Origin of the sequence: Streptomyces sp. CA-243310, from assembly GCF_050936775.1 — a bacterium.
GTDB lineage: Bacteria > Actinomycetota > Actinomycetes > Streptomycetales > Streptomycetaceae > Streptomyces.
The window spans coordinates 848,433-904,366 of record NZ_JBNJMF010000001.1 but is presented as its reverse complement, the minus strand read 5'-3'; the positions used below and the strand labels follow the sequence as shown (position 1 = coordinate 904,366).

Sequence of the window (55,934 nt, the reverse complement as noted above, 5' to 3'; positions counted from 1 at the left end):
TTCCTGCGGCGACGTGGTGGGTGCGGCGAAGTGGAGGGTGCGGGACCCCCGTCCGGGTGGACGGGGGTCCCGCTTTCGCGTGCGGGGTTGGGGTGGGTGGGGTTAACCCCCCTCCGGACAGGCCGACCCGCCGCATGGTCCCGGAAGTGCCCCGGCGGCAGGGTTGAGGGGTAACGGGCGGACACGAAGGGCGGGTCGGGATCATGGGCAAGGACACGGGCACGAGCACGAGCACGGCGATCGGCACGGTGTTGCGGGCTCCGGTGGCGGCGCGGACCTGGCGGGAGTTGGGGTTCCTGATGCTCGGGTTCCCGCTGAGCACCCTGTACTTCTGCCTCGCCGTCACCGGCGTGAGCCTCGGCGCAGGTCTGCTCGTGACCTTCCTCGGGGTTCCGGTCCTGGCCGGGGTGCTCGCGATGTGCCGCGGCTTCGGACAGGTGGAGCGGGCCCGGGTGCGGGGGCTGCTGCGGGTGGACGTCGCGGACCCCGAGCCGATCAGGGCCCGCAAGAGCGGGGCGATGGCCGCCATGGGGGCCCTGCTGAAGAGCGGGAGCGCCTGGCGGCACGTGTTGTACTCGGTGATCCACTTCCCGTGGGCGGTGTTCGGCTTCTGCGTGGCGCTGGTGTTCTGGACGTACGGGTGGGGCTTCCTGCTGTACCCGCTCTGGTTCTGGGTCTTCCCGGCCTTCACCGATCAGCCCGGTCTCCAGGTGTTCCAGAACGACGACTACTCCCTCTACCTGGACTCCCCGCTCGCCATCGTCACCACCTTCCTGGTCGGACTTGCCCTCACCCTCGCCACCCCCTGGGTGCTGCGCGCCCTGACGACCGTGGACCGGGTGCTGATCACCGGCCTGCTGGGCCCCTCCCGGCTCGCCCATCGGGTCACGGAGCTGGAGTCCGACCGGGGTGTCGTGGTGGACACCGCCGCCGCCGACCTGCGGCGCATCGAGCGGGACCTGCACGACGGAGCCCAGGCCCGCCTGGCGGCCCTGGCCATGGACCTGGGGCTGGCGAAGGAGAAGCTGACCGAGGACCCCCGGGAGGCCGCGCGCATGGTGGACGAGGCACACGGCGAGGTGAAGATCGCCCTCCAGGAGCTGCGGGACCTGGCGCGGGGCATCCACCCGGCGGTCCTGACGGACCGGGGACTGGACGCGGCGCTGTCCTCGGTGGCCGCACGCTGCGCGGTGCCGGTGCGGGTGTCGGTGGACCTGCCGGCCCGGCCGGCGGCGGCGATCGAGGGCATCGCGTACTTCGTGGTGTCGGAGCTGCTGCAGAACATCAGCAGGCACGCGATGGCCCGTACCGCGAGCGTGGACGTCTGGCGGTCCGGCGACCGGGTGCTGATCCAGGTCGCGGACGACGGCCGGGGCGGGGCGTCGGCCGCGGCCGGGTCGGGGCTGGCGGGGCTCACCGGGCGGCTGGACGCGGTGGACGGGGTGCTCGTCGTGGACTCCCCCGCCGACGGCGGTACGACGGCCACCGCCGAACTGCCGTGGCGCGACCGCGAGCCGGCCGGCGTACCAGGGCGCTAGGCCCTGTCGTCGAACTGGCGCCGCGGGGCCCCCGCCGGATGGGCGGGGGCCCGTCCGCGTGCCCGGCGGCCGGTGCGCCGAGCCCGACGCACCGCACCGCACCGCGCTGCACCGCACCGCACCGCACCGCACCGCATGGTCGAATACCGGCCGACGGCGACCAGTTGGCCTGGATTCGCCGTCGGCGGGGCGGCCGGCTGGGATGCTTGGGTCTGCCAGGTATGCGGGTGACGAGTGGATGCGGGAGCTGCTGAGAAGTGGAAGACAGGGTGCGGGTGGTCATCGCCGAGGATTCAGTGCTGCTGCGCGAGGGCCTGACCCGGTTGCTGACCGACCGGGGGCATGACGTCGTCGCCGGCGTCGGGGACGCGGAAGCCCTGATCAAGACGGTGGACGAGCTGGCGGCGCAGGGCGCGCTGCCGGACGTGGTGGTGGCCGACGTACGGATGCCGCCGACGCACACCGACGAGGGGGTGCGGGCCGCCGTACGGCTGCGCCGCGACCATCCCGGGATCGGGGTGCTCGTGCTGTCGCAGTACGTGGAGGAGCAGTACGCCACCGAACTGCTGGCCGGTTCCAGCACCGGGGTGGGGTATCTGCTCAAGGATCGGGTGGCCGAGGTCCGGGAGTTCCTGGACGCGGTGGTGCGCGTGGCCAGGGGCGGTACGGCCCTGGACCCCGAGGTGGTCGCCCAGCTGCTGGGCCGCAGCCGCAAGCAGGACGTGTTGACGAACCTGACGCCGCGCGAGCGGGAGGTGTTGGGCCTGATGGCCGAGGGGCGCACGAATTCCGCGGTGGCGAAGCAGCTCGTGGTGAGTGACGGCGCGGTGGAAAAGCACGTCAGCAATATCTTCATGAAGCTCGGCCTGTCCCCGAGTGTGGGGGATCACCGGCGCGTTCTGGCGGTTCTCACCTATCTAAGATCCTGATCAACTGACACCCTGTCAGGTGAGGTGTGGTGGTACCGGCCCCGAAACGCACCAGTCAGGGTCCGGCACCATCGCCCGGAGGTTTGGAATATTTCGCTTACTGCACGACGTCTGTCGGACAGACCGCCCCCAAAGGACGGTCCAGAATTCGGGCGACCCAGGGACGAATGACCTCACGGACGTAGGGTTGGCCTTGGGAGCGAGCGCCCACGCCTCGAAGGAGGTCCAGTTCAGTGACCAGCCAGGTCAGTAGCCCGGCCGAGCAGGCCGACGGGGCCGAAGGGTCAGTCGTCGGCGAGCAGCGCACGTCGCCGCGGCCCGGTGGGAGCGGCAAGGAAGTCCGCCGCCTCGATCGTGTGATCATCCGTTTCGCGGGTGACTCGGGCGACGGAATGCAGCTCACCGGCGACCGTTTCACCTCGGAAACCGCGTCCTTCGGAAACGACCTCTCGACCCTGCCGAACTTTCCCGCCGAGATTCGCGCCCCCGCCGGAACTCTTCCGGGCGTGTCGTCCTTCCAGCTGCATTTCGCCGATCACGACATCCTGACACCGGGCGACGCCCCGAATGTGCTGGTGGCGATGAATCCGGCGGCGCTGAAGGCGAATATCGCGGACGTTCCGCGCGGCGCGGAGATCATCATCAACACCGATGAGTTCACCAAACGCCCGATGGCGAAGGTCGGCTACGCGACCTCCCCGCTGGAGGACGGCTCGCTGGACGGGTACAGCATTCATCCGGTGCCCCTGACGACGCTGACGGTGGAGGCGCTGAAGGAGTTCGGGCTGTCGCGCAAGGAGGCCGAGCGCAGCAAGAACATGTTCGCGCTGGGCCTGCTGTCGTGGATGTACCACCGTCCGACGGAGGGCACGGAGCGGTTCCTGCGGACCAAGTTCGCGAAGAAGCCGGAGATCGCCGAGGCGAACGTGGCCGCCTTCCGGGCCGGCTGGAACTTCGGCGAGACCACCGAGGACTTCGCCGTCTCCTACGAGGTCGCGCCCGCGACGAAGTCCTTCCCGACGGGCACCTACCGCAACATCTCCGGGAACCTGGCCCTGTCGTACGGGCTCATCGCCGCGGCCCGGCAGGCGGACCTCCCGCTGTACCTGGGCTCGTACCCGATCACCCCGGCGTCGGACATCCTGCACGAGCTGAGCCGGCACAAGAACTTCGGCGTACGGACCTTCCAGGCCGAGGACGAGATCGCCGGGATCGGCGCGGCCCTGGGCGCGGCCTTCGGCGGCGCCCTGGGGGTCACGACCACCTCGGGCCCCGGTGTGGCGCTGAAGTCGGAGACCATCGGTCTGGCGGTGTCGCTGGAGCTGCCGCTGCTGATCGTGGACATCCAGCGCGGCGGGCCCTCGACGGGGCTGCCGACCAAGACCGAGCAGGCCGACCTGCTCCAGGCCATGTACGGGCGCAACGGCGAGGCACCCGTCCCGATCGTGGCCCCGCGCACCCCCGCGGACTGCTTCGACGCGGCGTTGGACGCGGCCCGGATCGCGTTGGAGTACCGGACCCCGGTGTTCCTGCTGTCCGACGGTTACCTCGCCAACGGCTCCGAACCGTGGAGGATCCCCGAGGTCACGGACCTGCCGGACCTCACGGTGCAGTTCGCGGCCGGTCCGAACCACGAGCTGGCGGACGGCACCGAGGTGTTCTGGCCCTACAAGCGCGATCCGCAGACCCTGGCGCGCCCGTGGGCGGTTCCCGGCACTCCCGGCCTCGAACACCGCATCGGCGGCATCGAGAAGCAGGACGGCACCGGCAACATCTCCTACGACCCCGCCAACCACGAGCTCATGGTCCGCACCCGCCAGGCCAAGATCGACGGCATCCGGGTCCCCGACCTGGACGTGGACGACCCCGACGAGGCCCGCGTCCTCGTCCTCGGCTGGGGCTCCACCTACGGCCCCATCACCGCGGCCGTACGCCGGGTACGGGCCGCCGGACTGCCGATCGCGCAGGCGCACCTGCGTCACCTCAACCCGTTCCCGAGGAATCTCGGGGAGGTCCTGAAGCGTTACGAGAAGGTAGTGGTGCCGGAGATGAACCTCGGGCAGCTGGCCACCCTGATCCGGGCCAAGTACCTGGTGGACGCCGCGTCGTACAACCAGGTCAACGGGATGCCCTTCAAGGCCGAACAGCTGGCGACGGTCCTCAAGGAGGCCATCAATGACTGACGTCACCGAGGTGTCCGAAGCCGGGCATCATCTGCTGTCCCTCGTGCCCAAGGCCGAGGGGAAGCAGTCGATGAAGGACTTCAAGTCGGATCAGGAGGTCCGCTGGTGCCCGGGCTGCGGCGACTACGCCGTGCTCGCCGCCGTCCAGGGCTTCATGCCCGAACTCGGCCTCGCCAAGGAGAACATCGTCTTCGTCTCCGGAATCGGCTGCTCCTCCCGATTCCCCTACTACATGAACACCTACGGCATGCACTCCATCCACGGACGCGCACCCGCCATCGCCACCGGCCTCGCCACCTCCCGCCGCGACCTCTCCGTCTGGGTCGTCACCGGCGACGGAGACGCACTCTCCATCGGCGGAAACCACCTCATCCACGCCCTCCGCCGCAACGTCAACCTCAAAATCCTCCTCTTCAACAACCGCATCTACGGCCTCACCAAAGGCCAGTACTCCCCCACCTCCGAACTCGGCAAAATCACCAAATCCACCCCCATGGGCTCCCTCGACGCCCCCTTCAACCCCGTCTCCCTCGCCATCGGAGCCGAAGCCGGCTTCGTCGCCCGCACCATCGACTCCGACCGCAAACACCTCACCGACGTCCTGCGCCAAGCCGCCGACCACCAAGGCACCGCACTCGTCGAGATCTACCAGAACTGCAACATCTTCAACGACGGCGCCTTCGAAGCCCTCAAGGACAACGAACAAGCACAAGACGCCGTCATCCGCCTCGAACACGGCCAACCCGTCCGCTTCGGCACCGACCACACCAAAGGCGTCATCCGCAACCCCACCACCGGCGACCTCGAAGCAGTCACCCTCACCCCCGAGAACACCCCCCACCTCCTCATCCACGACGCCCACACCACCAGCCCCACCACCGCCTTCGCCCTCTCCCGCCTCGCCGACCCCGACACCCTCCACCACACCCCCATCGGAGTCCTGCGCAGCGTCCAACGCCCCGTCTACGACACCCTCATGGCCGACCAACTCGACACCGCCATCGATCGGAACGGCAAGGGCGACCTGACGACGCTGCTGACCGGCAACGACACCTGGACCGTGGTCGGCTGATCGACCGCCGGCCGGCGGTCGCGTCTTCGACCGCGCCTCGTGCGCCATGAGGACCGGTACGGCGAGCGGTGCGAGCCGATGGCGGCAGGACGTGCGGCGGGAGCCCGGAGCGCGCTACGCGGTCCGGGCTTCGTCGTACGCGGCGCGGGCCGCCTGCACGTCGGCCGTCCGACGCTCGGTCCAGCGGGCGAGCGCCCACACCTGCTCGGCGGCCTCGCGGCCCAGGTCGGTGAGCGAGTAGTCCACCCGGGGCGGGATCACCGGCTGCGCCTCGCGCAGCAGGAATCCGTCGCGCTCCAGCGTCTGGAGGGTCTGGGCCAGCATCTTCTCGCTGACCCCGGCCACCTCCCGACGGAGTTCGCTGAACCGGTACGAACGCTCGACCAGGGCGGCGAGCACGAGGACGCCCCAGCGGCTGGTGACGTGTTCCAGCACGCCGCGGGAGGGGCACATCGGGGCCTTCACACTTACCTGCATGTAAGTACCTTACTTCAGAGTGGGTACTTCCGAATAGTTAGCGCTCTCCGTACGGTAGTGGCATCAGCCCGCACCGCCGGACCACCCAGGAGCGCACCATGAGCAGCATCGTCGTCACCGGAGCCACCGGATCCCTCGGCCGCCTCGTCATCGAGGAGCTGCTCGAACGGGTCCCCGCCGAGCGCGTCGCCGTCGTCGTGCGGAACAAGGAGAAGGCCGCCGACCTGGCCGCGCGCGGCATCGACGTACGGATGGCCGACTACGACGAGCCGGCGAGCCTGGCGGGGGTCTTCGGGGCCGGCGACCGGGTGCTGCTGATCTCCGGCAGTGAGGTCGGACGCCGGGTCCCGCAGCACACCGCCGTGATCGACGCGGCGAGGACGGCCGGCGTGGCGCAGCTCGCGTACACCGGCATCCTCGGCGGGCCCGAGGCGGACTTCGACCTGGCGGCCGAACACAAGGTCACCGAGCAGGCGATCCTCGACTCGGGGCTCCCGTACACCTTCCTGCGCAACGGCTGGTACCACGAGAACCACACCGCCCAACTGCCCGTGGTGCTGGAGCACGGCGCGGTCGTCGGCAGCGCCGGCGAGGGCCGGATCGCGTCCGCCGCGCGGGCGGACTACGCCGCGGCGGCGGCGGCGGTACTGACCGGCGACGGGCACCTGAACGCGGTGTACGAGCTGTCCGGCGACACGGCCTGGAGCCTGGCGGAATACTCGGCCGAGGTCGCGAAGCAGTCCGGCCGCGAGGTCGCGTACGCCGAGGTGCCGGCCGAGGCCCACCTGGGAATCCTGACCGGCGCGGGGGTGCCCGAGGGCTTCGCGGCGATCCTCGTCGACGTGGACGCGGCAATCTCGCGCGGCCGGCTCGCGGGGACCACCGGCGACCTGGCCCGCCTGATCGGACGCCCGACGACCCCGATGGCGACGGCCATCGCCTCGGCCCTGGCCTGAGCCGCGCCGGGGGCCGGCCCGGGTCGAGGCTCGTTCGAGGCCGGCTCGACCCCGCCCCAGCAGCCCGGGTGTCATGAGTATCTCCCCGTTACGGGCATGACATCCGGGCTGTACGGCGATACCTTCGTGGGGTTGTGACTCGGGTGGCGAGTTGGCCGGAAGCCGTACTGGAGGCCCCGTGAAGGCAGAGAACGAGCAGCGCACGGGATTGCTCTACGGATTCGGCGCGTACGGGATGTGGGGGTTGGTCCCCCTCTTCTGGCCCCTCCTGAAGCCGTCCGGGGCGATCGAGATCCTGGCCCACCGCATGGTGTGGTCGCTCGCCGTCGTCGGGATCGCCCTCCTCGCGCTGCGCCACTGGAGCTGGATGGGCAAGCTGGTGCGCCAACCGCGCAAGCTGGCACTGACCGCCCTGGCCGCCTCCGTGATCAGCGTGAACTGGGGCCTGTACATCTGGTCGGTCAACAACGGCCAGGTCGTCGAGGCCAGCCTCGGCTACTTCATCAATCCCCTGGTCACCATCGCGATCGGCGTCCTGGTGCTCGGTGAACGGCTGCGCCGGGCCCAGTGGGTGGCCGTCGGCATCGGCTTCTCCGCGGTGCTCGTGCTGGCCATCGGGTACGGCCGACCGCCCTGGATCTCCCTGGCGCTGGCCTTCTCCTTCGCCACCTACGGGCTGATCAAGAAGAAGCTCAACATGAGCGGCCTGGAGTCGCTGACCGCGGAGACCGCGCTGCTGTTCCCGCCCGCCCTCGGCTACCTGCTGTGGCTGGCCGCGCGGGGGCAGTCCAGCTTCGCGACGGAGGGCCTCGGCCACTCCGCGCTGCTGGCCGCGACCGGGCTGGTCACCGCGGTCCCGCTGGTGTTCTTCGGTGCGGCCGCGATCCGGGTGCCGCTGTCCACGCTGGGCCTGCTCCAGTACATGGCCCCCGTGTTCCAGTTCGGGCTGGGCATCCTGTACTTCCACGAGGCGATGCCGCCCGAACGGTGGGCGGGCTTCTCCCTGGTCTGGGCCGCACTGGCCCTGCTGACCTGGGACGCGCTGCGGACCTCGCGTCGCTCCCGGGCCCATCCGGCCGCCGCCGCGACCCTCACGCCGGCCGCCGGGACAGCCGCTTCGTCGTCCGTTCCGACGGAGCCGGCGACGGCCCGCGAGCCCGCGTAACGGCCCACTCCCCCGCCCCACGATCCCCGGTACGCAATCCCGTACCGGGGATCGTCCGTTTTCCGAACCGCCCTGACCGGATTGTGGTCTTGACGAATAGTCATACTCTCGCTGAACATCAGGCTCGCACTGACGCACTCATGCTCACCCGCTCTATCCCCGCACGTTCCGTCTCATCCCCATACGGAATTCCGGAGCCCCCACATGAGCCTGTCCGTCCCTCGGCGCCTTGCCACCGTGACCGCCATCGCGGTCGCCGGCCTGTTCGCCGCCACCTCCCCCGCCGCGCTCGCCGCGCCCACGGCGGTCAACGCCGCCCCCACCCCTCCCGACATCCCGCTGGCCAACGTCAAGGCGCACCTGACGCAGCTCCAGACCATCGCCACCAACAACGGCGGCAACCGCGCCCACGGCAAGGCCGGCTACAAGGCCTCGATCGACTACGTGAAGGCCAAGCTGGACGCCGCCGGATTCACCACCAGCCTCCAGACCTTCACCTCCAGCGGCGCCACCGGCTACAACCTGATCGCGGACTGGCCGGGCGGTGACCCCAACTCCGTCCTGATGTCCGGCTCACACCTGGACTCGGTGACCGCCGGCCCCGGCATCAACGACAACGGCTCCGGATCGGCGGCCGTCCTGGAGACCGCGCTGGCCGTCTCCCGCGCCCAGCTCCAGCCCACGAAGCACCTGCGCTTCGGCTGGTGGGGCGCCGAGGAACTGGGTCTGGTCGGGTCGAAGTACTACGTCAACAGCCTGTCGGCCACCGAGAAGGCGAAGTTCTCCGGCTACCTGAACTTCGACATGATCGGCTCGCCGAACCCGGGCTACTTCGTCTACGACGACGACCCCACGATCGAGCAGACCTTCAAGAACTACTACGCGGGCCTCGGCATACCCACCGAGATAGAGACCGAGGGCGACGGACGCTCCGACCACGCGCCGTTCAAGAGCGCGGGCATCCCGGTCGGCGGCCTGTTCTCGGGCGCCGACTACACCAAGACGGCGGCCCAGGCACAGAAGTGGGGCGGCACGACCGGTCAGGCCTTCGACCGCTGCTACCACTCCTCCTGCGACACCATCGCGAACATCAACGACACCGCCCTGGACCGCAACGCGGACGCCATCGCCTACGCGATCTGGAACCTGGGCGCCGGCACCCCGGTGCCGCCCGGCAAGTCCTTCGAGAACACCGCCGACGTGAACATCCCCGACTCCCCCGGTGCCGCGGCGAGTTCGCCGGTCACCGCCTCGGGCGTCACGGGCAACGCCCCGGCGACCACCAAGGTGGACGTGAACATCGTCCACACCTACCGGGGTGACCTCCAGATCGACCTGATCGCCCCGGACGGCACCGCCTACCGGCTCAAGAACTCATCGAGTTCGGACTCGGCCGACAACGTCGTCGCCTCGTACACGGTCAACGCGTCGAGCGAGGTCGCCAACGGGATCTGGAAGCTCCAGGTCAAGGACGTGGCGGCGCAGGACGTCGGCTACATCAACAGCTGGAAGATCACCTTCTAGGACCCCGGGGACCCGGCGACCACGGGATCCCCGCACCCCTCGGGGACCAGGGGATCCCGGCGCCTCGGCGCCTCGGTTCCTCCGGAAGCCTCCGGAACCTCTCGGACCGGCCTCGCCGCACCGGTGGCTACGCGTCCTCCGCGTGGCCCCGCAGCGAGGCCGGCAGGGGTTCCCTGATGAGGCTGCGCAGTTCGTCGGCGACCGCGCCGATGTCCAACCGGCCCAGCTTCGCCGCCTCGACGAGGTCCCCCAACTCCTCCGGGGAGGGCAGTTGCTTCGCCCCGGCCACCCGCAGGTACGAGCGGGTGGCGGCGGCCGCGTAGAACTCGTTCATCGGGGATTCCAGCGCCGGGCAGACCGCGAGGGTGTGCAGAAACGCGGCGGCCCGCCACGCGGTGTCCGGGGCGGGCTGTTCGGGGACCAGGACGAGGTCGTTCTGGTGCCGGGCGACCGCGGCGGCCACCCCGGAGGGATCCCACACGGCGGGATCCGACGGAAGGTGATGGGCCAGGGCCGTCCAGGCCCACTCCATGGTGATCTTCAATTGCCGAACCGCTCCTGGAAGTAGCTCCAGTGGTCGGCGAACTCCTCGATGCCGGAGAGGAACGACTTCCGGTCCTCGTCCAGTTCACGTTCGGTGACCTCGGTGATCAACGCGGTCACCGTCGTCCCCAAAGCCGCCGCGCGCGCCTTGAGACGCTCGTGGAACTCTTCGTCCAGGCGGATGGTGACGTGTCTCGACATGGCGCTCACGGTACAGCGGTCGTGCTGTACGCAGGAGAGGAACGACGCAAGGGTGGCCGGGGACACAGGTCCCCGGCCACCCTCCTTGCCTGCGCGGCCCCTTGGCGGGGCCGGCGGGGCTACTTCGCCGAGTTGGCCGTCTTCACCAGCGCGTCCTTGGTGACGGCGCCGACGTAGACCTTGCCGTCGTCGGTGATCAGCGCGTTGACCAGGCGGGTCGAGAAGACCCGACCGGAACCGAACGAGCCGTTGACCTTCTCACCGAGCGAGTCGATGAACTGCTTGGCCTCCTTGGGGGCGTCCTTGCCGTTCGCCGCGGCCTCGGCGTCCTTGAGGCCCTTGCCGCCCGGCACGGAGATCTGTGCGACCGTCGCCCAGCCCTCGCCGAGCACCTTCACGTCGCCGTCGCCGGCGCCGCCGGTCAGGGCACCGAGGCCCGGGAAGGCGTCCAGGCCCTTCCACTCCTTGCCGTGTTCGCCCTTGCCGCCCTTGTCCGCCTCGGCGGCACCCTCGGTCACCTTGGCGCCCTTGGGCGGGGTGAAGGCGAAGACGTCGGCGGCCGGCTTGGCGAAGTCCACCTTGGTGAAGCCGGCGTCCACGATCGGCTTGCCGCCCTGGCTGGACAGCAGCTGCACGCGCAGCGGCACGCCGTTCTTGGCGTCGACCGAGATCTGGACGGAGCCCACGGTGGAACCGGACTGCTTGGGCTTCAGCACGAGCTGGTAGGCGTCCCGGCCGGCCACCTGCGCGGTGTCGCCGACGCTGACGTCGGTGGTCGTGCCGGCGGCCTTCAGGACGTCCTGGGCCAGCTGCTGGGGCGAGGCGCCGAGCCGGTCGGCCGTCTTGTGGCCGTCCTTGCCCTGGGATGCCGCCGCCTCGTGCTTCTCGTGCCAGGCCTCCTTGGACTGGCTGTCGTAGCCCCACACGTCCGTGCCGTTGTGGATGAGGCTGTACTCGTCCTTGCCGTCAAGGAACGTGAGCTTCTGGCGATCCGGCCCGTCGGCCGCGACGCGGAAGGTGTGCGTGCCGTTGGCCAGCTGCGCGACCTTGTCCTGCGGGTCGGCCGAGCCGCCCGCGACGCCCCCGCCGCCGAGCAGCCCGCTCGCCAGGGTCGGCAGGCCGAGGTCGGTGCTGATGCGGGCGCTGCCGGACAGCTCCTGGACGTCCGAGGCGGCGATCTTCTCGATCAGCTGCTGGGCCGTCACCTTCGGCAGGTCCGGTCCTCCGGCGTTCGCGAAGGCCGGGACCATCGCGATGGTCGCCGCGGCCACCCCGAACACCGCGACCGGTACGGCGTACCGAGCGGCCTTGTGGGTCTTCGTGTTCGTTGCCATGTCTCTGCCCTACCTCTGTGTGTACGGCGGCGACCTACCCGTCATGCATGTACACGTCCACCCCGCGCCGCCACTCTCACCCGATCTGGTGGGGATGTGCCTCCATCTGACCAAAGAAGAGGGCAGTGGGGCGTCACTCCCCGGACTCAAGTTCGCGTACCTCCCAGGGATGACACGACACGGGCCCGGCATCCCCCACCCGTAGGGGTTGCCGGGCCCGTTCCGCGGTCGCGGGGGATGTCCGTCGCGGGGCTCAGCCCGCGCGGTGCACCACCGCGTCGCACAGTTCTTCGAGCGCCGACTTGGCGAAGCACTCGGGCAGCGGCGCGAGCGTCGCCCGCGCCTCCTGCGCGTACCGGATCGTGTCCCGTCGGGCCTGTTCCAGGGCCGGGTGGACGCGCAGCCGGGACAGCACCTCGGCGTGTCGGGCGTCGTCCGTGAGATCGCCGTCCAGCAGCCCCACGAGCTCCAGGTCGTCCGGGTTCCCGTCCCGCTCCGCCATCTCGCGCAGCCGCAGCACGGGCAGCGTGGGGATGCCCTCGCGCAGGTCGGTGCCGGGGGTCTTGCCGGACTCGTGCGAGTCGGAGGCGATGTCGAGGACGTCGTCGGCGAGCTGGAAGGCGGTGCCGAGCCGCTCCCCGTACTGGGTCAGGATGTCGACGACCGACTCGTCGGCGCCGGACATCAGCGCGCCGAAGCGGCCGGAGACCGCGATCAGCGAGCCGGTCTTGCCGGCGATGACGTCGAGGTAGTGGGCGACCGGGTCGCGGCCGTCCCGGGGACCGGCCGTCTCCAGGATCTGGCCCGTCACCAGGCGCTCGAAGGCCTCCGCCTGGATGCGGACGGCCTCGGGCCCGAGGTCGGCGAGGATGTGCGAGGCGCGGGCGAACAGGAAGTCACCCGTCAGGACGGCCACGGAGTTGCCCCAGCGGGCGTTCGCGCTCTCCACGCCGCGACGCACGTCCGCCTCGTCCATGACGTCGTCGTGGTAGAGCGTGGCCAGGTGGGTCAGCTCCACCACCACGGCGGACGGCACGATGCCCGGGGCGTAGGGATCCCCGAAGCGGGACGCGAGCATCACCAGCAGCGGCCGGAACCGCTTGCCTCCGGCCCGCACCAGGTGCTGCGCGGCCTCGGTGATGAAGGGGACTTCGCTCTTGGTGGCCTCCAGCAGACCCGCCTCGACGGCGGCCAGTCCGGCCTGGACATCGGTCTCAAGAGCCTGGTCCCGCACGCTCAGTCCGAACGGCCCGACGACGGTCACGAGGGGTACTCCTGTCTGCTGACGATCACCTTGACGATCACATGGATTGTCGATGTGTCGCTGCCATCACTCAAGCCAGCGTATCCGGTCTGTTTTCGATCACGCAGAGCGCCTGCCCGGCCGCCACGCGCGCACCGCCCGAAGCGCACCGGTATGTTCTGGAGGACCCGAAACAACCAGAGAAGGCGTTTTGTCCAGAACTGCAGCCGATCGAGACGAGCCGAACGAACCGGAGGCGGACCAACCGCCACCGGAGGACGACCACGCCTTCCTCGGACACCCCAGGGGTCTGGCCACGCTTTCCGGACTGGAGGTCTGGGAGCGCTTCTCGTTCCTGGGCATGCAGGCCATCCTCGTCCTCTATTTCGCGGACACGGTGGCGAACGGCGGCCTGGGGATGGGCCCGGGCGCCGCGGCCTCCGTCTCGGCGGCCTACGGGACCATGGTCTACCTCGTCTCCGTCGCCGGCGGATGGCTCGCCGACCGGATCCTCGGTTCCTATCGAGCGGTGCTCTACGGCGGCGTCCTGATCGCCTGCGGCCACTACGCCATGGCCGTGCCGACCGCCGTCATGACGTGGGTGGGACTCGGTCTGATCAGCGCGGGCACCGGCCTGCTCAAGCCCAACGTGGCCAGCATGGTCGGCAGGCTCTACCGGACCGACGACCAGCGGCGCGACGCGGGCTTCGCCCTGTACTACATGGCGATCAACATCGGCGCGTTCGCCGGCCCCCTGATCACCGCGTGGCTCGGTGAGAACGAGGGCTGGCACTGGGGATTCTCCGCCGCCGCCATCGGCATGACCGCGGGGCTGATCCAGTACGTCCTGGGCCGCCGCCATCTGGCCGGACGGAAGCACTCGGCCGAGTTCGCGCTCGCCCCCGACGCGATGCGCACGGCGGTGTGGCGGATCGTCGGCGGGCTGCTCCTGGTGGCCGTCGCGGCCACCGTGCTCGCCCTGGCCGGTTGGCTCACCATGGGCCGGTTCGTGGACCTGCTGACCCTGATCTCGGTGATCGCCCCGGTCGTCTACTTCGTGGTGATGTTCCGCAGCCCCGAGGTGACGCCCGCGGAGCGGGGACGACTGCGCCCGTACGTGGTCCTCTTCCTGGCCTCGGTCGCGTTCAACTTCATCCTCTTCCAGGCGTACTCGACCATGATGCTGCTGGCCTCGACGAACGCCCGCACGGAGATCCTCGGCTTCCACTTCCCCGCCGGCTGGTACGCCTCGGCGCTCGGCGCCTTCGAGGTGGCGCTGGCGCCGGTCGTGGCCGCGCTGTGGGCCCGGATGGGCAGCCGACAGCCGCACGCCTCCAACAAGATCGCCATCGGGGTGATCCTGGGCGGTCTGTCGTTCCTGCTGATGGTCGTCCCCACGTCCGGGCACGCCGACGACACCTACAAGATGGCCGCCTGGTGGATCGTCGGCTCCTACCTGCTGCTGGGCCTCGGCGACGTGCTGCTGGAGACCTCCGGCATGTCCGCCACCACCAAACTCGCACCGAAGGCGTACGCGAGCCAGACGATGGCCCTGTGGTTCCTCTCCCTGGCCCTGGCCAACGGCATCCAGGCCCAGGTGGTGAAGGTCTACGGGCAGGTCTCGAACCCCGTCTACTTCGGCGTGAACGGTGCCATCGCGGTGGCCGCCGGCCTCGTCGTGCTCGCCCTGGCGCCCTGGCTCAAGCGCACCATGCACCCCGTCCACTGAGGCCGACCGGCGATCGGAGACTGGTTCCCGCATGATCATCCGTACCGATTTCCCGTACGCGACCACCCGCGAGGATGTCCGGATCCCGCTGTCCGACGGGGTCGAGCTGTACGCCCGGATCTGGCGCCCGGTCACCGACGAGCCCGTGCCCGCCCTGCTGGAGTACCTCCCGTACCGGCTCACCGACTGGACCGCGCCCCGCGACTGGCAGCGGCACCCCTGGTACGCGGGCCACGGCTACGCCTCCGTACGCGTCGACGTGCGCGGTCACGGGTGCAGCGGCGGCGACCCGGGCGACGAGTACGACGCCCGGGAGCTCGCCGACGGCGTCGCGGTGGTGGAGTGGCTCGCCGCACGGCCGTGGTGCACGGGCGCGGTGGGCATGTTCGGGATCTCCTGGGGCGGCTTCAACAGCCTCCAGATCGCCGCGCTCGCCCCCGAGGCGCTGAAGGCGGTCGTCACCGTCTGCTCCACCGACGACCGCTACGACAACGACGTGCACTACATGGGCGGCTCGGTGCTGGCCGTGGACATGCACGCCTGGGCCTCCACGATGCTGGCCTTCGCCTCCCGGCCGCCGGACCCGCTGTACGCGGGCGAGGGCTGGCGGGAGCAATGGCTCGCCCGGCTGGAGGCCGTGGAGCCGCTGATCCACACCTGGCTCGGGCACCAGACCCGGGACGACTACTGGCGCCACGGCAGCGTCTGCGAGGACTACTCCGCCGTCGGCGCGGCGGTACTGGCCGTCGGCGGCTGGCACGACCCGTACCGGGACACGGTGCTGCGCCTGGTCGAGCACCTGCCGGCGGGCCGGGTGCGGGGGCTGATCGGCCCCTGGTCGCACCAGTACCCCGACCGCGGTCTGCCGCCGGGCCCGGCCATCGGTTTCCTCCAGGAGACGCTGCGCTGGTGGGACCACTGGCTCCGGGGCGAGGACAACGGGGTCATGGACGAGCCGCTGCTGCGTTCCTGGATCAGCGAGTCCCACCCGCCGGCCACCGTCTACGACCGCCTGGAGGGCCGCTGGGTCGGCGACACCGCCTGGCCCTCGCCCTCGGTCGTCCCCGTCTCCTACGGGCTCCAGGGCCCGCCCGTGGCCGTCGCCTCGCCGCAGCACACCGGCCTGGACGCGGGGCGGTTCTTCCCCTTCGGCAACGACGCGGACCTGCCGCCGGACCAGCGCGAGGAGGACGCCAAGTCGGCCTGCTTCGAGTTCCCCGTGGCGCCGGGCGAACCGGTGGAGATCCTCGGCCGGCCCTCGGTCACCCTGCGGCTGCGGATGGACGTCCCGTACGGACAGGTGATCGCCCGACTGTGCGACGTGGCCCCGGACGGGTCCTCCACCCTGGTCACGCGGGGCGTGCTGAACCTGTCCGCGCGGCGCGGTCGGGACAGGGCGGTGCCGTGGCCGGTGGGCGCGACCGAGGACGTCACCTTCGAGCTGAACGGCATCGGCCACGCCTTCCCGCCGGGACACCGGATCCGACTGGCGGTGTCCTCCGCGTACTGGCCCTGGATCTGGCCGCGGGCGGGCTCCGAGGCCGGGTGGACGCTCGACCCGGCCGGCAGCACCCTCGAACTCCCCCTGCGCACGCCCGGTCCCGCCGACCGCGGGATCGTCTTCGAGGCCCCGGAGCAGTCCGAGCCGCTGCGCGTGGTGTACCCCGACACCCTGGAGGAGCCCCGGCCGGAGCGGGTCGTCGTGCGCGACGTCGCGGCCGGGACCTGGCGGCTGGAGGTGGACCCCCGCTACGGGGGGACGCGGGTGTACCCGGACGGGCTGGAGTTCTCCGAGGACGCGGTGGAGGTGTACGAGATCGACTCCCGCGACCCGCTGTCCGCCCGCACCCGGTCGGACTGGCGGATCCGGTTGCACCGGCCGGACCTGGGCTGGGACACGCGGGTGGAGACCCGGTCGGAGATCCGTTGCGACGAGGGCGGGTTCCTGACGTCAAACGAGGTGGTGTGCCGGGAGGGCGACGAGGTGGTCTTCCACCGGACGTGGGAACGGCGCCTGCCGAGGGCGGCGGGCTGACGCCCCGGCCGCCCTCCGGCCGCCCGGCCGGGTCAGCCGTAGAGGCGCTCCAGCACCACCGCGATGCCGTCGTCCTCGTTCGACAGCGTCAGTTCGTCGGCGACGGCCACCAGCTCGCGGTGCGCGTTGGCCATGGCCACGCCGTGGGCCGCCCACGCGAACATCGGGACGTCGTTGGGCATGTCCCCGAAGGCGATCGTCGAGGACGCCGGGAGGTCCAGGACCTCAGCCGCCCGGGCCAGGCCGCTCGCCTTGTCGATGCCCGGCGGCTGGAGTTCCACGGTGTGTTCCCCGGCCATCGTCACGTTGACGAGGTCGCCGACCACCCCCCGCGCGACCCGGGTCAGTTCGTCGTCGTCCAGGCGCGGGTGCTGGAGCAGCACCTTGTTGATGGGGGCGGACCACAGGCCCGCCCGGCTGTGGACGCGGACCGTCGGCAGGTGCGGGTGCCACATCCGGTAGCCGGGCCCTATCAACATCTCCGCGTTCACCCCTTCCTGGTTCACGGCGGCGTAGACCTCGCCGATCTCCGCCTCGATCTTTCCGAGGGCGACCTCGGCGAGGCCCCGGTCCATGGACACGGAGTGCAGCAGGCGTCCGCGCGCCGCGTCGTACACCTGCGCTCCCTGCCCGCACACCGCGAGCCCCGTGTAACCGAGACCGTCGAGTACGTGGCGAACCTGCGGGACCGGGCGGCCGGTCACGATGATGTGCTGGGCGCCGGCCGCTCGGGCGGTCGCGAGGGCCTTGTGGGAGCGGGCCGAGACGGTGTCTCCGGCGCGCAGCAGAGTCCCGTCCAGGTCGGTGGCCACTAGTGCATAGGGGAGGGCGGAAGTCACCCCGCCAAGGATACGGACCCCCTCGGACAAGTCCTACAAATAGCGCAGGAATCCGGCCTCCCGCCCGCCCCACCGGCCACGTAACGTGTCAACCAGCCCCCGGGACACCCCCGGACCGCGTCGAAAGCGAGGCAGTAACCCATGCCCCAGCAGAGCCCCCTCGATGTTCCCGAGGGCGACCCGTTCGGGCCGCACAACCTCCCCTACGGCGTGTTCTCCACCTCCGGGGACCCGCGCCGGCGGATCGGGGTACGGATCGGCGGGCACGTGCTCGACGCCGGGGCGGCGGCCGTCGCGCTCGGCTCCCCGTACGCCGAACTCCTCGGCCGGGACTCCCTCAACCCGCTGCTCGCCGCGGGCCGCACGGCCTGGCGCGACGTGCGTCGGGCGCTGACCGCCTGGGTCACCGATCCGGGCCACCGGCCCGCCGTGGAGCCGCACCTGCTGCCGCTGGACGCCGTGGAGCTGCACCTGCCGTACGAGGTCGCCGACTACGTCGACTTCTACGCGAGCGAGCACCACGCCACCAACGTCGGACGGATGTTCCGACCGGACGGCGACGCCCTCACCCCCAACTGGAAGCACCTGCCGATCGGCTACCACGGCCGCGCCGGCACCCTCGTGGTGTCCGGCACCGACGTGGTGCGTCCCTCCGGCCAGCGCAAGACCCCCGCCGATCCGACGCCCGTCTTCGGGCCGAGCGTCAAGCTCGACATCGAGGCCGAGGTCGGCTTCGTCGTCGGCACCCCGTCCGAACAGGGCCGCCCGGTGCCGCTGGCCGACTTCGAGGACCACGTCTTCGGGCTGTTCCTGCTCAACGACTGGTCCGCGCGGGACATCCAGGCCTGGGAGTACGTGCCGCTCGGCCCGTTCCTCGGCAAGTCCTTCGCCACCTCCGTCTCCGCCTGGGTGACCCCCCTGGAGGCCCTCGACTCGGCCCGCGTCGCCCCGCCCGCCCGGGACTTCCCGCTGCTGCCCTACCTCGACGACGCCGACAGCGACCGCCCCGGCGGCTTCGACCTGCACATCAGCGTCGCCCTCAACGGGCACGAGGTGGCCCGGCCGCCGTTCTCCTCGATGTACTGGACGGCCGCCCAGCAGCTGGCCCACATGACCGTCAACGGGGCCTCCCTGCGCACCGGCGACGTGTACGGCTCCGGCACCGTCAGCGGCCCGGACGTCGACCAGCGCGGCTCGCTCCTGGAACTCACCTGGAACGGCCGCGACGCCATCGAACTGGCCGACGGCAAGCGCACGTTCCTGGAGGACGGCGACGTCGTCACCCTCACCGCCTGGGCCCCCGGCGCCGACGGCACCCGCGTCGGCATCGGCGAGGTCACCGGCCGCGTCGTGGCCGGCCGCTAGGCGCTGCCCCCGGGGTGCTCCCGGGTCGCACCCACTCCTTTGGGTGCGGCCCGCGTGCGCACCCCGGGAAGCCCCGCGAGGGTGGACGCACGGGACGGGACAACCGTGCCTCCGTACCGCCACCGCGAGGAGCCGCCATGCACGCACGCCGCCGGAAGACCGTTCTCACCTGCGTGGCCGCCGTGTCGCTCGGGCTGGCCGGCGTGGCCCCGGCGCACGGCGTCGACGGCCCGGCGCCCGACCCGCGCGACGGGCAGGCCATGAGGGACATGGCGACGGCGATCCGGGTGACGGCCAAGTACGTGGACGAGCGGCAGGCCCTCAAGGACGGGTACGTCCCGCACGGCGAGAGCTGCATGAACAACCCGTTCGGGGCGGGCGCGATGGGCTACCACTACGTCAAGCAGGCCAACTGGGGTTCGAAGGACCCCGCCAGGCCGACCGCGCTCCTCTACAGCAGCGAGAAGGACCGCAACGGCCGCCGCCGGCTGGAGACCGTCGAGTGGATGTCCACCGACCGGGACCAGGACCTGAAGACGAAGGACGACCGGCCGAGCATGTTCGGGCTCCCCTTCGACGGGCCGATGCCGGGTCACTGGGCGGGCATGCCCAAGCACTACGACCTGCACATGTGGGCGTACAAGAAGAACCCGGCGGGCCGCTTCCACAACTGGAACACGGCCATGTCCTGCCCGAAGAAGGCCGGCTCCAAGACCATGCCGGCGAACCCCGGACACGCGCACGGCCACTAGGCGCCGTCGTCAAGTGCCGGACGCACATGACTCACCCGGAAGGGCGGTGTTCCGCGGATGCCCGGCGCTACGCTGGTCGCACTCGCGAGACTCCGGCTCATGGGAGCACTGATGAACCCGGAACACAGCTGGCCGGTCCCCCCCGAGGGCGGCTGGACCGCGGACGACCTGGACACGCTTCCGAATCTGCCTCCGCACACGGAGCTGATCGACGGGAGCCTGATCTTCGTGAGTCCGCAGCCCCTCTTCCACACACGGGCGGTCGACTTCTTCACTTCGGGACTGCGGTCGCTGGTCCCGGACGGCCTGGAAGTCTTGCGCGAGTTCACGATCGACATCGACCGGCGCAACCGCCCCGAACCCGATGTCGTCGTGTTCCGTGAGGACGTGCTCACGGACATGGCCCAGACACGGTTCGCCGCAGAGGCGGTCCTGCTGGCGATCGAGGTGGTCTCCCCCGAGTCCGTCGACCGCGACCGCGAGACCAAGCCCCTGAAGTACGCACGAGCGGGGATCCCGCACTACTGGCGGGTCGAGAACAAGGACGGCCGTGCCGTCGTCTACGTCTTCGAACGCGAGCCGGTCAGTGGCGGGTACATCGCCACCGGCATCTTCCACGACCGCCTGAAGGTCTCCGTGCCCTTCATCGTCGACCTGGACCTCACCACCATCACGACGAAGCGGACCCGCCCCGAGTAGCCCTCCGGCCGTACGCAGGACCGGGCCCGGCCCCCCATCGAGGGGGCCGGGCCCGGTCCTGCGTACGGAAGGGGACGGTCAGCGCACGAACGTGCTCGCCTGGCCCGCCAGGTCCAGGAAGTACTGCGGGGCCACGCCCAGGACCACCGTCACCGCGACGCCGACGGCGATGGTCGTCATCGTCAGCGGCGAGGGCACCGCGACCGTCGGGCCGTCGGCCTTCGGCTCGCTGAAGAACATCAGAACGATCACCCGGATGTAGAAGAACGCGGCGATGGCGGACGAGATCACACCGACCACGACCAGCACCCCTGCGCCGCCCTCCGCCGCCGCCTTGAACACGGCGAACTTGCCGGCGAAGCCGGAGGTCAGCGGGATGCCGGCGAAGGCCAGCAGGAACACCGCGAAGACGGCCGCCGTCAGCGGCGAACGCCGCCCCAGGCCGGCCCACTTCGACAGGTGCGTGGCCTCGCCGCCCGCGTCGCGGACCAGCGTGACCACGGCGAAGGCGCCGATCGTCACGAAGGAGTAGGCCGCCAGGTAGAAGAGGACGGACTGGACGCCCTCCGCCGACGTGGCGATCACACCGGCCAGGATGAACCCGGCGTGCGCGATCGACGAGTAGGCCAGGAGCCGCTTGACGTCGGTCTGGGTCACCGCGATCACGGCGCCCGCGAGCATCGTGACGATCGCGACGCCCCACATCACCGGCCGCCAGTCCCAGCGCAGGCCCGGCAGGACCACGTACAGCAGCCGCAGGAGGGCGCCGAAGGCGGCCACCTTCGTCGCCGCCGCCATGAAGCCGGTGACCGGGGTCGGGGCTCCCTGGTAGACGTCCGGGGTCCACATGTGGAACGGCACCGCGCCGACCTTGAACAGCAGGCCCATGAGGATCAGCGCGCCGCCGATCAGCAGCAGCGCGTCGTTGCCCATCGTGCCCGCCAGCGCCGGGTCGATCTTCTGGACGGTGCCGTCGACCACGTCCGCGATGACCGCGTACGACACCGAGCCCGCGTACCCGTACAGCAGCGCGATGCCGAAGAGCAGGAACGCCGAGGAGAACGCGCCCAGCAGGAAGTACTTGACGGCGGCCTCCTGCGACATCAGCCGCTGGCGGCGGGCGACGGCGCAGAGCAGGTACAGCGGGAGGGAGAAGACCTCCAGGGCGATGAACAGCGTCAGCAGGTCGTTCGCCGCCGGGAAGATCAGCATGCCGGCGACCGCGAACATCATCAGCGGGAAGACCTCGGTGGTGCTGAAGCCCGCCTTGACGGCTGCCTTCTCGCTGTCGCTGCCCGGTACGGAAGCGGCCTGCGCGGCGAAGGAGTCCACCCGGTTGCCGTGCGCCGCCGGATCGAGGCGACGCTCGGCGAAGGTGAACACGGCCACGATCGAGGCCAGCACGATGGTGCCCTGGAGGAACAGCGCCGGCCCGTCGACGGCGATGGCGCCCATGGCCGCGGTGTGGGCCTTGGTGGAGCCGTACCCGCCGGCGGCGAGGCCGACGATCGCCGCGAAGGCCGAGGCCAGCGCGGCGACGGCCAGGAACACCTGGACGTAGTGGCGGGACTTGCGCGGGACGAAGGCCTCCACGAGGACTCCGAGGATCGCCGCGCCCACCACGATCAGGGTGGGCGAGAGCTGCGCGTACTCGATGTGCGGGGTCGGGATGCGGGTGGCCGGGTCCCCGGCCGCCAGCGCCCACAGCCCCTGGGCAGCAGTCACGGTGCTCACTTCGCCGCCTCCCCGTTCTTGGCGTCGACCACGACCTCTGGCTTCGGGTCGGTCTGTTTCACGTCCGACATGGTGTGCTTCACCGCCGGGTTGACGATCTCGGTCAGCGGCTTCGGGTACACGCCGAGGCCGATCAGGAGCACGATCAGCGGCGCGACCACGAGCACCTCGCGCAGGTGCAGGTCCGGCATGGTGCGGACCTCCTCCTTCACGGGGCCGGTCATCGTGCGCTGGTAGAGCACCAGGGTGTAGAGCGCGGCGAGCACGATGCCCACGGTGGCGATGACGCCGACCACCGGGTACCGGGCGAACGTGCCGACCAGGACCAGGAACTCGCTGACGAACGGGGCGAGTCCGGGCAGCGACAGGGTGGCCAGACCACCGATGAGGAAGGTGCCGGCGAGTACCGGGGCCACCTTCTGCACGCCGCCGTAGTCGGCGATGAGCCGGGAGCCGCGCCGCGAGATCAGGAAGCCGGCCACCAGCATCAACGCCGCCGTCGAGATCCCGTGGTTGACCATGTAGAGCGTGGCGCCCGACTGGCCCTGCGAGGTCATCGCGAAGATGCCGAGGACGATGAACCCGAAGTGCGAGATCGAGGCGTAGGCGACCAGCCGCTTGATGTCCCGCTGCCCGACCGCGACCAGCGCGCCGTAGACGATGCTGATCAGGGCGAGTACGAGGATGACCGGCGTGGCCCACTTGCTGGCGTCGGGGAACAGTCCGAGGCAGAAGCGGAGCATCGCGAAGGTGCCGACCTTGTCGACGACCGCGGTGATGAGGACGGCCACCGGGGCGGTGGACTCCCCCATGGCGTTCGGCAGCCAGGTGTGCAGCGGCCACAGCGGGGCCTTCACCGCGAAGGCGAAGAAGAAGCCGAGGAACAGCAGCCGCTCGGTGTTGGTCGCCATGTCGAGGGTGCCCGCGGCGCGGGCGGCGGCGATCTCCTGGAGGGAGAAGTTCCCGGCGACCACGTACAGCCCGATGACGGCCGCCAGCATGATCAGGCCGCCGACGAGGTTGTAGAGGAGGAACTTGACCGCCGCGTACGAGCGTTGCGCGGCCGCGTTCTCCTCGGATCCGGTGTGCGCCCGGTCCCCGAAGCCGCCGATGAGGAAGTACATCGGGATGAGCATGGCTTCGAAGAAGATGTAGAAGAGGAAGACGTCGGTGGCCTCGAAGGAGATGATCACCATCGCCTCGACCAGCAGGATCAGGGCGAAGAAGCCCTGCGTCGGCCGCCAGCGCCCCGCAGCGAAGCTGCTGTCAGGCCCTGTCCGGGTCTCGCCGGGGCCTCCCCCGCTCGAACGGAGTGGAGAGTCCGGGGAAGGGTCGGCGTCGTTCCAGCCGGCGCCGATCACGAAGGGGATCAGCAGCGCGGTGAGCGCGATCAGCGCCACCCCGATGCCGTCGACGCCCAGCTCGTAGCGGACGCCGAAGTCGGGGATCCACGCGTGGGATTCGGTGAGCTGGTAGCGGTCGCCACCGGGCTCGAAGCGGATCGCGACGAGCACGGCCAGGGCCAGTGTCGCCAGCGAGAACAGCAGCGCGAGCCACTTGGCGGCGGTCCTGCGGGCGGCCGGGACGGCCGCCGTCAGGATCGCGCCGACCGCGGGCACGGCCGCCGTCACCGTCAGAAGCGGGACATTCATCTCACACCGCCCTCATCAGCAGGGTCGCGGCGATGAGGATCGCCGTGCCCCCGAACATCGAGACCGCGTAGCTGCGGGCATAGCCGTTCTGCAGCTTGCGCAGCCGGCCCGACAGCCCGCCGACCGAGGCGGCCGTCCCGTTGACCACCCCGTCGACCAGACTGTGGTCGACGTACACGAGGGAGCGGGTCAGGTGCTCCCCGCCGCGCACCAGCACGACGTGGTTGAAGTCGTCCTGGAGCAGGTCCCGTCGGGCCGCCCGGGTGAGGAGCGAGCCGCGCGGGGCGACCACCGGTACGGGCTTCCTGCCGTACTGCGCGTACGCGATGCCCACGCCGATGATCAGGACCACGACCGTGGCGGCGGTGATGACACCGGCGCTGAGCGGGGAGTGGCCGTGCTCGAAGGAGGTGACGGGCTCCAGCCACTTCACGAAGGACTCGTTGAAGCTGAAGAGGGCACCGGCGAAGACCGATCCGAAGGCGAGGACGATCATGGGGATCGTCATGGACTTCGGGGACTCGTGCGGGTGCGGCTCGTGGCCCGCCGCGTCGGGCTGCCAGCGCTTCTCGCCGAAGAACGTCAGGAGCATCACGCGGGTCATGTAGTACGCGGTGAGCGCCGCGCCCACCAGGGTGACCGCGCCGAGGATCCAGCCCTCGGTGCCGCCCTTCGCGAAGGCCGCCTCGATGATCTTGTCCTTGGACCAGAAGCCCGACAGGCCCGGGAAGCCGATGATGGCCAGGTAGCCGAGGCCGAAGGTGACGAAGGTGACCGGCATGAACTTCCGCAGGCCGCCGAAGCGGCGCATGTCCACCTCGTCGTTCATCCCGTGCATCACGGAACCCGCGCCGAGGAAGAGGCCGGCCTTGAAGAACCCGTGCGTCACCAGGTGCATGATCGCGAAGGCGTAGCCGATGGGGCCGAGGCCCGCCGCGAGGATCATGTAGCCGATCTGCGACATCGTGGAGCCCGCCAGGGCCTTCTTGATGTCGTCCTTCGCGCAACCGACGATCGCACCGAAGATCAGGGTGACGGCGCCGACCACGACGACCGCGGTCTGCGCGTCCGGAGCGGCGTTGAAGATCGCCCCGGACCGGGTGATGAGGTACACGCCGGCGGTGACCATGGTCGCCGCGTGGATCAGGGCCGAGACCGGGGTCGGGCCCTCCATCGCGTCGCCGAGCCAGGACTGCAGCGGCACCTGGGCCGACTTGCCGCAGGCCGCGAGCAGCAGCATCAGGGCGATGCCCGTCAGCGTGCCCTCGCCGGCCTCGTCCACCGCGCCGAACACCGGCCCGAAGGCGAAGGTCCCGAACGTGGTGAACATCAGCATGATGGCGATCGACAGACCGATGTCGCCGACCCGGTTGACCAGGAAGGCCTTCTTCGCGGCGGTGGCCGCGCTGGGCTTGTGCTGCCAGAAGCCGATGAGCAGGTACGAGGCCAGGCCCACGCCCTCCCACCCGACGTACAGCAGCAGGTAGTTGTCGGCGAGGACCAACAGCAGCATCGCCGCGAGGAAGAGGTTGAGGTAGCCGAAGAAGCGGCGGCGGCGCTCGTCGTGCTCCATGTACCCGATCGAGTACACGTGGATGAGCGTGCCCACCCCGGTGATCAGCAGGACGAACGTCATCGACAACTGGTCGAGTTGGAACGCGACGTCGGCCTGGAAGCCCTCCACCGGAATCCAGGTGTACAGCCGCTGGAACATGGCCCGGTCGTCGCCGGGCCGGCTCAGCATGTCGCTGAACAGGGCCACGCCGATGCCGAAGGAGGCCGCGGCGAGCAGTGTGCCGAGCCAGTGGCCGGCCTTGTCGAGGCGTCGGCCGCCGCAGAGCAGCACCGCCGCCCCGAGCAGGGGCGCCGCCACCAGCAGCGCAATCAGATTCTCCACTGTTGAACGCCCCTTACAGCTTCATCAGGTTGGCGTCGTCGACCGAGGCCGAGTGGCGGGTACGGAAGAACGACACGATGATCGCGAGGCCCACCACGACCTCCGCGGCGGCGACGACCATCGTGAAGAAGGCGATGATCTGGCCGTCGAGGTTGCCGTGCATCCGGGAGAAGGCGACGAAGGCGAGGTTGCAGGCGTTGAGCATCAGCTCCACGCACATGAACAGCACGATCGCGTTCTTCCGGACGAGTACGCCGGCCGCGCCGATGGTGAACAACAGGGCGGCCAGGTAGAGGTAGTTGACCGGGTTCACTTCGAGGCCTCCTCACGGCCGAGGCGCTCCGAGGAGCGCTGCTCCAACGCCTTGAGGTCGCCGATCGCCTCGCTGGAGACGTCGCGGATCTGGCCGCGGGCACGCAGCGTCTTGCTCACGGTCAGCTCGGACGGGGTGCCGTCCGGCAGCAGACCGGCGACGTCCACCGCGTTGTGTCGGGCGTACACGCCGGGGGCGGGCAGCGGCGGGAGCTGAACGCCCCCGCGCACCCGCTGTTCGGCGAGTTCGCGCTGGCTGGGGGCCCGCTCGGTGCGCTCGCGGTGCGTGAGCACCATCGCGCCGACGGCCGCGGTGATCAGCAGGGCGCCGGTGATCTCGAAGGCGAAGATGTACCGGGTGAAGATCAGCTCGGCGAGGCCTTCGACGTGGCCCGCGGAGTTGACCCGGCCGAGCCCGTTGAAGTGGGTGATCCCCGCGTTGGCGATGCCCGCGATCAGCAGGATGCCGAAGCCGAGCCCGCACAGGACGGCCAGCCAGCGCTGCCCCTTGAGGGTCTCGGTCAGCGAGTCCGCGGCGGTGACGCCGACGAGCATGACCACGAAGAGGAACAGCATCATGATGGCGCCGGTGTAGACGACGACCTGGACGACGCCCAGGAAGTACGCCCCGTTGGCGAGGTAGAAGACCGCCAGGATGATCATGGTTCCGGCCAGGCACAGCGCGCTGTGCACGGCCTTCTTCATGAGGATCGTGCACAGTGCGCCGATCACGGCGACCGTGCCGAGGATCCAGAACTGGACGGCCTCACCGGTGGAGGTGACGGTGGCCGCGGCGGCGATGGCGCTCATGCCCCCACCCCCTCGTGCGTGTCGCTCTCCTCGGCCGCGTCTTCCCCGGCGACCTCTTGCCCGGCGACGCCTTCCTTGGCGACCTCTCCCTTGGAGACGGCGACCTGTCGGACCGTTCCGGGAGCCGCCCCGGTCACCAGACCCTGGTAGTAGTCGGTGTCGTCGGTGCCGGGGAAGATCGAGTGGGGGGCCTCGACCATGCCCTCCGTCAGCCCCGACAGCAGCTGTTCCTTGGTGTAGATCAGCGATTCGCGGCTGGAGTCGGCCAGTTCGAACTCGTTCGTCATCGTCAGCGCCCGCGTGGGGCACGCCTCGACGCACAGCCCGCACAGGATGCAGCGGGCGTAGTTGATCTGGTAGACGCGGCCGTACCGCTCACCCGGGGAGTAGCGCTCCTCCTCGGTGTTGTCCGCGCCCTCCACGTAGATCGCGTCGGCGGGACAGGCCCAGGCGCACAACTCGCAGCCGATGCACTTCTCCAGACCGTCGGGGTGACGGTTGAGCTGGTGCCGTCCGTGGAAGCGGGGCGCGGTGGTCTTCTGCTGCTCCGGGTACTGCTCGGTGAGCCGCTTCTTGAACATGGCCTTGAAGGTCACGCCGAAGCCGGCCACCGGGTTCTGCCACTTCTCGTTCTGGTCCGCGTCAGACATTCTCTGCACCCTCCTCTCGGTCACTGTCGGAATTCGCCGCGCCGCTGCCGATCAGCTCCCGATCACCGCGAGGTCGCCTGCGCGGTACGGGTGCCGACTGCTGGCCGGGCTTGGGCGGTACGGGGAACCCGCCCGCCAGCGGATCGAAGGGCTCCGTCGCCGCCGCCTTCTCGGCAGCCTCCGCCGCCGTCTTGTGCTTCTTGTCGCGGAACAGGTCGGCGACGAAGGACAGCAGCAGGAGGGCGATGACCCCACCGCCGACGTAGAGCACGATCTGCTGGAAGTCGTAGTTCTCGTTCCGCAGTGCCCTGACGGTCGCGACCAGCATCAGCCAGACCACGGAGACCGGGATCAGCACCTTCCAGCCGAGCTTCATCAGCTGGTCGTAGCGCACGCGTGGCAGCGTGCCGCGCAGCCAGATGAAGAAGAACAGCAGCAGCTGGACCTTGAGGACGAACCAGAGCATCGGCCACCAGCCGTGGTTCGCGCCCTCCCAGTAGGTGGAGATCGGCGCGGGGGCCCGCCAGCCGCCCAGGAAGAGGGTGACCGAGACGGCCGAGACGGTGACCATGTTGACGTACTCGGCCAGCATGAACAGCGCGAACTTGATCGACGAGTACTCGGTGTTGAAGCCGCCGACCAGGTCGCCCTCGGACTCCGGCATGTCGAAGGGGGCGCGGTTCGTCTCGCCGACCATCGTGATGACGTAGATGATGAAGGAGACCGGCAGCAGGATGATGTACCAGCGGTCCGCCTGCGCCTCCACGATCGCCGAGGTCGACATGGACCCGGAGTAGAGGAAGACCGAGGCGAAGGCCGCGCCCATCGCGATCTCGTACGAGATCATCTGCGCGCAGGAGCGCAGGCCGCCGAGCAGCGGGTACGTGGAGCCCGAGGACCAGCCGGCGAGGACGATGCCGTAGATGCCGACCGAGGCCACCGCGAGGATGTACAGCATCGCGATGGGCAGGTCGGTCAGCTGCATCGTGGTGCGCTGGCCGAAGATCGAGACCTCGTTGCCCGCGGGGCCGAAGGGGATCACCGCGATGGCCATGAACGCCGGGATCGCCGCGATGATCGGGGCGAGGACGTAGACGACCTTGTCGGCCCGCTTGACGACGATGTCTTCCTTCAACATCAGCTTCACGCCGTCGGCGAGCGACTGGAGCATGCCCCAGGGGCCGTGCCGGTTCGGGCCGATGCGCAGCTGCATCCAGGCGACGACCTTGCGTTCCCACACGATGGAGAACAGCACGGTCACCATCAGGAAGGCGAAGCAGAAGACCGCCTTGAGGAGGACGAGCCACCAGACGTCCCGGCCGAACAGGGACAGGTCCTCGGCAGCGATGTGCAGGGTGCTCACGCGCCCACCTCCGCAGTGGTGTCGTCCGCGGCGGCCGGGGTCGCCGGGCCGATGCGTACGAGGGTGCCCGGACGGGCGCCGGTGTCGGCGAGGACGCCGGCGCCGGTGGAGTTCATCGGGAGCCAGACCACCCGGTCGGGCATCTCCGTGATCCGCAGCGGCAGTTCCACGCGGCCGGTCGGGCCGGTCACCGCGAGGACGTCGCCGCTCTTGACGCCCGTCTCGGCGGCCGTGGCGGCCGACAGGCGGGCACTGGCCTCGTGCCGGGTGCCTGCCAGGGCCTCGTCGCCGTCCTGGAGCCGGCCCTGGTCGAGCAGCAGCCGGTGTCCGGCGAGGACGGCCTCGCCCGCGGCGGGACGGGGCAGTTGCACGGTGTCCGCGGACTGCGCGGTGGCGCGCTCCCCGGCCCAGGGGCCGAGCCGGTCGATCTCCCGGCGTACGGCGTGCACGTCGGGCAGGGCGATCGGCCGGTCGGCGGCGTCGGCCAGCATGTGCAGCACACGGCCGTCGGCCGGGGCGAGCCGGCGGGTCATCTGGTCGGGCTTCAGCGCCGCCTCGAACGGCCGCACCCTGCCTTCCCAGTTGATGAACGCGCCCGCCTTCTCGGCGACCGCGGCCACCGGGAAGACCACGTCGGCGTGGTCGGTGACCTCGCCGGGCCGCAGTTCCAGCGAGACCACGAAGGCCTCCTGGAGTGCGATCCGGGCGCGGGCCGGGTCCGGCAGGTCGGTGACCTCGACGCCGGCGACCAGCAGGGCGGACAGTTCGCGCCCGGCGGCGGCCTCGACGATCTGGCCGGTGTCGCGGCCGTAGCGGTGCGGGAGGTCGTCCAGGCCCCAGGCCGTGGCGACCTCGTCGCGGGCCCGCGGGTCGGTGGCCGGACGGCCGCCCGGCAGCAGCGCCGCGAGGGCGCCCGCCTCGACGGCGGCCCGCTCCCCGGCCCGCCGCGGGATCCACACCAGCTTCGCCCCGGTGGCGGCGGCGGCCCGGACGGCCGCGGTCAGCGCACCGGGCACCGCCGCGAGGCGCTCGCCCACGACGATGACCGCGCCGGCCTCGCGCAGCGCGTCGGCCGCGGCCTGGCCGCCCTGCTCCAGACCGGAACGGGAGGCCAGCGCGTCCAACCACGCGGGCTCGGTGCCGGGGGCGGCGCCCAGCAGGGTTCCGCCCGCCTTCTCCAGGCCGCGCGTGGCGAAGGGGGCCAGCGCGAACGTCCGCTGCTTGTGCCTGCGGTGCGCCTTGCGCAGCCGCAGGAAGACGCCGGGGGCCTCCTCCTCGGACTCGATGCCGACGAGGAGGACGGCGGGCGCCGCCTCCAGCGCGGAGTACGTGACGCCCTTGCCGTCGAGGTCCCGGCCGGTGCCCGCCACCGAGGAGGCCAGGAACTCCGACTCCTCCGCACTGTGCACCCGGGCCCGGAAGTCGATGTCGTTGGTGTCGAGGACGACCCGGGCGAACTTGGCGTACGCGTAGGCGTCCTCGACGGTGAGCCGGCCGCCGGTCAGCACCCCGGCCCGGCCGCGGGCCGCCGCGAGACCGTTCGCCGCCGCCTCCAGGGCCTCCGGCCAGCTCGCCGGGGCGAGGACCCCGTCCGTGCCCCGCACCAGCGGGGTGGTGAGCCGGTCGGGGCGCTGGGCGTAGCGGAACCCGAAGCGGCCCTTGTCGCAGATCCACTCCTCGTTGACCTCGGGGTCCTCGGCGGCCAGTCGCCGCAGCACCTTGCCGCGACGGTGGTCGGTCCGGGTCGCGCAGCCGCCCGCGCAGTGCTCGCACACGCTCGGGGAGGAGACGAGGTCGAAGGGGCGGGAGCGGAACCGGTAGGCGGCGGAGGTGAGCGCGCCGACCGGGCAGATCTGGATGGTGTTGCCCGAGAAGTACGACTCGAACGGGTCGCCCTCGCCGATGCCGACCTGCTGGAGCGCGCCGCGCTCCAGCAGTTCGATCATGGGGTCGCCGGCGACCTGGTTGGAGAAGCGGGTGCAGCGCGCGCACAGCACGCACCGTTCGCGGTCGAGCAGCACCTGTGTGGAGATCGGGACCGGCTTCTCGTAGGTCCGCTTGTGCCCGTCGAAGCGGGAGTCGGAGTTGCCGTGCGACATCGCCTGGTTCTGCAGCGGGCACTCGCCGCCCTTGTCGCAGACCGGGCAGTCCAGCGGGTGGTTGATGAGCAGCAGCTCCATCACCCCGCGCTGGGCCTTGTCGGCGACCGGGGAGGTCAGTTGGGTCTTGACGACCATGCCGTCGGTGCAGGTGATGGTGCAGGAGGCCATCGGCTTGCGCTGGCCCTCCACCTCGACGATGCACTGGCGGCAGGCGCCGGCGGGGTCGAGGAGGGGGTGGTCGCAGAACCGGGGGATCTCGATGCCGATCTGTTCGGCGGCCCGGATGACCAGCGTGCCCTTCGGCACGGACAGTTCGATGCCGTCGATGGTCAGGGACACCGTGTTCTCCGGCGGCACCGCCGCCTCGCCGCCACCGGCGGGGGCGTTAGTGGTGACGGTCATGCGTTCACCTCCGTGTCAGCCCAGAGGGTCGACTTCCTGGGGTCGAAGGGGCAGCCCTTGCCCGTGATGTGCTGCTCGTACTCCTCGCGGAAGTACTTGAGCGAGGAGAAGATCGGGCTGGCGGCGCCGTCGCCGAGCGCGCAGAACGACTTGCCGTTGATGTTGTCGGCGATGTCGTTCAGCTTGTCGAGGTCGGACATGACGCCCTTGCCGGCCTCGATGTCGCGGAGCAACTGGACGAGCCAGTACGTGCCCTCGCGGCAGGGGGTGCACTTGCCGCAGGACTCGTGGGCGTAGAACTCGGTCCAGCGGGTGACGGCCCGCACCACGCAGGTCGTCTCGTCGAAGCACTGGAGCGCCTTGGTGCCGAGCATCGAGCCGGCGGCGCCCACGCCCTCGTAGTCGAGGGGGACGTCGAGGTGCTCGTCCGTGAACATCGGGGTGGAGGAGCCGCCGGGGGTCCAGAACTTCAGCCGGTGCCCGGGGCGCATCCCGCCGCTCATGTCGAGGAGCTGGCGCAGGGTGATTCCGAGGGGGGCCTCGTACTGGCCGGGTCCCGAGACGTGTCCGGAGAGCGAGTACAGCGTGAAGCCGGGGGACTTCTCGGTCCCCATCGCCTTGAACCAGTCCTTGCCCTTGTTCAGGATCGCGGGAACCGAGGCGATGGACTCGACGTTGTTGACGACAGTGGGGCAGGCGTAGAGCCCCTCGACGGCGGGGAAGGGAGGACGCAGCCGGGGCTGACCGCGCCGGCCTTCGAGGGAGTCGAGCAGTGCCGTCTCCTCGCCGCAGATGTACGCGCCCGCTCCCGCGTGCACCGTGATGTCGAGGTCGAGTCCGCTCCCGAGACCACTCTTTTCGCGATCTTCGGCCTTGCCGAGGTAGCCGGCCTCGTACGCCTCGCGCACGGCCTCGTGCAGGCGCCGCAGCACCGGCACGACCTCGCCGCGCAGGTAGATGAAGGCGTGAGTCGATCGGATCGCGTAACAGGCGATGATCATTCCCTCGATGAGGGAGTGCGGGTTCGCGAAGAGGAGGGGGATGTCCTTGCAGGTTCCCGGCTCCGACTCGTCCGCGTTCACGACGAGGTAGTGCGGCTTGCCGTCGCCCTGCGGGATGAACTGCCACTTCATCCCGGTGGGGAAGCCCGCGCCGCCGCGCCCGCGCAGACCGGAGTCCTTCACATAGGCGATCAGGTCGTCCGGGGTCATGGCGAGCGCCTTGCGCAGGCCCTCGTACCCCTCGTGACGCCGGTAGGTCTCCAGCGTCCAGGACCGCTGCTCGTCCCAGAACGCCGACAGCACGGGCGCCAGGAGCTTCTCCGGGCTGGTGCCGTTCTCGCTGATCTCGGGTGCCATCGTCATCACTCCCCCTCCTCGGCTGCCGGTCCGGCCGGGTGGTCGGGGTCGGACGCCGACGTCTCCTGTGGCGCGTCGTGCGAGCTGAGGTGTCGGGAGCCGGGCATCGGCGGCTCGTGCGGGGCCTCGCCGCGCGGGGCGACCACCCGGCCGCCCTGCCGGGGGGCCTCGCCGCGGAAGAGCCGCAGCCCGATCAGGGAGGCCGGACCCGCTCCGCCGGTGGCCTCGACCGCGCCCTCGCGCTCGTCGGGGAACCCGGCCAGGATCCGGGCCGTCTCCTTGTACGTGCACAGCGGCGCGCCCCGGGTCGGTTCGACCGGGCGGTCGGCCAGCAGGTCGTCCACCAGCGCCTTCGCGGACTGGGGGGTCTGGTTGTCGAAGAACTCCCAGTTGACCATCACCACGGGGGCGAAGTCGCAGGCCGCGTTGCACTCGATGTGCTCCAGCGTGACCTTGCCGTCGGGGGTGGTCTCGTTGTTGCCGACGCCCAGGTGTTCCTTCAGCTCGTCGAAGATCGCGTCGCCGCCCATCACCGCGCACAGCGTGTTGGTGCAGACGCCGACCTGGTAGTCGCCGGACGGCTTGCGCCGGTACATCGTGTAGAAGGTCGCGACGGCGGTGACCTCGGCGGTGGTCAGGCCGAGCACCTCGGCGCAGAAGCGGATGCCGGTGCGCGAGACGTAGCCCTCCTCGGACTGGGTCAGGTGCAGCAGCGGCAGCAGCGCGGAGCGGCTGTCGGGGTAGCGGGCGATGACCTCGGCGGCGTCCGCCGCGAGCCGCTCGCGCACCTCCGCCGGATAGTCGGGGGCCGGCAGCTGGGGCATGCCCAGACTGAGGGGGGCCGGAGGGGTGTCCCCGCCGGAAAACGCGGTCGTCATCGGTCGACGCCTCCCATCACGGGGTCGATGGAGGCGACGGCGACGATCACGTCGGCGATCTGGCCGCCCTCGCACATCGCGGCCATGGCCTGCAGGTTGGTGAAGGACGGGTCGCGGAAGTGGACCCGGTAGGGACGGGTGCCGCCGTCGGAGACGACGTGGACGCCGAGCTCGCCCTTGGGGGACTCGACGGCCGCGTACGCCTGTCCGGCCGGCACCCGGAAGCCCTCGGTCACCAGCTTGAAGTGGTGGATGAGGGCCTCCATGGAGGTGCCCATGATGTTCCTGATGTGGTCGAGCGAGTTGCCGAGCCCGTCGGGGCCCATGGCCAGCTGCGCCGGCCAGGCGATCTTCTTGTCGGCGACCATGACCGGGCCCGGCTCCAGGCGTTCCAGGCACTGCTCGACGATCCGCAGCGACTGGCGCATCTCCTCCAGGCGGACGAGGAACCGGCCGTAGGAGTCGCAGGACTCGGTGGTCGGCACGTCGAACTCGTAGGTCTCGTATCCGCAGTACGGGTCCGTCTTGCGCAGGTCGTGCGGGAGGCCGGCGGAGCGCAGGATCGGGCCGGTGGCGCCGAGCGCCATGCAGCCGGTCAGGTCGAGGTAACCGACGTCCTGCATGCGGGCCTTGAAGATGGGGTTGCCGGTGGCGAGCTTGTCGTACTCCGGCAGGTTCTTCTTCATGGTCTTCACGAGGTCGCGGAGCTGGTCCATGGCACCCGGGGGCAGGTCCTGGGCCAGGCCGCCGGGGCGGATGAACGCGTGGTTCATCCGCAGGCCGGTGATCAGCTCGAAGACGTCGAGGATCAGCTCGCGGTCGCGGAACCCGTAGATCATGATCGTGGTCGCGCCCAGCTCCATGCCGCCGGTGGCGATGCACACCAGGTGGGAGGAGAGCCGGTTGAGTTCCATCAGCAGGACGCGGATGACGGTGGCGCGGTCCGGGATCTGCTCGGTGATGCCGAGCAGCTTCTCGACGCCCAGGCAGTACGCGGTCTCGTTGAAGAACGGCGTCAGGTAGTCCATGCGCGTCACGAAGGTGGTGCCCTGCGTCCAGTTCCGGAATTCGAGGTTCTTCTCGATGCCGGTGTGGAGGTACCCGATGCCGCAGCGGGCCTCGGTGACGGTCTCGCCGTCGATCTCCAGGATCAGGCGGAGCACGCCGTGGGTGGACGGGTGCTGGGGGCCCATGTTGACGACGATCCGCTCGTCGTCCGCGCGGGCCGCCGACTGGACGATCTCGTCCCAGTCACCACCGGTGACGGTGTAGACGAGGCCCTCGGTGGTCTCCCTGGAGGAGGCGTGATTGGACGTGGACATCAGCTGTACGACCTCCGCTGGTCGGGAGCCGGGATCTGGGCACCCTTGTACTCGATGGCGATGCCACCGAGCGGGTAGTCCTTGCGCTGCGGGAACCCCTGCCAGTCGTCCGGCATCATGATTCGGGTGAGGGCCGGGTGGCCGTCGAAGATCAGGCCGAAGAAGTCGTACGCCTCGCGCTCGTGCCAGTCGTTGGTCGGGTAGACCTCGACGAGCGACGGCAGGTGCGGGTCGGTGTCCGGGACGGACACCTCCAGGCGCAGGATCCGTCCGTGGGTGAGCGAGCGCAGGTGGTAGACGGCGTGCAGCTCGCGGCCCTTGTCCCCGGGGAAGTGCACCCCGCTGACGCCGGTGCACAGCTCGAAGCGCAGGGCCGGGTCGTCGCGCAGGGTCCGTGCGACGCGCACGAGGTGCTCGCGTGCCACGTGGAAGGTCAGCTCGCCGCGGTCGACGACCGTCTTCTCGATGGCGTGCTCGGGGACCAGGTCCTGTTCCTCCAGGGCGCCCTCGAACTCGTCGGCGACCTCGTCGAACCAGGAACCGTACGGGCGGCTCGTCGCGCCCGGCATGGCCACGGTGCGGACGAGGCCGCCGTAGCCGCTGGTGTCCCCGCCGGCCCCGGCGCCGAACATGCCCTTGCGGACGCCGATCACCTCGGGGCCGGTGGTGCCCCTGGGGGCGGGAACGTTGTTCCCGTCCCCGCTGCCGTTGCCGTTCTGCACGGCCGGGTCGTCGCTCACCGAAGGAGCCCCTTCATCTCGATGGTGGGGAGGGCCTTGAGGGCCGCCTCCTCCGCCTCGCGCGCCGCCTCTTCCTGGTTCACGCCGAGCTTTCCGCCCTGGATCTTCTGGTGGAGCTTGAGGATCGCGTCCATCAACATCTCGGGGCGGGGCGGGCAACCGGGCAGGTAGATGTCCACGGGGACGATGTGGTCGACGCCCTGGACGATCGCGTAGTTGTTGAACATTCCGCCCGAAGAGGCGCAAACGCCCATGGAGATGACCCACTTGGGAGCGGGCATCTGGTCGTACACCTGCCTCAGCACCGGCGCCATCTTCTGGCTGACCCGGCCGGCCACGATCATCAGGTCCGCCTGGCGCGGTGAGCCGCGGAAGACCTCCATGCCGAAGCGGGCCAGGTCGTACCGGCCCGCTCCGGTGGTCATCATCTCGATGGCGCAGCACGCCAGACCGAAGGTGGCCGGGAAGACGGATGACTTGCGCACCCAGCCCGCGGCCTGTTCGACGGTCGTCAGCAGAAAGCCGCTCGGCAGCTTCTCTTCCAGTCCCATGGAAAATTCAGCCCCTCAGTCCCATTCCAGGCCGCCGCGGCGCCACACGTAGGCGTAGGCGACGAAAACGGTGAGCACGAAGAGCAACATCTCGACGAGCCCGAAGATCCCCAGGGAGTCGAAGGTGACCGCCCAGGGGTAGAGGAAGACGATCTCGATGTCGAAGACGATGAAGAGCATCGCCGTCAGGTAGTACTTGATGGGGAAGCGACCGCCGCCGGCCGGCACCGGAGTGGGCTCGATGCCGCACTCGTACGCTTCAAGTTTTGCCCGGTTGTACCTCTTTGGGCCGATCAGCGTGGCCATGACCACGGAGAAGATCGCAAACCCTGCGCCGAGGGCGCCGAGCACGAGGATGGGCGCGTACGCATTCACGCTCCTCGCTCCTTCCAGTCGTCCTTGACCGTTGGACCGCTGTGCCGGCGCCGAGTGACCCGCCTCCCGCGAAGATCACCCGTGTGGAAGGGGATCGCATGTGAGGCAGTTCACAAGCCGGACTGGTGCGCATCTTATGCCTGCCGGTCTGTGATCTGCGACACGGGTAACAACACCGAGTTTGTGATCTCCACCACCTGGCGAACGATCATGAAGTCCGATGAGTGGTGATCTTCATACGCAAGGCATCCACATGATCACCAAAGGTGACATCCGGGCCCTTCGTTGCAGGTGAAAGGGGGTCCGCACTATCAAACGTTGGCCAGTGCAGGCAAATTGGCATGGCTGCCGTGGCGGTGGTAAGGCAACCCATACCCCCCGAACGAGGGGTTCGGGAGGACTCGGGTGGACGTCGAGCCGAACCCGACGGAGGGGAATCGGCGGCCCGCCGAAGGGCACGCGGATCGTGTGCATCCGTTCACGAACCACACGGGAAGCTCACAGGCGGGTCACGGAGCGGCCACAGTGCCCGCACAGCGGTAGGTAACTGTGACCTGCGTCACGTGAGATCCACGCCGCCAAAAGGGGGCTTGGCCAACTGTCCGACGGAATGGTAGGCGCCGGATCAATTGGGACTTATCGCGGAAACCCCATGATCACAGGCTTGTGAGGGTGTGTCCGTTTCGCCCGTTACCGCGTCAATAACGGCCGCGACGCGTCCGGTTCGCGGCCTTCGCGCGCAACTGTGGCGCACACCACGTTTCTTGAAGCGACCGGCCGCCCCCTGATAGCGGTTAGTCCCATGTCCCACACCGCTCACACACCCAGCCACCGGAAGCCCCGCCGCAGCGTCTCCAAACTCGCGGTCCGCGCCGGCGTTGCCGGTGGCGTCCTCAGCACCCTCGCCATGGCCGGCACCGCGAGCGCGTCCCCGTCCCCGGAGCCCGTGGCCGAGACGACGCTCGAAATGCCCGTCCTCGACCTGGACCTGAGCGCCGACGTCGCGACGGCCGTCACCACGGCCGCCGAGAACACCCGCGCCGCCGCCGTCGAAGGCGAGCTGAACGTCCAGGAGGAGCACGCCCGCACGGGCGCCGCCGCCGAGGCGAAGCAGGCGAAGGAAGACGCCCAGCAGAAGGCCGACGCCGAGAAGAAGGCCAAGGAGCAGCAGGCACGTCAGGCCGAGGCCGACCGCGCCAACCGCAGCTCCGCCCGCTCCTCGCTGGCGAACGCCTCCGCCTCGGACGACGATTCCTTCTCCCCCGGCAGCAGCTCCGGCGGCAACTCGGACGAGAGCGGCAGCACGTCGAAGCCGGCCACCGGCTCCGCCGCGGCCATCGTCGACTTCGCCCGTGCGCAGGTCGGCAAGGCCTACGTCAGTGGCGCCACCGGCTCCTCCGCGTACGACTGCTCCGGTCTCGTCCAGGCCGCGTACCGCCAGGCCGGGATCACCCTCGACCGCGTGTCGCAGGACCAGTCCACCGCCGGCACCTCGGTGTCGCTGAGCAACCTCCAGCCGGGCGACATCCTGTACTGGGGTGCCAAGGGCAGCGCGTACCACGTCGCCATCTACGTCGGCGGCGGCAAGTTCGTCGGTGCGCAGAACCCCAGCACCGGCGTCGTCGAGCGCAGCCTGAGCTACGACATGCCGACGGGCGCCGTCCGCGTCCTCTGATGCGTCACGGCCTCTTGAGTCGTCGCGGCTCCTGAGCCGTCGCGTCCTCTGAAGCCTTTCCGGGTGTCCAGAGGTGCCTGGGGCCTTGTGTGGGACCCTCCGGGTCGTCCGAGCCGCTCTCGGACGCCCTGAGGAGCCTTCAGGCGCCCTCTGACACCCCACGGCTGACCGCGCGTGCGCGGAGAAGGGCCGGTACTCCCCCGCTCGGGGGTGGAGTACCGGCCCTTTCGCATGCCCGCGTCCCTTTTCGCGCCCGCGTCCCTTTTCGTGCCCGTCCTTTCGCCTGTCCGCGTCCCATCGGGGAACGGAACACGCCGCATCGGGTCGATTTCACGCACCCTGGCGGGAATGCGGGTGCGCCGGCGGACGGCACCCTCGGATCCCGCCGCGTTTCCGGCCACGTTTCCGCCTGCGTTTCCGGCCGAGTTCCGGCCGCGTTTCCCGAAGCGGGAATGCGCCATTCCGTGCAGTGTCGTGTCAGGCGAGTGAGGCAGCCAGTTTGAATCGGGCGTCGCGCTGTTTCCCGTAGAGCGCGAGCGTCTCCGCGTTCTCCTCCACGAGTCCTTGCTGGTACGCGGTCTCGACGGCCGCCCACACGCCCACCAGGTTCACCTCGCGCTTGCAGGCGACGTCCCTGCCGGCGACGGCCACCGCCTTGGGGCCGGACTTGTCCGCCTCCAGGCCCAGCTTCTCGACGACCTCGTACGGAGTGCCGACACCGTCGTACCCGGCCTCTTCCATGCACGCGGACCAGTCCTTCAGCACGGCGACCACCCGGGAGTCCTTCTGGGAGCGGGTGTGCGCCTCGGAGGCGAGGCCGAAGGAGAAGAGCAGGTCGACGCTGTCCTTGGTGGGCGCGTACAGCTTGCGGTACCCCTCGCGCAGGCAGCCGCCGGCCGGCACCCGCTGCCCGCCGGCCTCGATCCCGCTGTCGGTGCGTTCGGCCTCCTCCTGGGTCCTCGGGTCCGGCCCGGAGGGGGTCGTCTCGCCCTGCCGGGTGCCGAACAGCACCGCGGTCGCGCTCTCGGTGAGTTGCGGCGGGGCCGGCTTGGCCGGGTCCCCCGCCCCGGAGGCGTCCGCATAGCCGCGGGCCGCCGCCTGCGCGGGATCGGCCACCCCGAACAGGGCTCCGTGGCGGCCCTGTTCGGCTCCTCCCCCGGTGTCGGCCCGGCTCGCCGGCGGCTCGTAGGTGAATCCGTACCGGGCCATGCACAGGGCGATGAGCCGGTTCTGTACCGCCTCCATCCGCAGGGCCTCGGCGTCCGAGTCCGTGTAGGTGTCCAGGGGGAGGGAGAGGGCGGAGCCGGCGGGGTTCGCGGCGACGGGGCCGAGCGCGGGTTCGCGGGCGCCCTCGCCCTTCGCCCCGTCGTCGCCCGCGCAGCCGCCCACCAGGACGGCGGCGGCCGTCAGGAGGGCGGCGGCGAGGGTCCGGCGGCGCCGGGCGTGGTGCATCAGCGGTTCCTCCGGGGGTGCGAGCGGCTCAGTACCAGCGAAGGGAGCTGATCGAGTTCTTGAAGTTGCTGGACGCGTCGCCGGTGTGACCGGCGGGGACGGAACCCTTGATCCCGCCGTAGTTGCTGTTGGTGTAGACGTTGCGGCCCTTGATGTCCAGGCTCTTGTACGAGTACGTGTTGTCGTTCACGCCCTTGCCGAGACCGCCGCATCCAGAGGGGCCGTGGAACGTGTCGTTGGTCAGGTTGTCGTCGTCGTTGTTGCTGTCGAAGACGCACCCTCTCTGGCCGGAGTCCCAGTACAGCCCGAACTCGAACTGCTCCAGGTACCCGTCGTGCACCCACGCGGAAGCAGGTGAGGCCGTCGACACGAGCAGGGCGCCTGCAACGGCCACCGGGGCGAGCGCGAGACGCAGGACGCGCTTGTTCTTGTTCATTTGCACATTCCTCACTGTGGGAACAACAAAATGATCTCGACGCCAACAGCGCGACGCCCAGCGGGATTCAAGTGCAGAGCGGTTCCGGGCACAAGCCGATATCCAAGCCAACGCACAGTCAAAAAGCGTTCATCAAACGGAATTTGTGTGTCCGCAGAGCCCTCCCTATGATCGCGAATTGCGTTCGCACGTCATATCGCTCTGCGGCGCCCTCATCCACGTCCGCATCCCGAGGGAAGCGCCCATATGCGCAAGTACGTGCCGGTCACCGTCCTCGCCCTGGCTCTCGCGCTCGGTGCGTGCTCCGGCGGGAAGGAACCCGCCGCGAGCGACAGCCCGTCGCCGAGCCGGGAGGAGGTCGCCTACTACGACTGCCTCGAGGAACACGGCGTGCCGATCGTCCTCCTCGACTCCGGTACGCCCCGGGTGGACAAGGACAAGCCGCACGACGGCCTCGCCGCCGCCGAGAAGGCCTGCGAGGGCAAGGCCCCGAAGCAGACGCCCGTCACGAAGGTCGACCCCGAGGTGCTGGCCGCCGCCCGCGAAGAGGCCAGGTGCCTGCGGGCGGCGGGCGTCTCCTGGTACCCGGACCCCGACCCGGCGACGGGTACGTACGACCCTCGGGCCGTGACCCCGGAGCAGACGGCCGAACTGCGGACGAAGCACGTCGAGGCGACCCGCAAGTGCCGCCCCGACAAGGGCTCCGGCGGCAACGGCGTGCTCGGCGGGTGAACGAACCCGGGGACGTCGTGGTGGAGCCGGAGGAGGACGCACCCGACTCCGGGGCGCTCGACCGGGGGCGCCGGGTGGTCCTCGGCGTCGTCGCCGGAGCCGCGCTCGTGGCGGTGGGAGGGCTGTTGGCCACCGTGCTGGTGAAATCGCCCGCGCAGGTCGCGGCGGAGACCGGGCCGCCCGCGCAGGGGTTGTTGACCGCCGAGGTCGAGCGGCGGGTGCTCGCGCGGACGGTGGTGACGCGCGGGACCGTCGTGGCCGACCAGAGCGTCGACGTGGCCCCCCAGCCGCGCGCCGGCGAGGGCGCGGGAGCGGCCGTCGTCACGAAGCTGCCGCTCAAGGCCGGGGACGCCGTCGCCGCCGGACAGTTGCTGGCGGAGGTCTCCGGGCGGCCGGTGTTCGCCCTGAAGGGGACCCTGCCCGTCTACCGCGACCTGCGGCCGGGGGCCACCGGCGACGACGTCGCCCAGCTCCAGCAGGCGCTGCGCGCGCTCGGGCACGGGACCGGCGCCGACGCGAAGGGCGTGTTCGGAGCCGGTACGAAGGCCGCGCTCACCGCCCGTTATCGGGCCATCGGGTACGACCCGCTGCCCGCCGTGGCGGACGGCGGCGAGGCGGTCAAGGCCGCGCGGCGGGCCGTACGGACGGCGCAGTGGGCCGTCGAGGACGCCTCGGCCGGGGACGGTGCCGGGGAACGTTCCGCCGGCGGCACGACCGCCGGCGGCAAGAGCGGCGGCGAGGGCGACTCCGGCCGGGCCCTCGCGCGCGCCCGGCAGGCGCTCGCCGACGCCCGCGCCGAGCTGGCATCGGTCGAGGCCGCCGACGGGCCGATGCTCCCCGCCTCCGAGACCGTGGTCCTCGGTTCCTTCCCCGCCCGCGTCAGCGGGATCGCCGGCCGGGTCGGCGGCCCCGTCTCCGGGCCGGTCCTCACCCTGTCCGCCGGTGAACTCGTCGTCGAGACGTACCTGAAGGACGACAAGAAGCAGCTCCTGCGCGCCGGCATGAACGTGGTGATCGCCTCCGAGGCCACGGGGCTCGATGCCCGGGGCCGGGTCGCGCTGGTCGCCGGCGAACGCTCGGCCGGCCGGCCGGCGGGCGGGCAGCAGCCCGGGCAGGGCGGCCAGGGCGACGCCGCGGGCAAGGCCGGCGATCTCGGCTTCCGCATGGTCGTCCGCGCGGACCGACCGCTGCCCCCCGCTCTGGCCGGTCAGGACGTCCGGCTGACCGTCGAGTCCGCCTCGACCGACGGGCAGGCCCTCGTGGTTCCCGTCACCGCGGTCTCCGCCACCGCGGACGGGGGCACGGTCGTCACCGCCGTGGGCGGCGACGGCACGCCGCGGCGCATCGAGGTCCGGGTGGGTACCGGCGGCGACGGCTACGTCGCGGTGACCCCGGTGCGGGCCGGAGCCCTGACCGCCGGCGCCAAGGTCGTCATCGGGGCCGCCCCCAAGGACGGCGGGGCCGGCCGGGACGGGCAGGGCGGCCGGGACCCGAAGGGCACCGGGTCGCCGCGGAGGCCGGCCGAGTGAGGTTCCCGCGCGCCCGCCGGCGGTCCGGCGGCGCCCCCGACGATCCCGTCCCGGGCACCCCCGACCGCGCCGACCGCCCCGACGCCCCCGTCATCGAGTTCCGCGCGGTCGCCCTCACCTACCCGGGGCCGCCGCCCGTCGAGGCGCTCAAGCCCTGCGATCTGACGGTGCGGCGCGGCGAGTTCGTCACCATCGTCGGCCCGTCCGGCTCGGGGAAGTCCACCTTCCTCAACGTGGCGGGGCTCCTGGACTCCCCCACCTCCGGCCACTACCTCCTCGACGGGATCGACACCGGGCGGCTTCCCGACCACGCCCGCACCGCCCTGCGCGGGCGCCGCATCGGGTTCGTGTTCCAGTCCTTCCACCTGCTGCCCCACCGCAGCGTCCTGGAGAACGTCTCCCTCGCCATGCTCTACACCTCCGTCCCGCGCGCGCAGCGCCTCACCCGGGCGCGCGCCGCGCTCGACCAGGTCGGCCTGGGCCACCGGGTGGCGGCCGTCCCGGGTCGGCTCTCCGGCGGCGAGCGCCAGCGCGTGGCCATCGCCCGGGCACTCGTCGGGCGACCCTCGCTGCTGCTGTGCGACGAGCCCACCGGCAACCTCGACTCCGCCAACGCCGCCTCCGTGCTGGCCCTGCTGGACGAGCTGCACGCGGCGGGGATGACCGTCATGGTGATCACGCACGACGCCGGGGTCGCGGCGCGCGGCCGGCGGACCGTCACCGTCCGCGACGGCCGGCTGCGCGAGCGGGTGAGCCCGTGAACACGCACGACGGCACGGGCGGAGACGACGGCACGGACACGGACGACGGCACCTCCACGGCCACCGGCGCCACCGCCACCGCCGTCGGTGACCGTGCGCGGGTCGAGCCGACCGGGCTGGCGGCCCGGGACGCCCTGTCCGAGGCACTCGCCGGCATGCTGCGCCGCCCCGGGCGGGCCGTCCTCACCGCCCTGGGAACGGTGCTCGGCGTCGGCAGTTTCGTGGCCGTTCTCGGCCTGACCGCCACCATCTCCTCGCAGATCGACGGCCGGTTCAACGTACTCACCGCCACCGAGGTGACCATCGAGGACGTCGCTCCCCAGGTGAACGAGTTCGCCGGCTCCGCTTTCCCCGCCGACGCGGAGGAGCGGCTGCGCGACGTCGCGGGCATCCGCAACGCGGGAACGCTGTGGACCGTACGGCTCGATCCGGGCACGACGATCGGCCGCCTGCCCGCCGGCGGCGGCACCACCACCACGGGCACCGCGGTCGTCGCCGCCTCCCCGGGGGCCGTCGCCGCCCTGGTGCCCACCCTCCGGGAGGGCCGGCTCTACGACGAGTTCGCCGAGCGGAGCCGGCAGCGCGTCGTGCTCATCGGCAGCGGGGTCGCCGAACGCCTCGGCATCACCACCCTGACCACCCGCCCCGCGCTCTACATCGGCGAGGAACCGTTCACCGTGGCGGGCGTCATCGCCGACGTGGAACGCAAGCCGGAGAACCTGCTCTCCGTCCTCGTGCCCCGGGCCACCGCCCGGGAGTTGTGGGGGCCGCCCGAGCCAGGGGGCGCCACCATGCTCCTCGACACCGAACTGGGCGCCGCCCGGCAGGCCGCGGAGCTGGCCCCGCTCGCGCTGCGGCCCGACCACCCGGAGTACCTGAAGGCCGTACCGCCCCCGGACCCGCGACTGCTGCGGTCCGGCGTGACCTCCGACCTGAGCGCCCTGTTCCTGTTGCTCGCCGGGATCTGTCTGGTCATCGGCGCCGTCGGCATCGCCAACACCACCCTTGTCGCGGTACTGGAGCGGACGTCGGAGATCGGGCTGCGCCGTGCGCTGGGCGCCCGGGGGCGGCACATAGCGGCCCAGTTCCTCACCGAGTCCGCGGCGCTGGGCACGCTCGGCGGGCTGGTCGGCACGTCGTTGGGCGAACTGACGGTGGTCGCCGTCGCGTTGGCCCGTGACTGGACTCCGGTGATCCATCCCGCCACCGTCGCGGCCGCCCCGCTCACCGGGCTCGTCACCGGACTGTCTGCCGGGCTCTACCCGGCCTGGCGGGCGGCCCGTATCGAACCGGCCGAGGCCCTGCGAAGATAGTCGGGGCGCTCGCCCGACCGTCAACGACCCTGGAGGTGGTGGTCCCGTGCTCACCCGACGGCCCGCCGAGGAGGCCGAGGTCACCGACCGCGGCACCGGGGACCCCACCGCGTTGCCCGCCGCGGCGGGTCTGGCCCTGCTCGCGGTCGGCGGCTGGTTGCTGACCACCGCCCGCCCCTGGGCGAAGCCGGGGCACCCCGTCACGCTCGGGCTCGGCTGGACGGCCTCGGTCGCGCTGCTGGTGTGCGGGGTGGTGCTGTTGACCCGCTGCGTACGGGCCGTGCACGGCGCTCCGTACGAGGACCCGTGCGCGGACGGGCACCCGGCCCGGAGCACGGCCCGGAGCGCGGGCCCCCCTGGCGAACCGGCCCGCTCGGCGCACACCCCCGCCCACCCGCCCGCCGACTGACCGTTCGGACAGCCGGGCGGAGGGGCGGGCCGGGGCCCGTCGCGATCAGGCCTTCGGGGCCACCTTCGAGAGGCCGTTGATGACGCGGTCCATCGCGTCGCCGCCCGTGGGGTCGGTCAGGTTGGCCAGCATCTTGAGCGTGAAGCGCATCAGCACCGGGTGGGTCAGACCGCGCTGTGCGGCGATCTTCATGACCTTCGGGTTGCCGATCAGCTTCACGAAGGCGCGGCCCAGCGTGTAGTAGCCGCCGTACGTCTCCTTGAGGACCTTCGGGTAGTTGTGCAGGGCCAGTTCGCGCTGGGCCGGGGTGGCGCGGGCGTGTGCCTGGACGATGACCTCGGCGGCGATCTGGCCGGACTCCATCGCGTAGGCGATGCCCTCGCCGTTGAACGGGTTGACGAGACCGCCGGCGTCGCCGACGAGCAGCAGGCCCTTGGTGTAGTGGGGCTGCCGGTTGAAGGCCATCGGCAGGGCCGCGCCGCGGATCGGCTGCGTCATGTTCTCGGGGGTGTAGCCCCAGTCCTCCGGCATGGACGCGCACCAGGCCTTGAGGACCTCGCGCCAGTCCAGCTCCTTGAAGGCGGAGGAGGAGTTGAGGATGCCCAGGCCGACGTTGGACGTGCCGTCGCCCATGCCGAAGATCCAGCCGTAGCCGGGCAGCAGTCGGTCCTGCGCGCCGCGCCGGTCCCACAGCTCCAGCCAGGACTCCAGGTAGTCGTCGTCGTGACGGGGCGAGGTGAAGTACGTACGGACGGCGACGCCCATCGGGCGGTCCTCGCGCCGGTGCAGGCCCATCGCGAGGGAGATCCGGGAGGAGTTGCCGTCGGCCGCGACGACCAGCGGGGCGCTGAAGGTGACGGGGGTCTTCTCCTCGCCCAGCTTCGCCTGGACGCCGGTGATGTGGCCGGTGCGCGGGTCGCGGACGGGCTCGCCCACGTTGCAGCGCTCGTACAGGCGGGCGCCTGCCTTCTGGGCCTGGCGGGCCAGGGTCTCGTCGAAGTCGTCGCGCTTGCGGACGAGCCCGTAGTCCGGGAAGGAGGCGAGTTCCGGCCAGTCCAGCTGGAGCCGCTGGCCGCCGCCGATGATCCGCAGGCCCTTGTTGCGGAGCCAGCCGGCCTCCTCGGAGACGTCGATGCCCATGGCGACCAGCTGCTTGGTGGCGCGCGGGGTCAGGCCGTCGCCGCAGACCTTCTCCCGGGGGAAGGAGGTCTTCTCCAGGAGCAGGACGTCCAATCCGGCCTTGGCGAGGTAGTACGCGGTGGTCGAGCCGGCGGGCCCGGCCCCGACGACGATCACGTCCGCGGAGTGTTCGGAGAGGGGCTCGGTCACTGCGGGGTCTCCCGAAGGCTCGATAAAGGGTGCCCAACGGCACCGGACACGTGCAGTCTATGCAGCGAGAGAGATCACGATCCGAAGGGTGCCTCCGATGACCACCTCGCCCGCCCGGCCGCTTCCCACCGTGCAGTTGCGCGTGCCCATCGACGAGGACGCCCGTGCCTGGCACCAGGTCTTCGCCGACACGCAGGTGATGGAGTTCCTCGGTGGTCCCGCAGAGCTGTCCATGTACGAGGAGTTCACCGCCCGCCAGCGGTTGCACGACGCCCGGCTCGGCTACTGCCTGTGGACCCTGCTGGACGAGGAGGGCGCCGTGATCGGTTTCACCGGTGCGCAGCCGTGGCCGGCCGAGAAGGAGTGGGGGCCGGTCGGGGAGATCGAGATCGGCTGGCGGCTGGGGCGCTCCGCCTGGGGGCGGGGGTACGCGTACGCGTCCGCGCTGGCCACGCTGGAGCGGGTACGGGCGGCCGGCGTGACGCGCGTGGTGGCGTTGATCGACGCCCGGAACGTGCGTTCGGTGGCGGTCGCGGAGCGGCTCGGGATGGACCTGGACGCGGAGTCCACGCTGCCGGACGGGAGCCCGGCCCGCCGTTACGCGCTGTCGCTGTAGACCGCCGCCCCGGACCCGCCGGTCAGAAGACCGACAGGCCGGTCAGCGTCGTGAAGCGGTCGAGGGCCGCCACACCCGCGACCGAGTTCCCCTGGGCGTCGAGCCCCGGGCTCCACACCGCGATCGAGCACCGGCCGGGGACGACGGCGACGATCCCGCCGCCCACCCCGCTCTTGCCGGGCAGGCCGACGCGGTAGGCGAACTCGCCTGCCGCGTCGTAGGTGCCGCAGGTCAGCATCACCGCGTTGATCTGCTTGGCCTCGCTGCGCGTCAGCAGGCGCGTGCCGTCGGCGCGCAGCCCGTGCCGGGCCAGTACGCGTCCGGCGCGGGCCAGGTCGGCGCAGGTCATCTCGATGGAGCACTGCCAGAAGTAGTGCTCCAGCAGGGCCGGTACGGGGTTGTCGATGTTGCCGTAGGAGGCCATGAAGTGGGCGACGGCCGCGTTGCGGTCGCCGTGCGCCTGCTCGGAGGCGGCCACCTCGGCGTCGAACCCTATGGCCGGGTTCTCGCTCTCGTCCCGCAGGAACTGCAGGAGTTCGCTGCTCGCGTCGCCCGTCAGGGTCTGGAGCCGGTCGGTGACGACGAGGGCGCCCGCGTTGATGAACGGGTTGCGGGGGATGCCGTTCTCGTACTCCAGCTGCACGAGCGAGTTGAACGGGTTGCCGGAGGGTTCGCGGCCGACCCGTTCCCACAGGCTGTCGCCGCCCTCCGCGAGGGCCAGGGCGAGTGCGAAGACCTTGGTGATGGACTGGGTGGAGAAGGGGACCTGCCAGTCCCCCACCCCGTACGCGTTGCCTTCGAGGTCGACGACGGCCATCCCGAACTGCGCCGGGTCCACGGACGCCAGCGCCGGGATGTACTCGGCCGGGGTGCCGCGGCCGATCGCCGGCGCGATGTCGGCCGCGATCCGCTCCAGCAGTCCCTGGTAGTCGAAGCGCACGGTCTCGGAGGGTTCCGGGCCGAGGAAGGCGGGGCCGGAGGGCGCGGCGCCCGGGGGCGCGTCGTCGACGGGCGCGGCGGGCATCGGGTCCTACGCCTTGATGCCGCGGTGGAGTGCCACGATGCCGCCGCTGAGGTTGCGCCACGCGACCTTGGACCAGCCGGCCTTCTGCAGGAGCGCGGCGAGTTCCGGCTGGTCGGGCCATGCGCGGATGGACTCGGCGAGGTACACGTACGCGTCGGGGCTGGGCGACATGGCGCGGGCCACCGGCGGGAGGGCGCGCATCAGGTACTCGGTGTAGACCGTCCGGAACGGCGCCCAGGTGGGCTGCGAGAACTCGCAGATGACGACCTGGCCGCCGGGCTTCGTCACGCGGTACAGCTCGCGCAGGGCCGTGTCGGTGTCCTGGACGTTGCGCAGGCCGAAGGAGATCGTCACGGTGTCGAAGGTGTCGTCCTTGAACGGCAGCTTCGTCGCGTCGCCGGCGGTCAGCGGCAGCCAGGGGTGCCGCTTCTTGCCCTCCTGGAGCATGCCGAGCGAGAAGTCGCAGGGGACGACGTACGCGCCGGTCGCGGCGAAGGGCAGCGAGGAGGTCGCGGTTCCGGCGGCCAGGTCGAGGACCGTGTGTCCGGGGCGGGCGCCGACGGCCTTGGCGACCTCCTTGCGCCACAGGCGGGCCTGACCGAGGGAGAGCACGTCGTTGACGAGGTCGTAGTTCGCCGCCAGCCCGTCGAACATGGAGGCGACTTCGTGCGGCTGCTTGTCCAGGGAAGCGCTGGTCACTGGCGTGGGCCCCTCGGGTGCGATGCGGTGCGGTGCGGGTCTGACCGCCATTCTCGCAGGCGGACCCGGCGCCACCCGCCGGGGGCACAACTGACCCGAAGGACAGTTACGCATGGCGGCCGGATCGGCTTTGACTGGTGCGCGTGTGACTCGAAACGGGTCGAACAAAAGCCATGTTCGTCAACGAAGCGCATGAAATGCCCGCTCGTGTAAGACGTGGACCACGCGAACAGAAAGCTCCTGCATGCCGGAAGGCCATCCGACCAGACGTTCCCGCGGTGACGTGCGCGCCCTGCGCAGGGCCGCCGAACGGCGGCGACGACTGCACCGTACCCTCATCGGCTCCGCGGCAATCGCCGTCGCCTGCGTGACCGCCTACACCCTGCGCCCGCAGGACGGGACCGCCGCGGTCGCGGACGACCGACCGGCGTCGGCCGCCCCCACCCGGGAGGCCGACGCGGGCGGTCCCACGCCCGACGGCGGCTCCGAGCCGGCCCCGGACGGCGGGCGGACCACGCCGGCGGCCTCCTCCCCGGCGGCCTCGCCGAAGCCCGAGGCCGCGGGCACGCCGAAGGGCTCGCCCCCGGCGAAGCCGTCCCCGTCCGTTCCGACCTCCGGGCCCGGGGTCTTCGCCGCGTCCACCGCCTCCGGCTCGCCGCAGGGCAAGGGGCGCGCGCTGCGCTGGCGGGTCGAGGTCGAGCAGGGCAGCGGGGTCGACCCGGAGGCCGCGGCCCGGTCCGTCGAGGCGATCCTCGGGGACCCGCGCGGTTGGACCCGTGATCCCTCGTACGGGTTCCGGCTCGTCGGCGCCGGCCAACCGGTGGACTTCACCGTGAAGATCGCCACCCCCACCACCACCGACCGGCTGTGCGAGGTCGTCACCCCCGAGCTGATCGGCGAGACCAACTGTCGTGCCGGTCACACCGTCGTGGTGAACCTCAAGCGCTGGCAGGAGGGGTCACCCCAGTTCAACGGTCCCGTGGAGGAGTACCGGGCCCTGATCGTCAACCACGAGGTGGGCCACGAGATCGGTCGCGAGCACGAGACCTGCCCCGGCCCCGGCAAGCAGGCGCCCGCGATGATGCAACAGATCAAGGGACTGCTCGGCTGCAAGGCGAATGCCTGGCCGTTCGACGCCGCCGGAACCTACCTGGCCGGCCCGAACGTCCCTTAGGCAGGGGGCCGAGCGCGTCGGCCGGGGGCAAGGGGTGGAAACCGTGCGCAGCGTCAGCTTCAGCGTCCCGTCGTGGTTCCCCGCCCACGACCCGCAGGCGCCGGTGCGGGTCCACCTCACCGACCAGGAGTCGGCGGTGTTCCTGTGGCTGGCCACCGGCGCCTCGAACGCGGAGCTGGCCGCGACGCTGCAACTGTCCGTCAGCACCGTCAAGTTCCACGTGCTGAACATCCGGAACAAGCTCGGCGGGGTGAGCCGCCTCCAGGTCTGCCTGCTGGCCGCCCTCGCCCGGGAGGGCGGCCGGCCCGACGACGACGTGCCCGGGACTCTCAGCGACGGCGGTGCAGCAGCCGTCCCCCGATGACCGTGGCCACACAACTCGTCGCGCCCAGGGTGAGCAGTTCCCCCGGGTCGGCCGCCGCGAACACCGCGAAACGGGCCGGGGCGTCCGGCTCCAGGGCCCCGTGGAAGGCCTGCTCGGCCGTGTCCCGCCCGGCGAACGGGTCCAGGGAGGCTTCCCGCTCCGTCCCCCGCGATCCCTGGGACGGCGCCGCCGGCGGCAGGACCACCAGACCCGACCGCACCACCGCGGTCCGCACCGACGGGATCGTGAACCGGCCGGTCACCGCCACCACCCCGCGCGCCAGGAGCTTCTGCGTCCCGCGCCGGGCGCTGTTGCCCCAGCGGGACTCGGTCATCGGGAGAGCGGCCAGGGCCTGCCCGCCGACCGGGTCGGCGCCGAGTTCGGCGACCTCGTACGGATCGTCCGGGTAGTACGTGCGCTCCAGCAGCTCGTCCGCGCCGCGCACCAGCAGCCCCGGGGTCAGCACCCCGGGCCAGCGTCGCACCCGGGCGTGCGGACGGGCCGCGGCGAGCTCCTCGTACGGGCCCACCCCGGCGATCCGATCGCCCTCGACGAGCACCGCGCCGCCGGGGAGCGGGGTCGAACCCGGTCCGGCGACGAGGAGCTCGGCGGTGTGCAGCGTCAGCATGGGTGCGGCGGCGTCAGTTCGAGGAGATGAGCTTCAGCTCGGGGTGCGCGGTGCCGCCCTCGATGGCGGTGGAGGAGATGTGCGAGACGACGCGGTCGTCGACCGGGTCGTTCGCCGGGTCGTCGTGCACCACGAGGTGCTCGTACGTCGTCGCGCGCTGCGCCGGCGTGCGGCCCGCCTTGCGGATCAGGTCGATGATCTCCATGCGGTTCGAGCGGTGCTTGGCACCCGCCGAGGAGACCACGTTCTCCTCCAGCATGATCGAGCCGAGGTCGTCCGCGCCGTAGTGCAGCGACAGTTGGCCCGCTTCCTTGCCGACCGTCAGCCAGGAGCCCTGGATGTGGGCGATGTTGTCGAGGAAGAGCCGCGCGATGGCGATCATGCGCAGGTACTCGAAGATCGTCGCCTGGGTCCGGCCCTTGAGGTGGTTGTTCTCGGGCTGGTACGTGTACGGGATGAAGGCGCGGAAGCCGCCGGTGCGGTCCTGCGTGTCGCGGATCATCGCGATGTGCTCGATGCGCTCGGCGTTGGTCTCGCCCGTGCCCATCAGCATGGTGGAGGTGGACTCGACACCCAGCTTGTGGGCGATCTCCATGATCTCCAGCCAGCGCTCGCCGGACTCCTTGAGCGGGGCGATGGCCTTGCGCGGCCGGGCCGGCAGCAGTTCGGCGCCGGCGCCCGCGAAGGAGTCGAGGCCGGCCGCGTGGATGCGCTGGATGGCCTCCTCCGCCGAGACGCCCGAGATGCGGGCCATGTGCTCGACCTCGGACGCGCCGAGGGAGTGGATGACCAGCTGCGGGTACGCCTTCTTGATGGCGGAGAAGTGCTCCTCGTAGTACTCGACGCCGTAGTCCGGGTGGTGCCCGCCCTGGAACATGATCTGCGTGCCACCCAGCTCGACGGTCTCCGCGCAGCGGCGCAGGATGTCGTCGAGGTCGCGGGACCAGCCCTTCTTGGTGTCCTTCGGCGCGGCGTAGAACGCGCAGAACTTGCACGCCGTGACGCACACGTTGGTGTAGTTGATGTTGCGCTCGATGATGTACGTCGCGATGTGCTCCGTACCCGCGTAGCGCAGCCGGCGTGCGGCGTCGGCTGCCTGGCCGAGCGCGTGCAGCGGGGCGTGCCGGTAGAGGTCGAGCGCTTCGTCCTGGGTGATCCGGCCCCCTGCGGCGGCTCGGTCGAGGACAGACTGGAGAGCGGCCTGGTCGGTCACCGGTGCGTCACCTTTCGGCGGTGTGTCAAGGGTCCGGACCGATCCAGCGTACGCCGGCGCTCCTCGGCTCCGTTCAGGGGTGCGCGGGTCAACCCCGACGGGTCAGATCGCCTTCGGGATTGCCCGCCGCCGCGTCGCCGGACCGGTAGTGCAGGGTCCCGTTCGCGTTGAGGGTGAAGCGTTCGTCGGCGGAGCCGTCGGAACACACGCCGGGCGCCGGGTTGGGACCGTCCGTCGTGTCGAGGACCAGCGAACGGTCGGTGGCGGACACGAGCTTCCAGTCCCCGCTGCAATCGGTGCCGAGGACCGGCAGGACCGACTTGTCCCGGGCGACGACCTGGCCGATCCGGCCGCCGCTGATGGTGATCTCGAACTCGCTGGACACGCCCAGGCGGGCCGTGGTGACCGTGCCCTTCCAGGTGCCGGCCAGGGCCTGGGGCACGGTGTTCCGGGCCGCCGGGGACGGGGTCGGGGCGCCCGTGCTCGCGCCGGGCCGCGTGGCGGGGGCCGATTCGGCGGTGCGCGGGGAGGAGGGCGGCGGGCCGGCCACCAGGCCCCGGTTCGCGCCCGACTGCCAGGGCAGCAGGTCCAGTCCGTACAGCCCGCCCGACAGCACCGCCAGCACGGCCGCCGCGGCGAGGACCACGGTGCAGCTGAACCGCCGGCCGGCCGCGCGCACGGAGACCCGCCGCCCGGCGGCGTCGGACGCGGTGCGCGGCCCGGGTACGCCGCCGTCGGAGCCGTACCCCGCCCCGCCCGCGGCGGGCTCCGAGCCGTACAGCAGCCCGTACGGGGTGGTTCCGCCGGGGAAGCCGTCCGGCGCCCCGACGGCCGCCCGCTGCTCCCCGTAGGAGGAGGCCGAGGTGAACGGCACCGGGCCCGAGGGGTGCTCCGGCAGCGCCTCGTCCAGGTCCAGCAGGGCCACCGCGGCCCGGTTCGCCTCCTCGACCAGCGGGGTCGGCAACCAGCCCGACACTCCCAGGGCCCCGTCCAACGCGGCTGCGATCACCGCCGGCGAGGGTCGGGCGGCCGGCGACTTCGCCAGGCAGGCCGCGATCAGGTCCCGCAACGGTCCGGGCCCGATCCCGCCGAGGTCCGGCGTTTCGTGGACCACCTTGTAGAGGAGGGTCGCGGAGTTGTCCCCGCTGAAGGGGGCCCGGCCGGTCGCGGCGAAGACCAGGACCGCGCCCAGCGAGAACACGTCCGCCGCCCCGCTCACGGGGTTGCCGAGGATCTGCTCCGGCGACATGTAGCCGGGCGAACCGACGGAGACGCCGGTGACCGTCAGCGCGGCGGCGCCGTCCGAGGCCCGGGCGATCCCGAAGTCGATCAGCCGCGGTCCGCCCGTCGGACCGCCCGCGAGGGTGAGCATCACGTTCGACGGCTTCACGTCCCGGTGGACGAGCCCCAGCCCGTGCACCGCCACCAACGCGCGGGCCAGCCCTTCCCCGACGGCCCGTACCGAATGCTCGGGCAGCGGGCCGTACCCCGCCACGGCCCGGTCCAGCGACGGGCCCGCGACGTAGCCGGTGGCCACCCACGGCACCGGGGCCTCCGGGTCGGCGTCCAGGACCGGAGCGGTCCACTCGCCTCCCACCCGACGCGCGGCGGCGACCTCGCGGCGGAAGCGGGCGCGGAACTCCTCGTCGGAGGCGAAGTGGGGGTGGACGATCTTCACGGCGACGGTCCGACCGCCCGCGCTGCGCCCGAGGTAGACCCGACCCATGCCCCCCGCGCCCAGCCGTCCGAGCAGCCGGTAGGCGCCGATGGTCCGCGGTTCGCCCGCTTCGAGCGGCTGCATCGTGTCCCCTCCCCGAGGTTCGTGACTCGCTGACGGTCAACCAGCACCTTAGGGGTGTCGACCGCCGGCCGGGGAGCTTCCATCGTGTCCGGAGTACTACCGCACCACGGCGAAGAGGGGTGGTTCGATCCCGCCGAATGCGTCGGCGCACCCGGTCTCGACCCCTTTGTTCCGCCCACCGTTCCGCGGGGCGTTCCATCGGACGTTGCACGGGGCGTTCCCCGGACCGTTCTTCGGCGCGTTCTTCGGTCCGTTCCACCGACGGACGGAAATCCGAAAGGGGAACGAATTCCCGGTGAACGGAACATTCCCCTTTCCGGGATGCGGAACTCGCGCCGGAGGCATAAGGCGCGTCAATGTTCCGGTACGGCCACCTTCAGGAGCTCCACCGCGACATCGGCCGCGTACCCCGAGACCGATCCCGTACGGCGCGCGAATTCCCGGACGCCTGCCAGTTGCTCCGGCCCGAAGCGGAAGTCGAGCGTGGTGAAGTAGCGCTCCAGCAGTTCGGCGTCGAACGCCTCCCAGCGGGCGGCCTGCTCGGCGACCTTGGTGACCTCCTCCAGGGAGACGTCCCGGGAGGCGAGGAAGGCTTCGTGGACCTTGCGCACGACGACGGGCTCGCGTTCGAGGTAGTCCTTGCGCGCGGCCCAGACGGCGAAGACGAACGGCAGCCCGGTCCACTCCTTCCACATCAGACCCAGGTCGTGCACGGCGAGGCCGAGCCGGGGCGCGTCGTGCAGGGAGGCGCGCAGCGCGGCGTCCCCGATCAGCACCGCCGCGTCGGCCTCCTGCATCATCAACCCCAGGTCAGGGGGGCAGGTGTAGTAGTCGGGCCGTACTCCGTACTGCTCGGCGAGCAGCAGCTGGGCCAGCCTCACGGACGTCCGGGAGGTCGACCCGAGAGCCACGCGGGCTCCGTCCAACCGGTCGAGCGGGACCTGCGAGACGATCACGCAGGACATCACCGGACCGTCGCAGCCGACCGCGAGGTCGGGGAAGGCGACGAGTTGGTCGGCGTTGCGGAGGAACTCGACGAGGGTGATCGGAGCGATGTCCAGGTCGCCCCGGACGAGCCGTTCGCTCAGTTTCTCGGGTGTGTCCTTGGTCAGCTCCAGGTCCAGCAGCGTGCCGGTTCTGGCCAGCCCCCAGTAGAGGGGCAGGCAGTTCAGGAACTGGATGTGGCCGACGCGGGGCCGGCTGCGATAGACGTCCACATCGCGAGACTAGCCCCCGGCTCCGCGTCAGCGATCGGGCGGGTCTCAAACGTCCGGGTGACGTGATCTTTCCCTCTGGTCTCGGCCGCAGGGTGCGTGCTAGGCTCGACGCAAGTTGCAGTTTGGTTTCCCTTGCAGTACGAGGCCTGCGGAGAATGTGACCCGCAGGCTTTTGTAGTTTTCAGACTTCTTAGCAGGTTCTGGAGCAGGGCGACCCTTTGGCCCATAGGAGGGCTCATGGCTACCGGAACCGTGAAGTGGTTCAACGCTGAAAAGGGCTTCGGCTTCATCGCCCAGGACGGCGGCGGCCCGGATGTCTTCGTCCACTACTCCGCGATCAACGCCTCTGGCTTCCGCTCCCTCGAGGAGAACCAGCAGGTCACCTTCGACGTCACGCAGGGTCCGAAGGGCCCGCAGGCGGAGAACGTCATCCCGGCCTAGTCGCCTGGCCGACCGGATCGCGGTTGGATTAAGCAGTACCCAAGGAGCCCTGCCTCCTCCGTGCGAGCGGAGGGGCGGGGCTCCTGCCTTTTCCCCTTTCCCCTCCGGTGCGTGTGAGGGGGAACGCCGCTGCCCCGGTCACCGTTCGACGGTGGCCGGGGCAGCGGCGGTGTTCGGGCGGACTCCGTTACGGCTTGGCCGTCGCAGGGGTCGTGGGCGCCGGGGTCGTGGGCGTCGTCGGCGTCGTGGGCGGCGCCGTCGGAGCGGCGTCGACCTTGAGCGTCAGGACCAGTTCGACCTTCTCCGGTGTGAGCACGCGCAACTGGTAGGTGTCCGGGGGCACGCCGTCGGTGAACAGTTCCGGCAGAGCGATCCTGCCGTCGGCGCCCGT

52 protein-coding genes (1 of these 52 only partly in view) are annotated in these 55,934 nt (G+C 71.0%); 22 read left to right on the top strand and 30 right to left on the bottom strand.

The features are described 5' to 3' along the window. Positions 1-203 precede the first annotated feature (203 nt). The 4 genes from ACQEVM_RS04265 to ACQEVM_RS04250 all read left to right on the top strand — a co-directional run bounded on the left by ACQEVM_RS04265 (position 204) and on the right by ACQEVM_RS04250 (position 5,722). The gene (locus ACQEVM_RS04265; protein ID WP_433075102.1) at positions 204-1,538 is read left to right on the top strand and encodes a sensor histidine kinase; all 1,335 of its coding nucleotides are present in this window, start codon (positions 204-206) and stop codon (positions 1,536-1,538) included. 269 nt (positions 1,539-1,807) lie between these two features. After that, complete coding sequence (locus ACQEVM_RS04260) at positions 1,808-2,467, top strand: response regulator transcription factor (protein WP_433079798.1); 660 nt, start codon at positions 1,808-1,810, stop codon at positions 2,465-2,467. A 233-nt stretch (positions 2,468-2,700) separates the two neighbouring features. After that, positions 2,701-4,650, top strand: coding sequence for a 2-oxoacid:acceptor oxidoreductase subunit alpha (locus tag ACQEVM_RS04255; RefSeq protein WP_433075099.1), 1,950 nt, complete (start codon positions 2,701-2,703; stop codon positions 4,648-4,650). Further along, positions 4,643-5,722 carry a 2-oxoacid:ferredoxin oxidoreductase subunit beta gene (locus tag ACQEVM_RS04250; protein ID WP_433075096.1) on the top strand — a complete coding sequence of 360 codons (1,080 nt, stop codon included), beginning with the start codon at positions 4,643-4,645 and terminating at the stop codon, positions 5,720-5,722. Before ACQEVM_RS04255 ends, ACQEVM_RS04250 begins: the two co-directional genes overlap by 8 nt. Before the next feature lie 114 nt (positions 5,723-5,836). Here the strand turns inward: ACQEVM_RS04250 and ACQEVM_RS04245 are convergent, their stop codons facing one another. Next, complete coding sequence (locus tag ACQEVM_RS04245) at positions 5,837-6,199, bottom strand: winged helix-turn-helix transcriptional regulator (protein ID WP_053678995.1); 363 nt, start codon at positions 6,197-6,199, stop codon at positions 5,837-5,839. 98 nt (positions 6,200-6,297) lie between these two features. On the opposite strand from ACQEVM_RS04245, the gene ACQEVM_RS04240 reads away from it, so the two are divergent. The 3 genes from ACQEVM_RS04240 (at position 6,298) to ACQEVM_RS04230 (ending at position 9,844) form a co-directional block, all read left to right on the top strand. After that, positions 6,298-7,155: an SDR family oxidoreductase gene (locus ACQEVM_RS04240; protein ID WP_433075092.1), complete on the top strand. Its 858-nt coding sequence runs from the start codon at positions 6,298-6,300 to the stop codon at positions 7,153-7,155. Between the two features lie 178 nt (positions 7,156-7,333). Beyond that, positions 7,334-8,320 (top strand): EamA family transporter RarD, encoded by a 987-nt coding sequence (gene rarD / locus ACQEVM_RS04235; protein WP_433075089.1) that lies wholly within the window; start codon positions 7,334-7,336, stop codon positions 8,318-8,320. A gap of 204 nt (positions 8,321-8,524) precedes the next feature. Then, positions 8,525-9,844 carry a M28 family metallopeptidase gene (locus ACQEVM_RS04230; RefSeq protein WP_433075086.1) on the top strand — a complete coding sequence of 440 codons (1,320 nt, stop codon included), beginning with the start codon at positions 8,525-8,527 and terminating at the stop codon, positions 9,842-9,844. A gap of 127 nt (positions 9,845-9,971) precedes the next feature. Here the strand turns inward: ACQEVM_RS04230 and ACQEVM_RS04225 are convergent, their stop codons facing one another. From ACQEVM_RS04225 to ACQEVM_RS04210, 4 genes are all read right to left on the bottom strand, one after another. Further along, the gene (locus ACQEVM_RS04225; protein WP_234350048.1) at positions 9,972-10,388 is read right to left on the bottom strand and encodes a hypothetical protein; all 417 of its coding nucleotides are present in this window, start codon (positions 10,386-10,388) and stop codon (positions 9,972-9,974) included. Further along, positions 10,385-10,588 carry a hypothetical protein gene (locus ACQEVM_RS04220; protein WP_229886015.1) on the bottom strand — a complete coding sequence of 68 codons (204 nt, stop codon included), beginning with the start codon at positions 10,586-10,588 and terminating at the stop codon, positions 10,385-10,387. The genes ACQEVM_RS04225 and ACQEVM_RS04220 overlap by 4 nt, the downstream gene beginning before the upstream one ends. A gap of 119 nt (positions 10,589-10,707) precedes the next feature. Further along, positions 10,708-11,922, bottom strand: a complete 1,215-nt coding sequence (locus tag ACQEVM_RS04215; protein ID WP_433075082.1) for a LolA family protein — start codon at positions 11,920-11,922, stop codon at positions 10,708-10,710. 253 nt (positions 11,923-12,175) lie between these two features. Continuing rightward, positions 12,176-13,186: a polyprenyl synthetase family protein gene (locus ACQEVM_RS04210; RefSeq protein ID WP_267798408.1), complete on the bottom strand. Its 1,011-nt coding sequence runs from the start codon at positions 13,184-13,186 to the stop codon at positions 12,176-12,178. A 190-nt stretch (positions 13,187-13,376) separates the two neighbouring features. Here ACQEVM_RS04210 and ACQEVM_RS04205 point away from each other — a divergent pair, with 190 nt between their 5' ends. Then, on the top strand, positions 13,377-14,894 hold the full coding sequence (locus ACQEVM_RS04205; RefSeq protein WP_433075077.1) for a peptide MFS transporter: 1,518 nt from the start codon (positions 13,377-13,379) through the stop codon (positions 14,892-14,894). 31 nt (positions 14,895-14,925) lie between these two features. Beyond that, a complete protein-coding gene (locus ACQEVM_RS04200) occupies positions 14,926-16,929 on the top strand; it encodes a CocE/NonD family hydrolase (protein WP_433075074.1) in 2,004 nt (667 codons plus the stop codon). Between the two features lie 32 nt (positions 16,930-16,961). Here ACQEVM_RS04200 and ACQEVM_RS04195 read toward each other — a convergent pair whose 3' ends face one another. After that, positions 16,962-17,768, bottom strand: coding sequence for an HAD family hydrolase (locus ACQEVM_RS04195; protein ID WP_351385201.1), 807 nt, complete (start codon positions 17,766-17,768; stop codon positions 16,962-16,964). A gap of 141 nt (positions 17,769-17,909) precedes the next feature. On the opposite strand from ACQEVM_RS04195, the gene fahA reads away from it, so the two are divergent. The 3 genes from fahA (at position 17,910) to ACQEVM_RS04180 (ending at position 20,584) form a co-directional block, all read left to right on the top strand. After that, positions 17,910-19,133, top strand: a complete 1,224-nt coding sequence (gene fahA / locus ACQEVM_RS04190; RefSeq protein ID WP_433075070.1) for a fumarylacetoacetase — start codon at positions 17,910-17,912, stop codon at positions 19,131-19,133. A 137-nt stretch (positions 19,134-19,270) separates the two neighbouring features. Further along, positions 19,271-19,885 (top strand): hypothetical protein, encoded by a 615-nt coding sequence (locus tag ACQEVM_RS04185; RefSeq protein WP_433075067.1) that lies wholly within the window; start codon positions 19,271-19,273, stop codon positions 19,883-19,885. Between the two features lie 99 nt (positions 19,886-19,984). Next, entirely contained in the window at positions 19,985-20,584 is a 600-nt protein-coding gene (locus tag ACQEVM_RS04180) for a Uma2 family endonuclease (RefSeq protein ID WP_433075064.1), read from the top strand. A gap of 78 nt (positions 20,585-20,662) precedes the next feature. Here the strand turns inward: ACQEVM_RS04180 and nuoN are convergent, their stop codons facing one another. Genes nuoN through ACQEVM_RS04110 form a run of 14 tightly spaced genes read right to left on the bottom strand, consistent with a single transcriptional unit; the run spans position 20,663 to position 36,730 of the window. Continuing rightward, positions 20,663-22,309, bottom strand: a complete 1,647-nt coding sequence (gene nuoN, locus ACQEVM_RS04175) for an NADH-quinone oxidoreductase subunit NuoN (protein WP_433079796.1) — start codon at positions 22,307-22,309, stop codon at positions 20,663-20,665. Between the two features lie 5 nt (positions 22,310-22,314). Beyond that, entirely contained in the window at positions 22,315-23,970 is a 1,656-nt protein-coding gene (locus ACQEVM_RS04170; protein WP_433075061.1) for an NADH-quinone oxidoreductase subunit M, read from the bottom strand. A gap of 1 nt (position 23,971) precedes the next feature. Then, the gene (nuoL, locus tag ACQEVM_RS04165) at positions 23,972-25,867 is read right to left on the bottom strand and encodes an NADH-quinone oxidoreductase subunit L (protein ID WP_433075058.1); all 1,896 of its coding nucleotides are present in this window, start codon (positions 25,865-25,867) and stop codon (positions 23,972-23,974) included. Between the two features lie 13 nt (positions 25,868-25,880). Continuing rightward, on the bottom strand, positions 25,881-26,180 hold the full coding sequence (gene nuoK, locus ACQEVM_RS04160; protein WP_267798417.1) for an NADH-quinone oxidoreductase subunit NuoK: 300 nt from the start codon (positions 26,178-26,180) through the stop codon (positions 25,881-25,883). After that, entirely contained in the window at positions 26,177-26,989 is an 813-nt protein-coding gene (locus ACQEVM_RS04155) for an NADH-quinone oxidoreductase subunit J (RefSeq protein WP_433075055.1), read from the bottom strand. The genes nuoK and ACQEVM_RS04155 overlap by 4 nt, the downstream gene beginning before the upstream one ends. Beyond that, positions 26,986-27,639 (bottom strand): NADH-quinone oxidoreductase subunit NuoI, encoded by a 654-nt coding sequence (gene nuoI, locus ACQEVM_RS04150; protein WP_433075052.1) that lies wholly within the window; start codon positions 27,637-27,639, stop codon positions 26,986-26,988. Before nuoI ends, ACQEVM_RS04155 begins: the two co-directional genes overlap by 4 nt. After that, a complete protein-coding gene (gene nuoH, locus ACQEVM_RS04145; RefSeq protein ID WP_433075049.1) occupies positions 27,632-29,002 on the bottom strand; it encodes an NADH-quinone oxidoreductase subunit NuoH in 1,371 nt (456 codons plus the stop codon). Before nuoH ends, nuoI begins: the two co-directional genes overlap by 8 nt. Continuing rightward, positions 28,999-31,506 (bottom strand): NADH-quinone oxidoreductase subunit G, encoded by a 2,508-nt coding sequence (locus ACQEVM_RS04140; protein ID WP_433075046.1) that lies wholly within the window; start codon positions 31,504-31,506, stop codon positions 28,999-29,001. The genes nuoH and ACQEVM_RS04140 overlap by 4 nt, the downstream gene beginning before the upstream one ends. Next, a complete protein-coding gene (nuoF, locus tag ACQEVM_RS04135) occupies positions 31,503-32,870 on the bottom strand; it encodes an NADH-quinone oxidoreductase subunit NuoF (RefSeq protein WP_433075043.1) in 1,368 nt (455 codons plus the stop codon). The genes ACQEVM_RS04140 and nuoF overlap by 4 nt, the downstream gene beginning before the upstream one ends. Then, the gene (gene nuoE / locus ACQEVM_RS04130; RefSeq protein ID WP_433075040.1) at positions 32,870-33,688 is read right to left on the bottom strand and encodes an NADH-quinone oxidoreductase subunit NuoE; all 819 of its coding nucleotides are present in this window, start codon (positions 33,686-33,688) and stop codon (positions 32,870-32,872) included. The genes nuoF and nuoE overlap by 1 nt, the downstream gene beginning before the upstream one ends. Before the next feature lie 50 nt (positions 33,689-33,738). Then, the gene (locus tag ACQEVM_RS04125; protein ID WP_433075037.1) at positions 33,739-35,064 is read right to left on the bottom strand and encodes an NADH-quinone oxidoreductase subunit D; all 1,326 of its coding nucleotides are present in this window, start codon (positions 35,062-35,064) and stop codon (positions 33,739-33,741) included. Next, the gene (locus tag ACQEVM_RS04120; protein ID WP_433075034.1) at positions 35,064-35,804 is read right to left on the bottom strand and encodes an NADH-quinone oxidoreductase subunit C; all 741 of its coding nucleotides are present in this window, start codon (positions 35,802-35,804) and stop codon (positions 35,064-35,066) included. Before ACQEVM_RS04120 ends, ACQEVM_RS04125 begins: the two co-directional genes overlap by 1 nt. Then, on the bottom strand, positions 35,801-36,355 hold the full coding sequence (locus ACQEVM_RS04115) for a NuoB/complex I 20 kDa subunit family protein (RefSeq protein WP_053678947.1): 555 nt from the start codon (positions 36,353-36,355) through the stop codon (positions 35,801-35,803). Before ACQEVM_RS04115 ends, ACQEVM_RS04120 begins: the two co-directional genes overlap by 4 nt. Positions 36,356-36,370: 15 nt before the next feature. Next, entirely contained in the window at positions 36,371-36,730 is a 360-nt protein-coding gene (locus tag ACQEVM_RS04110; protein WP_053678945.1) for an NADH-quinone oxidoreductase subunit A, read from the bottom strand. An 802-nt stretch (positions 36,731-37,532) separates the two neighbouring features. Here ACQEVM_RS04110 and ACQEVM_RS04105 point away from each other — a divergent pair. Then, entirely contained in the window at positions 37,533-38,405 is an 873-nt protein-coding gene (locus ACQEVM_RS04105) for a C40 family peptidase (protein ID WP_433075030.1), read from the top strand. Between the two features lie 477 nt (positions 38,406-38,882). Here ACQEVM_RS04105 and ACQEVM_RS04100 read toward each other — a convergent pair whose 3' ends face one another. Both ACQEVM_RS04100 and ACQEVM_RS04095 read right to left on the bottom strand, forming a co-directional pair. Beyond that, positions 38,883-39,857: a hypothetical protein gene (locus tag ACQEVM_RS04100; RefSeq protein WP_433075027.1), complete on the bottom strand. Its 975-nt coding sequence runs from the start codon at positions 39,855-39,857 to the stop codon at positions 38,883-38,885. 28 nt (positions 39,858-39,885) lie between these two features. After that, a complete protein-coding gene (locus tag ACQEVM_RS04095) occupies positions 39,886-40,293 on the bottom strand; it encodes a hypothetical protein (RefSeq protein ID WP_433075024.1) in 408 nt (135 codons plus the stop codon). A 246-nt stretch (positions 40,294-40,539) separates the two neighbouring features. Between ACQEVM_RS04095 and ACQEVM_RS04090 the strand changes: the two genes are divergently transcribed. From ACQEVM_RS04090 to ACQEVM_RS04070, 5 genes are all read left to right on the top strand, one after another. Continuing rightward, a complete protein-coding gene (locus ACQEVM_RS04090) occupies positions 40,540-41,025 on the top strand; it encodes a hypothetical protein (protein ID WP_433075021.1) in 486 nt (161 codons plus the stop codon). Then, positions 41,022-42,554, top strand: a complete 1,533-nt coding sequence (locus tag ACQEVM_RS04085) for a peptidoglycan-binding protein (RefSeq protein ID WP_433075018.1) — start codon at positions 41,022-41,024, stop codon at positions 42,552-42,554. Before ACQEVM_RS04090 ends, ACQEVM_RS04085 begins: the two co-directional genes overlap by 4 nt. Continuing rightward, positions 42,551-43,315 carry an ABC transporter ATP-binding protein gene (locus tag ACQEVM_RS04080; RefSeq protein ID WP_433075015.1) on the top strand — a complete coding sequence of 255 codons (765 nt, stop codon included), beginning with the start codon at positions 42,551-42,553 and terminating at the stop codon, positions 43,313-43,315. The genes ACQEVM_RS04085 and ACQEVM_RS04080 overlap by 4 nt, the downstream gene beginning before the upstream one ends. A gap of 116 nt (positions 43,316-43,431) precedes the next feature. Then, the gene (locus ACQEVM_RS04075) at positions 43,432-44,628 is read left to right on the top strand and encodes an ABC transporter permease (RefSeq protein WP_433079794.1); all 1,197 of its coding nucleotides are present in this window, start codon (positions 43,432-43,434) and stop codon (positions 44,626-44,628) included. A gap of 46 nt (positions 44,629-44,674) precedes the next feature. Continuing rightward, a complete protein-coding gene (locus ACQEVM_RS04070; protein WP_433075012.1) occupies positions 44,675-45,037 on the top strand; it encodes a hypothetical protein in 363 nt (120 codons plus the stop codon). Between the two features lie 45 nt (positions 45,038-45,082). Here ACQEVM_RS04070 and ACQEVM_RS04065 read toward each other — a convergent pair whose 3' ends face one another. Continuing rightward, on the bottom strand, positions 45,083-46,366 hold the full coding sequence (locus tag ACQEVM_RS04065; protein WP_053678931.1) for a geranylgeranyl reductase family protein: 1,284 nt from the start codon (positions 46,364-46,366) through the stop codon (positions 45,083-45,085). A 97-nt stretch (positions 46,367-46,463) separates the two neighbouring features. Here ACQEVM_RS04065 and ACQEVM_RS04060 point away from each other — a divergent pair, with 97 nt between their 5' ends. Continuing rightward, a complete protein-coding gene (locus ACQEVM_RS04060; protein WP_433075008.1) occupies positions 46,464-46,982 on the top strand; it encodes a GNAT family N-acetyltransferase in 519 nt (172 codons plus the stop codon). 22 nt (positions 46,983-47,004) lie between these two features. Here the strand turns inward: ACQEVM_RS04060 and ACQEVM_RS04055 are convergent, their stop codons facing one another. After that, positions 47,005-48,006, bottom strand: a complete 1,002-nt coding sequence (locus ACQEVM_RS04055; RefSeq protein ID WP_433075005.1) for a glutaminase — start codon at positions 48,004-48,006, stop codon at positions 47,005-47,007. Positions 48,007-48,012: 6 nt separating this feature from the next. Beyond that, positions 48,013-48,705 (bottom strand): demethylmenaquinone methyltransferase, encoded by a 693-nt coding sequence (locus ACQEVM_RS04050; protein ID WP_433075002.1) that lies wholly within the window; start codon positions 48,703-48,705, stop codon positions 48,013-48,015. Positions 48,706-48,949: 244 nt separating this feature from the next. On the opposite strand from ACQEVM_RS04050, the gene ACQEVM_RS04045 reads away from it, so the two are divergent. After that, entirely contained in the window at positions 48,950-49,879 is a 930-nt protein-coding gene (locus tag ACQEVM_RS04045) for a DUF3152 domain-containing protein (RefSeq protein WP_433074999.1), read from the top strand. Positions 49,880-49,922: 43 nt separating this feature from the next. Further along, on the top strand, positions 49,923-50,243 hold the full coding sequence (locus tag ACQEVM_RS04040) for a helix-turn-helix domain-containing protein (RefSeq protein ID WP_433074996.1): 321 nt from the start codon (positions 49,923-49,925) through the stop codon (positions 50,241-50,243). On the opposite strand, the gene ACQEVM_RS04035 is transcribed toward ACQEVM_RS04040, so the two are convergent. From ACQEVM_RS04035 to ACQEVM_RS04020, 4 genes are all read right to left on the bottom strand, one after another. Further along, positions 50,209-50,871 (bottom strand): imidazolonepropionase-like domain-containing protein, encoded by a 663-nt coding sequence (locus ACQEVM_RS04035; protein ID WP_433074993.1) that lies wholly within the window; start codon positions 50,869-50,871, stop codon positions 50,209-50,211. The genes ACQEVM_RS04040 and ACQEVM_RS04035 overlap by 35 nt on opposite strands. Before the next feature lie 13 nt (positions 50,872-50,884). Next, entirely contained in the window at positions 50,885-52,084 is a 1,200-nt protein-coding gene (gene mqnC / locus ACQEVM_RS04030; RefSeq protein ID WP_433074990.1) for a cyclic dehypoxanthinyl futalosine synthase, read from the bottom strand. 88 nt (positions 52,085-52,172) lie between these two features. Next, positions 52,173-53,885, bottom strand: coding sequence for a serine/threonine-protein kinase (locus ACQEVM_RS04025; RefSeq protein ID WP_433074987.1), 1,713 nt, complete (start codon positions 53,883-53,885; stop codon positions 52,173-52,175). A 353-nt stretch (positions 53,886-54,238) separates the two neighbouring features. Then, a complete protein-coding gene (locus ACQEVM_RS04020; RefSeq protein WP_433074984.1) occupies positions 54,239-55,102 on the bottom strand; it encodes a menaquinone biosynthetic enzyme MqnA/MqnD family protein in 864 nt (287 codons plus the stop codon). Positions 55,103-55,339: 237 nt separating this feature from the next. On the opposite strand from ACQEVM_RS04020, the gene ACQEVM_RS04015 reads away from it, so the two are divergent. Then, positions 55,340-55,543 carry a cold-shock protein gene (locus tag ACQEVM_RS04015; protein ID WP_015610594.1) on the top strand — a complete coding sequence of 68 codons (204 nt, stop codon included), beginning with the start codon at positions 55,340-55,342 and terminating at the stop codon, positions 55,541-55,543. Positions 55,544-55,730: 187 nt separating this feature from the next. Here ACQEVM_RS04015 and ACQEVM_RS04010 read toward each other — a convergent pair whose 3' ends face one another. Next, on the bottom strand, positions 55,731-55,934 hold the 3' portion of the coding sequence (locus ACQEVM_RS04010) for a lytic murein transglycosylase (protein ID WP_433074980.1). Its footprint extends 1,560 nt past the window's final position; 204 of the gene's 1,764 nt are visible here — the last part of the coding sequence; its start codon lies off the right edge, out of view; its stop codon occupies positions 55,731-55,733.

What these genes read in the sequence shown, in the direction of transcription:
- ACQEVM_RS04015 (WP_015610594.1), top strand. Translation starts at nt 55,340, where the DNA reads ATGGCTACCGGAACCGTGAAGTGGTTCAACGCTGAAAAGGGCTTCGGC.
- ACQEVM_RS04125 (WP_433075037.1), bottom strand. Translation starts at nt 35,064, where the DNA reads ATGTCCACGTCCAATCACGCCTCCTCCAGGGAGACCACCGAGGGCCTC.
- ACQEVM_RS04220 (WP_229886015.1), bottom strand. Translation starts at nt 10,588, where the DNA reads ATGTCGAGACACGTCACCATCCGCCTGGACGAAGAGTTCCACGAGCGT.
- ACQEVM_RS04045 (WP_433074999.1), top strand. Translation starts at nt 48,950, where the DNA reads ATGCCGGAAGGCCATCCGACCAGACGTTCCCGCGGTGACGTGCGCGCC.
- ACQEVM_RS04200 (WP_433075074.1), top strand. Translation starts at nt 14,926, where the DNA reads ATGATCATCCGTACCGATTTCCCGTACGCGACCACCCGCGAGGATGTC.
- fahA (WP_433075070.1), top strand. Translation starts at nt 17,910, where the DNA reads ATGCCCCAGCAGAGCCCCCTCGATGTTCCCGAGGGCGACCCGTTCGGG.
- ACQEVM_RS04115 (WP_053678947.1), bottom strand. Translation starts at nt 36,355, where the DNA reads ATGGGACTGGAAGAGAAGCTGCCGAGCGGCTTTCTGCTGACGACCGTC.
- ACQEVM_RS04055 (WP_433075005.1), bottom strand. Translation starts at nt 48,006, where the DNA reads ATGCCCGCCGCGCCCGTCGACGACGCGCCCCCGGGCGCCGCGCCCTCC.
- ACQEVM_RS04265 (WP_433075102.1), top strand. Translation starts at nt 204, where the DNA reads ATGGGCAAGGACACGGGCACGAGCACGAGCACGGCGATCGGCACGGTG.
- ACQEVM_RS04100 (WP_433075027.1), bottom strand. Translation starts at nt 39,857, where the DNA reads ATGCACCACGCCCGGCGCCGCCGGACCCTCGCCGCCGCCCTCCTGACG.
- ACQEVM_RS04180 (WP_433075064.1), top strand. Translation starts at nt 19,985, where the DNA reads ATGGGAGCACTGATGAACCCGGAACACAGCTGGCCGGTCCCCCCCGAG.
- nuoF (WP_433075043.1), bottom strand. Translation starts at nt 32,870, where the DNA reads ATGACGATGGCACCCGAGATCAGCGAGAACGGCACCAGCCCGGAGAAG.
- ACQEVM_RS04035 (WP_433074993.1), bottom strand. Translation starts at nt 50,871, where the DNA reads ATGCTGACGCTGCACACCGCCGAGCTCCTCGTCGCCGGACCGGGTTCG.
- ACQEVM_RS04025 (WP_433074987.1), bottom strand. Translation starts at nt 53,885, where the DNA reads ATGCAGCCGCTCGAAGCGGGCGAACCGCGGACCATCGGCGCCTACCGG.
- ACQEVM_RS04170 (WP_433075061.1), bottom strand. Translation starts at nt 23,970, where the DNA reads ATGAATGTCCCGCTTCTGACGGTGACGGCGGCCGTGCCCGCGGTCGGC.
- nuoE (WP_433075040.1), bottom strand. Translation starts at nt 33,688, where the DNA reads ATGCCCCAGCTGCCGGCCCCCGACTATCCGGCGGAGGTGCGCGAGCGG.
- ACQEVM_RS04250 (WP_433075096.1), top strand. Translation starts at nt 4,643, where the DNA reads ATGACTGACGTCACCGAGGTGTCCGAAGCCGGGCATCATCTGCTGTCC.
- ACQEVM_RS04230 (WP_433075086.1), top strand. Translation starts at nt 8,525, where the DNA reads ATGAGCCTGTCCGTCCCTCGGCGCCTTGCCACCGTGACCGCCATCGCG.
- ACQEVM_RS04240 (WP_433075092.1), top strand. Translation starts at nt 6,298, where the DNA reads ATGAGCAGCATCGTCGTCACCGGAGCCACCGGATCCCTCGGCCGCCTC.
- ACQEVM_RS04155 (WP_433075055.1), bottom strand. Translation starts at nt 26,989, where the DNA reads ATGAGCGCCATCGCCGCCGCGGCCACCGTCACCTCCACCGGTGAGGCC.
- ACQEVM_RS04185 (WP_433075067.1), top strand. Translation starts at nt 19,271, where the DNA reads ATGCACGCACGCCGCCGGAAGACCGTTCTCACCTGCGTGGCCGCCGTG.
- ACQEVM_RS04215 (WP_433075082.1), bottom strand. Translation starts at nt 11,922, where the DNA reads ATGGCAACGAACACGAAGACCCACAAGGCCGCTCGGTACGCCGTACCG.
- ACQEVM_RS04090 (WP_433075021.1), top strand. Translation starts at nt 40,540, where the DNA reads ATGCGCAAGTACGTGCCGGTCACCGTCCTCGCCCTGGCTCTCGCGCTC.
- ACQEVM_RS04095 (WP_433075024.1), bottom strand. Translation starts at nt 40,293, where the DNA reads ATGAACAAGAACAAGCGCGTCCTGCGTCTCGCGCTCGCCCCGGTGGCC.
- ACQEVM_RS04105 (WP_433075030.1), top strand. Translation starts at nt 37,533, where the DNA reads ATGTCCCACACCGCTCACACACCCAGCCACCGGAAGCCCCGCCGCAGC.
- ACQEVM_RS04140 (WP_433075046.1), bottom strand. Translation starts at nt 31,506, where the DNA reads ATGACCGTCACCACTAACGCCCCCGCCGGTGGCGGCGAGGCGGCGGTG.
- ACQEVM_RS04245 (WP_053678995.1), bottom strand. Translation starts at nt 6,199, where the DNA reads ATGCAGGTAAGTGTGAAGGCCCCGATGTGCCCCTCCCGCGGCGTGCTG.
- ACQEVM_RS04060 (WP_433075008.1), top strand. Translation starts at nt 46,464, where the DNA reads ATGACCACCTCGCCCGCCCGGCCGCTTCCCACCGTGCAGTTGCGCGTG.
- nuoI (WP_433075052.1), bottom strand. Translation starts at nt 27,639, where the DNA reads ATGTCTGACGCGGACCAGAACGAGAAGTGGCAGAACCCGGTGGCCGGC.